This is a genomic window from Allokutzneria sp. NRRL B-24872 (genome assembly GCF_002155965.1).
Taxonomy (GTDB): Bacteria; Actinomycetota; Actinomycetes; order Mycobacteriales; family Pseudonocardiaceae; genus Allokutzneria.
On the sequence record NZ_MUMH01000067.1, the window covers coordinates 1 to 54,965 of the forward strand.

Consider the following 54,965-nt stretch of genomic DNA (forward strand, 5'->3'; position numbering starts at 1 on the left):
CCAGCCAGCCAGCCAGCCAGCTTTGCAGCGCCGCGCCACGGTCAGGGGCGAGCATTCCACTGCCGCACCGGTACAGCGCGCGTCGTCGCGGCAGTTCGCCACTGGTGGTACAGATCCAGGTCAGGCTCCTCGACGAGCTCCCGGCCCAGCAAGCGCCCATCGTCGTCGAAGTCCAGGTGCACGACGGTGGTGCTGTCGAGAAGCCAAAAATCTCGTTGTGGCACAAGAACTTCTGGATGCACGGAGAGGTCGAGAACACGCACGTCCTCACCTGCGCGGACATTTCCGGGGATGCCCCAAGCGAGTTGATATCGCTGGTAGTCGGTCAGCGGCGGTGTCACCGCTCGCACCCTCGCGATGTTCTTGCCAGTGGCCGTCCAAGCCCGGATCGCTTGGTGCCAGTCGGCGTTGTGATCAGGTGGTTCGGGTTCTCCGGCAAGGAAGCGCGCGAGACCGGATTGCTCGGCGGGCATGGTGTAGGTGGGTTGAGCCTCCCATCGCCAGGCGGTCCGGGTGAACGATGTGAAGAGTGCCCGGTACGCCGGGCCGTCGAGTGCGGTCATCCTCTGTTCTGTCCCTCCGCGAGATCGAAGCGAACGAACTGCTCGTCCACTGTGGACTGTGAGGCGAGTTTGTCGCGAGCGATTGCAGCTAGCGCGGTGGCCTCGTGTCTGCGGTGAAGATCTACCGTGGCCACGTGTTCGAAGACCTCCGCCTGGAGGCGGTACCAGTCGCATAGCGCTTCAGGCGTCCGCATTTCGACGGGGTATCGAGCGAGCAACCATGGCCGGACGTCGTTGAGGCGAGCGGGCATGCTCGATTGCCGGGTGGTGGCCATGCGCACAGGAGAACGCAGACGGCAGGCCACTACCCGGACAAACTGTCCGGCTACTTCTGGGCGACAGCTCCGTTGACGGTGGAAAGCACTGCCGACCAGGGGAGTTCCTTGCTCGGAGAGTTGCGGGGTTCGTGCAACTGCCAAACGTCGTCGCCGTAGACGAGGTGAACGCCAGCCGCGCGAAGCGCCGCTAGGTGGTTGTTCCAGGCGGGGTGCCGGGCGTGCGCCGCGTTGATGCGCGGGAAAACGACGATCGGGAGGCCAAGAGTGCCGATGGCCTCGTTCACTTGCGTGAGGGCCTGGTTGTCGGCGAGCCCGAGAGCGAGTTTGGCGATGGTGTTCGCTGAAGCGGGCGCGACCACGTAGCAGTCGACGGGCGGGTGCGGGCTGCGTTCTCCGGGAGACCGAGGATCGATGCGAACGGACAGGCCGGTTGCGTTCTCGATCTCGGCGAGAGTTCCTGTTTCCGCGAGCCAACGTCCGGCAGTGGGGGTCAGCGTGACGCAGACCGTCCAGCCCGCTTCCATGGCTGGTCGAATCAGGCCGGGGAGCAGGTCCTCAACCCCGCCAGCACCGGAACCGACCACGCCGAGCACTCGGCCGGACATCCTCACTTCACCGCCCGGCAGCGTTCAGCGAATGCGAACAGAGGAGAGGACCTTGCCACTGGTGCCCGGCGACAAACCGCGCGGACGACCTGCCTCACCGCTGCGCTGTGGCGGACGATGCCAGGCGCTTTCTGTTCTGCGGTAAGGAGGATCTGCAATGCGTCATCGTCTTTCGCAACCAGGCTGAGCGCTCGTGCGACGTCGATCATGTGGCTGGCTTGCCGTTCGAGTGGGAGGTGCTCGGTGTTGACGTGCACCCCTGAGTCGGCTACCTGCCCGGCGTCGCCGAGATCGAGCGCGACGGACACGCGGTGCAAAGCGACGTTCGACGGGCCAAAACTGGTCAGCCAGTAGTTGGCGTCTCTGCCCAGGTCCGCAGCAGCGCGCTCCGCCCGGCTCAACAGCTCATCTGCCGTTGCCCGGTCCTGATGACGAGCGGCGGCGACGGCGGTGCGGAGGAACAGCATCCCGTAGAGGCTGAGCGCCGCTGGATCTCCAGCTTTCATCCGTGGGGCGAGCCAGCGAGCCGCTGCGTTGCCGAGTTCCAGCGCGTCTTCGAACCGCCCGACGGCGAGCAGTGCATGGGTTCCTGATCGGGCGGCGGATGCCAGCACGAGAGGATCTTCGGAGTCGTCGGCCGCCTGCATCGCCCGCTCCGCCGCAATCCAGGCGAGGTCAGCCTCACCGATCTTGCTCAGCGCTGTCGCAGCCAAGTGGTGAATTCGCGCGGACACCGCAGCGCATGAGCGCTTGTACGGCGGGTCGTCAGCCGAGGCCGCTTCGAGCCGTTGGGCCGCTTTGACCAGATTCGGCATGGCTGAGACCACTCGACCCAGGTCACCACGCTGATAGTCGGACCACACAGCCTCCGCCAGAGCCGCGACGGGAGCGGGGTCGACGTGGTCGGGCGAGCTTGACGAGGAGAACAGCGTCCGCGACAACCTGCGAGGCGCCATCAATGCATCGCGAATCGCCGGGACGTCATCGTGACATTCCTCGTCCTCCATGAGGACCGGCATACCGAGCAGATCGCCGAGCGTGACTCGAAGCGCCTTTGCCAGATCGGTGAGCACGTCCAAGCGACGGATCTCCCGTTCGCCTCGCTCGATCTTGCTCAGCCAGTCCTCGGACCGGTTGACGAGGTCCGCGAGCACGGCCTGCGACAGTCCACGGCGACGCCGGTAGAAGGCAATGCGCTCGCCGACATTGAGTTGATCGCCGCCGCCCCTCATCAGCTCAGGCTAGCAACAGACCAGCGGAATCACGTCGCTTCGTCCAGGCGAACGCGTGAAGATCGACGGTTATGGGGTCTGCGCGTGAGCTGTTGCTGGAGCGGTTTCGGTGGGTGGATGGTCACGCGGACATGTGGCCGGTGTTCCGTGACGGGCAAGCGTTCAAGGCGGTGATCGCGGCGTTGGTGGAACCGTTTCGTGGCAAGGGGATCACGGCGGTGTGCGGGATCGAGTCGCGGGGATTCCTGCTGGGCGGGGCGGCGGCGATGGAGCTCGGAGTGGGCTTTGTGGCGGTGCGCAAAGGCGCGGGGATGTTCCCGGGCGAGAAGCTGGTCAGGGAAACGGAGCCGGACTATCGCAAGATTCGGCACGCGTTGAGGCTTCAACGGGCGTCGGTGGGACAGGCCGATCGTCTGCTGCTGGTGGATGACTGGATACAGACGGGGAGCCAGGCGCTGGCTGTTCGCGAGTTGCTCGAAGAGGCGGGTGCGAAGTTGGCGGGTTGCTCGGTGGTCGTCGACGAGGCGAGCACGGATGTCAAGGCGGTGCTGGGGGAGTTCCACGCGCTTGTCGGCAGCGATGAACTGGGCCGGTAGGTCGCACCAAAGTGTCGATGTGCGCCGAAGTGATGGCGCGATGAGGCGTGAGCCGATAACTGTTGTGTCCCAGGGTAAAACCGACGCGGGGGAGCGGCGATGGCGAATCCCTACGAGATGTGCGATGGGTTCCACGTATTGACGGACACGCAAGCACATCGTTGGTGCACAACAGAGTTCCGGGCGGGGCGCACGACGACAGAGCGCTGGGTGGTGTGGGACAAGGTCGCGGCTGTCCCACAGGCGAAATGGGTGGGACCAGCTCCGATCGCGCCGCAGATCGCTGGAATCCTTGAAGCATCGGGGGAAATCGGAGCACTGCCGGTCTTCGTCGCCTACGCGATCCCGTTCCGTGACGCGGGCGGGGCGTCCTCCGGCGGTTTCCGGAGCGTGAAGGAGTACCAGGCGTGGGCGAAGTCCTTCGCGCAACTGGTCGGAGCGGCGCCCGCGGTGGTGCTCCTGGAGCCGGACACGCTGATCCACATGCCGGGCCTGACCGCGGAGCAGCGCAGGAATCGGTTGGCCTGCTTGACGTTCGCGGTTCAAGCCTTCAAGCAGTACGCGCCCAACACCTACGTGTACCTCGACGGCGGGGACGGCCGTTACAACTCGCCGGAGTCGCTGGCGCCGTGGCTTCGCCAAGCCGGTGTCGCTGACGCGCGCGGCTTCGCGGTCAACGTCTCGAACTACAACACCACGGAGATGTGCGAGTCCTTCGCGGCGGAATTGCGCGACCTCCTCGGCCTGCCAGACGTCGGCTTCGTCATCGACACTTCCCGCAACGGCAACGGCCCCCCGCCGGACTCCTACATCCACGCCAACCCGAGCACCTGGTGGGGCAATCCGCCGGGCCGGAAACTGGGGGACCGGCCGCAGTACCTGGGCGGCGTGAACGGCTTCGACGCGAAGCTGTGGGTGAAGTTGCCGGGGGAGTCGGACGGCCCCTTCGGTGTGGCGCCGCACAGCAGTTCGTCGGAGTTCCTGCCCCGCGTGGCCCAGGGGTTGTACTACGGGAGGTAGTCGCGCGGTTCAGGAAAATGCCCACAAACCGGTACCGCCCCCGGAGGGGAAGTCACGGCGTGGGTGGACTAACATCGCAGCCCTCACGCGGGGCTACGACGCGTGATGGGGATTCGGCCGTTCGTGGAGATGGGCCATCAAGGGGCAGTAGCTCAGCTGGTCAGAGCAGCAGACTCATAATCTGTCAGGTCGTGGGTTCGAGCCCCACCTGCCCCACCAGCTCCGTTGACGGCTACGGCCGCGGAGTCCGCAACTTCTTCAACCGTTCCCAGTCACCGCGTTCGCCGCCGCCGAGCAGCTTCCCCATCACCAGCATTTCCAGGAACAACGTTTCGTACGCGTCGTTCTGCCGCCGATACCTGTCGGTGTCGGACTCGACCCATGCTTCGGTGATCTGCCAGCCTTCGGGACGCTCGACGAAAACCGCCTCGTAGACGCCGTAGCCGGTCCATGACCGATGCAGGAAGAGCCGGTCCGCCTCGACCAGTGCCAACCAGCGCTCGTCCATGTGCCCCGCCGCTCGGCCCAGCCCGATCACCCGCATCTCCTCGGCGGTCCACACACGGGCCGGCGGCGGCAGGGCGACTGGCTGGGTGATCGGCTGGAGCGTCGGGAGCTGTTCCCGTTTCACGAGGTCGCGGGCGGTCATGGGCGCATGCTAGCTCCGAATCAGGGCGTCCACTGTGGACTCACGGTGCGAGCCAGCTCCTCAGTCGCTGAGCGAACCAGTCCGGTCGTTGCAGCGGGATGCCGTGACCGCACCCGTCGACGATCTCCAGTTCGCTCCCGGGGAGCGATTCGTTGAGCGAAAGCGCTGACTTCTTCATGAAACCGCGTTCGCCTGTGCCAGCGAGGATGAGCGCCGCGCCGGGAAACATCGCCCATCCCGGTGGCTCGGTGAACCGGATGTTCTCGCTGACGGTCGTGAGGAGCGTTTCCCTGGAGATGTGGGCAGAAGTACGGAGGTAGTCGCTCATCAGCGGCGCCGGTATGAACAACGCCGTTGCTTGCAGTTTCGCGAACCACTGGCGCTTCGCGAGCGGTGCCGAGGCGCTGAGAAGGCCGAGCGTCAACGCCGGTGCGCGTGTCGGTTTGGCTTGCGCGCTCACAACCGCGACTCGCTCCACGAGGTCGGGCCGACTCGCGGCCAGAAGAATCGCGAGCTGAGCCCCGAGGGAGAACCCGACGACAGTCACGGGCCGTTCAGTTTCCCGCTCGACAACGGATGCCAGCTCGCTCACCGTCTGGTCATGCGACACGTACCTTTCCGCAGAGCTTCGATCATGTCCGGGAAGGTCGGGGACGATGAGTCGAAGCCCTGCGGGAAGACGCTCCATCGTCGGTTCCCACATCCAGCCTGCAACGCCACCACCGTGCAGGAAGAGAACGGGGCGCGCGTCTTTTCCACCCGACGATCTGACGTACATGCTCTGCCCCCGCCGCTAGTCGATCCGGTTCACACGGTAGTGGTCGGCGATCTCGTCGCTGGTGGTCAGCCAGATGTCGGGCTGCGCGGCGAGGAACTCCAGCGCCTGGTCGAGGTACTTGGCGCGGAACGCCTGGCCGATCACGAAGGGGTGCAGCGCGAGCGCGAGGACGCGGCCGCTGTGCTCGGAGTCGGCGAGCAGCTGCTCGTACTGGTCCTTCACGATCTGCACGAAGTCCGGCCCGGTGAAGCTCTTGCCGAACAGGAGCAGGTCGTTGAGCTCGACGGTGTACGGGACGCTGATCAGGCCGGGCACCTTCAGCGGGTACGGCTGGTCGTCGTTGGTCCAGTCGAGCACGTAGTCGAGGCCGAGTTCGGCGAGCAGAGCCGGGGTGTTGGCGGTCTCGGTCAGGCCGGGACCCATCCACCCGCGCGGCCGTTGACCTGTCGCGGTGGCGATGGTGTCGATGACGTCGGTGAGGAACGCGCGCTCCTCCTCGACGGACATGCCGGTGTGCAGGATCGAGTTGGTCTTGCCGTGCGCGAGCCACGCCCAGTCCCGCTCGCGCCCGGCTTCGATGATCTGCGGGTAGTGCTCGGCGACGTCGGAGTTGAGCAGCACGCTCGCGCGGAACCCGTGCCGGTCAAGGCTTTGCATCGTGCGCCAGATGCCGACCCGGGTGCCGTAGTCGCGCCAGCCGTGGTTCAGCGGATCGGGTACGAGGTCGGCGGTGCCGGGCCAGATGCTGGTGGACGGGCGGCCGGGCAGGAAGTGCTCGACGTTGAGGCCGACGTAGGCGGCGACCTTGGCCCCGCCGGGCCAGGTGATCGGCGCGCGCTCGGTGATCGGGCTGTAGTCGTAGAGGTCGTTCGTCATGCGACCACGGTAAAATCTGACATCAGTGTCAGGTTCAAGTCCGAGGACGGCCGAGATGAAGATCGGTGAGCTCGCGCGCCGTACGGGTGTAAGCGAACGGTCGTTGCGCTACTACGAGCAGCAGGGATTGCTGGTCTCCGAGCGCACGCCGGGTGGTCAGCGCGACTACGCGGAGCGCGCGGTCGATCGGGTGATCCGCATCCAGGAACTGTTCGCGGCCGGGCTGAACAGCAAGAAGATCGCGCGTGTTCTGCCCTGCATGCGCGACGGCGACGGCGGGCCCTCGGAGATCGCCACCGGCAAGCTGGTCACCGAACTGGCCAAGGAGCGCGCGCGGATCGATCAGATGATCAACAGCTTGGTGAATTCCCGCGACGTGCTCGACGGGGTGATTGACGCGGCCTCGGAGGCAGAGCGCTAGCGCACGTGCTGAACGGGGGCAGAAATGGCGGTGGTGGCCCCGAAAAGCAGTGGTGCCACCACTCGCTGGACCGATCAGCAGGTGCCGATCTCCGAGGCGTAGACGGGCTCCTCGCGGCCCTGGAACGTGTCCCCGAGATTGGTGATCCCCGGACGCACACACACTTCGGCGATCCTGAAAACCGCTCGAACTTTCAGTTTCACGTGGTGTCCCTCGCAGTTGTTCCAGTGCAGCGCCCTGGGGAGGCCGTGGGTGGGGCCGTCGGGCGACCGGATGATGCCGCACGGTGCTGCTGGGGCGGCGGCCTCGGTCGCGCTCGCGATGACGGGCAGGGCGAGCGCGGTCGCTGCCGCGATCAGCGAGCCGGTGATCCAGTGGAGCGGGCGTGCGGCGGCCATCATTCCTCGCAAGTGATTGTTCGAAGGAGTGTCGAATTCGAGCGTGGCCACACCGGTTTTTTCGGGGAAGGCGATGTCGCTTTTTGGGAGAATTCGATTGGTGCGAGTTCTCTCAAACTGTGCGCCGTGACCTGTGGGATCTGCGGGCGGTGGCGGCCGAGATGGCGACGTGTTTGCCCTGAACGGGTGACCGGCGCCGACGAGTGCCGAACTGCCGCTTGTCCGATCGGGTGAGGAGCGGCGCGCGGGCTAACGAATCCGGGGACGGGACGAAACGCGGGGTACCGATCGAGGAGAAGGTGGGGGACATGGCGGCGGAGTCCTGGCACGCGGCACGGCTCATTCCGACCTCGGACGTCGGAGGTGTCGAGGAGCGGCAGCGGCGCTCGGTGTCCGCCCTGCTCGCGGTGCTCGCGGCGGTGCCGGAGTTCGGCGCGGCGTTCAGCGAGGTGCTGGGCGCGCCGTGCGGACGCGTCGAGTCCTTCGTGGACGTGCCTTTCCGGGTCGGCGAAGCGGTTTTCGTGCCGGGCGGGCTGATCCGGATCACCAGGGGAGCCTGTCGCTGGACGGCGTTGGTGGAGGTGAAGACCGGCGCGGACGTCATCCCGGCTGACCGGCTCGGCACGTGCCTGAGCCTGGCGCGGGAACAGGGCTTCGACGCGGTGCTCACCGTTTCCAACGAGGTCCCCGCTGTTCCGGCGCCACCTCTGTCCACAGTGGACGAAGCGCGGCGGCTCCAGATCTCCTGGTCGCAGCTGCTGTGCAAGGCGGTCGCGGTGCGGGCGGCGGTCAACGCGGAGCGCGCGTGGATTCTGGGCGAGCTGATCGGGTACTTGGAGCACCCGAACTCCGGCACCGTCGCGTTCGACGACATGGGCGAGGCGTGGGAGCCCGCACGCGCAGCGCTTGCCGCCGGCACGTTGCGCGCGGAGGACAACGCGGCGACGGAGGTCGCGGCCCGCTTCGACGAGCTATTGCGCTTCGCCAGCCTCCGGCTCGGGGTGGAGGCCACGCCTGCCTTGTCCCGCAAGGAAAGCGTCGATCCGCTGCTGCGCACGCGCACCCTCGCGGAGCGGCTCGCCGAGGACGGTTCGCTGGCCGGAGCCATCAGGATTCCGGGCAGCGCGGCGTTGTTGCACGTCAAAGCTGACCTGCGCGCGGACCGGCTCGCCTGCTACGTCGACATGGACGTGCCACGCGAGGGGCGGCCGACGACCAGGGTGAACTGGGTGGAGCGCCAGATCAGGAACGCGCCGTCGAGCGTGCGGGTCGAGCAGCAGCGGGAACTGCGCGCGTTCCGCATCTCGCAGGACTTCGCGATGGGCACCGGGCGCGCGGGATTCGTCGGCTCCGTGCTGAGCGCGGTCACCGCGTTCTACGCGGACGTCGTGCAGAACCTCCGGAAGCGCGCGGCGCCCGTGCCCAGGATGCGGTCCGGAGAAGCCGTCGCGGGCGCGTTGTAGTCCTGGCTAGAACCTCGGCGGGCGCTTGTCGAGGAACGCACGCACGCCCTCTGCGTACTCCGGACTGGTGTAGCTGGCCTCGAACAGTGCGTGCAGCTCGTCGTTCTCCGCGTGCAGGCCGTCGGTGATCCCGTTGACCACCGCCTTCGCGCCGCGCACGCTCACCTGGGCGCGAGTGGCCAGGACCTCGGCCAGCTCCTTGGCCCGCGCGGCGAGATCGGCCGCGGGGTGCACCTCGTTGACCAGCCCGATGCGCAGCGCGGTCGCCGCGTCGATCAGGTCGGCGGAGAACAGGATCTGCTTCGCCCACGCTGGCCCGACCGCTTCGACGAGTCGCTTGGTCGACATGAAGTGGTAGATGATGCCGAGCTTCGCCGGAGTGATGCCGAACCGCGCGTCCTCGGTGGCGATGCGGATGTCGCACGCCAGCGCGATCTCGCAGCCCCCGCCGACGCAGAACCCGGTGACCGCGGCGATCACGGGCTTGCTCAGCGAGGCGATCGCGCGCTCGCCCGCGTGCACGACCTCGCCGTAGGCGCGAGCCCCCTCCGCCCCCTTGCGCAACGTCTGGAACTCGCTGATGTCTGCGCCCGCCGAGAAGTTGTCGCCGCCCTGGACCACCAGGACCCGGACCGCGTCGTCGTGCTCCACCCGGTCCATCAGCCCGGGCAGCGCCGACCACATGGCGTGGCTCATCGCGTTGCGCTTGGCGGGGCGGTCGATGGTCAGGGTCGCCACCGCGCCGTCGACGGTCAGCTGGAGGTGCTCGCTCACCCGGCCACCGTATCTGGCGAGCCGGGCAGATAGCGGTGGAGTAACGCGGTTATGTACTTCCGTGCCTGGATGTGGGTGTGTGCCCATGCTCATGTGGACATTCGGGTGAAGCCGTTGGGTCAGCTAACGGAGCCTCTCTCCTGTCCGAAACGCCGACTGTTCCCGGAGAAAGAGGGCACCTCATGGCAGAAGAGTCCTGGCACGCGGCAAGGCTCATTCCGACCTCGGGCATCAGCGGCGCCGAAGAGCAGGAGCGGCGGGCCACCTCCGCGCTGCTCGCCGTCATGTCCATCGTGCGGGAGTTCGGCAGGGCTGTCGTGCAGCCCTTCGGCGCACCTGCCGGCCGGGTTGAGACCTTCATCGAGGTCCCGTTTCAGTTGGGAGAGAAGAAGTTCATTCCAGACGGTCTGGTCCGCGTCACGCGTGGTGGCCGCACGTGGACCGCGCTCGTGGAGGTCAAGACCGGCAACAACTCGCTTCACGCCGAACAGCTCGAGGCGTATCTCGATGTCGCGCGGGAACAGGGATTCGACGCGTTGCTGACGATATCCAACGAGATTCCAGCTGTTCCCGGCCAGCACCCGACCACGGTGGACAAGCGCAGGCTGCGCAAAGTCGCCCTGCACCATCTCTCCTGGTCTCAGCTGCTGTGCGAAGCGGTGATGCAGAAGGAACACCGCGGTGTCGCAGATCCCGAACAAGCGTGGATTCTGGGCGAGTTGATTCGCTACCTGGAGCACCCTCGTTCCGGAGCGATGATGTTCGACGACATGGGACCGTCGTGGGTGCCAGCACGGGAGGCTCTCGCCGCGGGCACGTTGCGAGCGACCGACAGCGCCGCTTCCGAGGTCGCGTTGCGCTTCGACGCGCTGGTGCGGTTCGCGTGCCTCCAACTCGGAAGGCAGTTGGGCGCTGAGGTCACGCCATCCTTGAGCCGCAAGGAGATTGCCGATCCTGGAACGCGGACGCAGGCACAAGCCGCGCAGCTGGCGTCCACCGGCGTGCTTGTGGGCGCGGTCCGGATTCCGGACACAGTGGGGGTCCTGCACATCACGGCGGATCTTCGCGCTGGTCAGGTCGTCTGCCACCTCGACGTGGACGCACCCAAGGAAGGACGCCCGACCACCCGCGTGAACTGGCTGGTTCGCCAGCTCAAGAACGCGCCGGAGACCGTGCGGGTGGAGAGCTTCTTGCTGCACTCCCGAGGGCAGGGCGCCGCTGAGCTGCTGCGCGACGTTCGGCTCCGACCAGAGCTGATGGTGGTCGACGCGAAGCGGGACCTCCGATCGTTCCGAATCGCACAGAGCTTCGCGATGGGAGCCAAACGCGGTTCCGGGCGCGGCGCGTTCATCGACTCGGTGCTCTCGGCGATCAACCAGTTCTACGAGGGCGTCGTGCAGAACCTCAAACCGTGGTCGGCGCAGCCGCCGCGCATCCGGCCGGACGAGTCCTTCGCACCGCCTGCGGAAGTGCCGGTCGCGCTCGTCTCCACCGCCCCGTCCTCCCAGGACGGAGCTGAGGCCGCACCTCCGCAATTTCCCACGGCTGGCGCCCTGTAACCCGGCGACGCTCGGTCGAGCCAGTCGTGGAGCACGGTCGCCGCCTGACGTCCGGCTACTGTGGAGCGCTGATCCCCACGCAGAGCAAGGCGTCCGGCGTCTTCGCCCTGCCGACGACGCGTCCGGTCCACGCGACGCCACCGACGTACTCCGTCTCCGCGCACTGGCCCTTGAAGCGCCCGTGCGCGAAGTCTCCGCCGCGCGCCGCTGCCGGACGGTTGTCGCCGCGGTCGAACCACACCGTCCTTCCGTTGGCGCCCAACGGTTGCCCAACCCGTTGGCACAGCACCGAGGACATGTCGGCGCCGCGCACCGCGTAGCCGGTCACCACGTGCCCCGGCGGGCACTGGAACTTGGTGTAGCCGCTCGCCCAGTCAGCGCCGACGTTGCGCTCATCGCGCACCACCTGCCGCCCCAGCGGATTCGCGTCGAGCCCCGCGTCGGTGCACAGGCCGCGACCGCCGGTCTGCGCGAGGCCGATGAGGCGCTGACCGTCCGGACAGGCGGCCTTGCGCGCGCCGGAGTCCCAGTCGGGCTCGGCGAGCGTCCGCGCCGACCGCACCGCGTCGCCGTGGTCCGGCGCGAGCACGCTCCACGCGTCGGACCTCGGCACCGGGCCGGTTCTCCCTTGCGCGCCAACGAGTCGGCGCCACGCAGGAGCCCGCCAGTCGTCGCCGTCGTCCACGCTCATCCGGTTGCCCGCGGCGTCCCAGTGCAGCATCGCCCAGCCGTTCCCGCGCCGGTCCTGGTGCCAGCCCACCAGCGGCCAGTACGCGAAGTCGGTGTCGTTGCGCACCAGGTGGTCCACGAAGTTCTCGAACCACGCGCGCGACTTCGGGTCGGTCTCCTCGCGCCCGCCCGAGCCGAACTCGCTGATCCACACCGGCGCCGTGAAGTGCTGACCGCTCTCCTGCGCCACGAAGAACGCCTGCCGGTCCAGGACGGCGAACAGCTCCTCGCGGCTGAAGTCGCGGTAGCGGGGGTCGCTGGTCTCGCCGATCCCGGTGGCACCGCTGTGGTTCGGGCCGGTGTAGCCGTAGAAGTGCGCCGAGTACACCAGTTTCCGCGACCGCACCAGGGTGTGCGAGAGCGTCCGGACCGGCTCCAGCGTCGGCCTGCCGTGCGGGAGCCCGTTGACGGGGAGGCCGAACCAGTTGATGCCCTCGATGACGATCAGGATGTCCGGGTTGGCCTCGGTCAGGATGCGGTCGGCCGCCCGCTGCGCCGCCGCGTGCCAGTCGTGTTCGTTGCCCCACCCCCAGTTCGGGTCGTCCAGGATGTTCCGACGGACCTCGTTGTACAGATCCGCACCGACAACCCGGGCGTTGGAGCGGTAGCGCTTGACCATCAGCAGCCAGTCGGCTTCCCACTTCTGGGTGGCCTGGCTGGTGTTCCACCTCTCGTTCCCGTCTACACCGCAACACCATCGGCTGGTGTTGGTGTGGTTGTTCAAGATCACCGCGAAGCCCGCCGCCGTCAGCGCATCGACCACGGCGTCGTAGACCTGGAGCGGGGTCTTCCCGCGCAGCGCGGGGTTCGCGCGCACGGCCGCGTCGGGAACGGGGCGGGTGTCGTGCACCATCTCGTTGGAGAACGGCAGCCGGACGCTGTTCAGCCCGATCCCCCGGAAGCTCTCGATCATCGCCGCCATCGGCGCGCGGTCCAGGCCGAGCGGGATCTGGTCGGACTTCTCTCCCGCGTGGTGGTTGGCCGGGTCGGCGACGTCGCCGGAGCCCTTCCACGTGCCGCTGGCCCCGTGCCAGTTCCCGGACTTCAGCTTGAAGCGATTGCCTGTCGCGTCAACGATGTAGCGCCCTTCGGTGTTCAACGGCGCGGTCCACGACACCGCCTCCGGAGCGGCCCGTGCCGGAGCGGCAACAGTCATCGATGCCAGCAACAGTCCCGCCACCAGGGCTCGCGTCAGCGCCATGCGGCGATCGTCCCGCCTGCGTGAGAGCGCGCACATCCGACGAACGGAGCTTTATTCACGTTCGTAGCTCGCGGCGAAGTGCTCCAGCGCCGCTGTCGTGCCCTCCCGGTCGCCGGTGGCCAGCAGGTCGAGCAGCAGTCCGCGCATCACGGCGAGGCCGAGCCGGGCTTCGGCGCGGGCGGTCGCCGGGTCGAGCCCCCAGTGCTCGGCGGCCCGAACGCCCGGCTCAAGCCAGTTCTCGACGACGCCGTCGAGTAGGGCGGTGGTGCCGGGGCGACCTTGCAGGGCCTGGCCGTAGATCTCGAAGAACAGGCGTTCGTGCGGCCACATCGACGGGTCGGACAGGCGTCGCCAGAACTCGCGGAGCACCTCGGCGGGTGATCCGGCGGAGTAGTGGTCGGCGAAGGCCTCGCGCTGGCGCAGTTCCACGGCGCGGATGACCTCGACGAGCAGCCCCTCCTTGGAGCTGAAGTGGTAGATCAGCATGCGGTGGCTCGTGCCGAGCGCGGTGGCCAGCTGGCGCAGGCTGAGATCGGTCAGGCCGTGCTCCGCCAGGTGCTCCACCGCCGCGTCGAGCAGCCGTTGCCGGGCCTCGCTCATCGCATCCCCTTGTCAGCCCGTGTACCAGTTGGTACATGTACCACATGGTTCACACTATCGAGGTCGAGCACTTCGCCGCCGCCGAGCCCTCCGTCGTCCACGGCCTGCTCCGCGACGGGGCGAGCTGGCCGACGTGGTCGCCGCTGGGCTCCTTCGAGCTGGAGCGGCCGGGGGAGACCGGGCGGGAGGGGGTCGGCGCGATCAGGGTCTTCCGCACCTGGCCGCTGCGCAGCCGCGAGCGGATCGTCGAGCTGGAGCGGGACCGGCGCCTCGCCTACGTGCTGGAGTCGGGACTGCCGATCCAGGGCTACCGGGCGCAGGTCGACCTGGAGCCGCGCGACGGGGGGACGGTGATCCGCTGGCGCTCGATCTTCAGTGCCAGGAGGCCGTTGCTGGGCCGTTTGGTCCATACCATGCTTGATCGTTTCATCCGCCGACTGGTCGCCGGTCTCGCGGCCGCCGCCGAGTCGGCGAGCGGGACCCGTACTATGGATGGCCACGGCCGCTGACCTGCGCAAACTCTGTGCGCAGCGTAATGGGTTGCACACGCATCGCAACGGTGCAACCTGAGTTGCTCGTCATGCGTCTTCTGTATGAAAAGCAACCCGGCGCGACGCGGCCCGGAGTAGCGTTGATCAGCGGGGCGGCCCTGTTTCCGGCCGACTGGAGAATGAGGAGCACCAGTGGGCCGACATCACCGTGCGTTCCGGTACCAACCGGAGCCCATTGTGACGCCGCCGCCGAAGTCCCAGGTCAAGCGCGCGCGCACGATGGGCGGCGCTCTGCTGCTCGCCCTGTTCTCCGCCGTGCTGCCCGGGTCCGGGCACCTCGTGCTGCGCCGCCGCGTCGGCTACTTCGTCCTCGGCCTGTTCCTGCTGCTGGTCGGCACGGGCGTCTACTACGCGCTCACCACCTCCACCGACGAGGTGCTGGAGTACGTCGCCTCCTCGGAGTTCCTGCTCTACGTCATGGGCGCGCTCGCGCTGGTGGCGGTGCTGTGGATCACGGTGGTCGTCAGCGCCTACGTGGCCGCGCTGCCGCGGCGCAGTGCCACGGGTCACCGCGTGCTCGGCGCGACCCTGGTCACGGTGCTCTGCCTCGCGGTCGCGACGCCGTTCGGCTACGCCGCCTACAACCTCGACGCCCACCGCAACCTGCTGGACACCGTCTTCCCCTCCGGCTCCGCGGGCGCCAACAGCCAGGCGGCGGACGTGAAGGGCTTCCGCAAGCCGCGGATCAACGTGCTGCTGCTCGGCAGTGACGCGGGCGCTGACCGGATCGGCACCCGCACCGACACGATGATGACCGCGAGCATCGACACCAAGACCGGCAGGACCACGCTGTTCGCGTTGCCCCGCAACACGCAGAACGCGCTGTTCCCGCCCGGCTCGAAGCTGGCGAAGCAGTTCCCGAACGGCTTCACCGACCCGCGCAGCCCGAACTCCTCGGAGTACCTGCTCAACGCCATGTACAAGTACGGCAACGAGCACCCCGACGCGGTCCCGCCCGGCGGGCCGAGCAAGATCGCCGGGCTGAACCTGCTGTGGTCCTCCATCGGCACCATGCTCGGCCTGGAGCTGGACTACTACGTGCAGGTCAACATGGAGGGCTTCGCCTCGATCATCGACGCGCTCGGCGGGCTGGACGTCAACGTCGGCCCGCACCGGGTGCCGATGGGCGGCATCGGCCCGTTCGGCGAGGTCGTCAAGCCCTTCGGCTACATCGAGGCCGGTCGCCAGCACCTCACCGGCGACCAGGCGCTGTGGTTCGCCCGCTCCCGCACCAACACCGACGACTACACGCGGATGGGCCGGCAGCGCTGCCTGATCAAGTACGTGGTCGAGCAGAACCCGCCGTCGAAGATCCTCAACAACTTCCGCAGCGTTGCCGAGGCGACCAGCGCCAACGTGGCGACGAACATCCCGCAGGACGTCCTGCCCGCGCTGCTCCAGCTGGCCATGAAGATCAAGGAACAGCCGCTGGAGAGCATCTCGTTCGACCCGAACCTGCCCAACCCGAGGGCCAAGGACGGCAAGTTCGACACCGCGCGCCCGGACTACGCGTTCATGAAGCAGGTCGTGCAGGCCGCGATCAGCCCGCCGCCGAACCCGCACGCCGCGCCGGTTCCCGGCACCACCACGACCACGGTCCCGCCGACCACCACCACGAAGGCGGGCGGCAAGACCACCACCGGTAGGCCCGGCGGCTCGGTCAATCCGTCCTCGGCCCCCGCGACGTCGCTCGACGACGCCTGCGCCGCCTGACCCGAGCGGTCAGCGGTAGCGCCGGAGCTCCTCGGGGTCGTGGGCGCTGAAGATCTCGATCTCGGCGCCGTGGTTGGCGGCCAGCTCCTGGAGGCGGTCGCGGTTGGCCCGGCGTTCGGCGTGGTCGGTTCCCACCGCGTACTGGAAGTACTTGAGGCCCGGAGTGCAGTGCGGCCGCCTCGGGTCGATCTCGCCCCGGTAGAAGTAGGCGTCTCCGGCGTGCAACAGCCACCGTGAGCCGTCGCGGATCGCCACGGCGCTGTGCCCTCTCGTGTGCCCGGCGAGCGGGACGAGCAGGAGGTCCTCGCCCAGGCCGTCGAGCCCGCGCACCGCGTCGAAGCCGAACCAGCGGTCGCCGCCCGCGCGGTAGGTCGTCCAGTCCGGGCCGTGCGCCCACTGCTCGGTGAGGTAGCGGCGGCGCTCGGGGAGGCTGAGCTCGCCGCTGACCGTGGCCAGTTCGTCGGCGTGCACGTGCACCTTCGCCCACGGGAAGTCGCGCAGGCCGCCCGCGTGGTCGTAGTCGAGGTGCGTCAGCACGACGTGCCGGACGTCCTCCGGGGCGAAGCCGAGGGCGCGCACCTGCTCCACCGCGGTCTCCGAGCGCCGCAGCGACGGTCGCATGAAGCGGCGGAACTCGGCGGTGGTGTCCCACGGGCGGGAGCCGACGCCGGTGTCGACCAGGACGAGCCCGGTGCCCGTCTCGACCAGCAGGCAGTGGCAGACCAGCTCGGCGCGGTCGAAGAGCCCGCCGTCGCCGTTGACCAGCCTGCGCAGGGGCGGGGCCAGGCTGCCGCAGTTCAGGTGGTGGACGCGCATGCGCCCGAATATATAACGAACGGTCTAGCTAGAGAGCGGGCCGCCCCGTCCCTGGAGCGGGACGGGGCGACCGCAGGGGCGCGCTCAGGAACTGGCTCAGTACTGGGCGCCGCACTGGGTGCAGACGAGTCGCCCGTTGTACCGGACGACCTCGCCGTCGCACTTCGAACAGGTACCGACGTGGTCAGTGGCGTACATCGCTCACCTCTGGAACGGATCTCGACTGGGGTGCCCTGCAGGGGTGACGTCCCCGAGTCCGATCCGTGACGTGACGCGAGCGGATGACTACTTTCTGTCTGGGTAACTTCAGCCCGGCTCGGGCGCGTCCAGCGTCGCCTCGATGTCCAGCGTGATGGTGATCTGGTCGCTGACCAGCTGCCCTCCGCCGGGCAGGCGGGCGTCGAAGCTCAGCCCGAACTCGCGCCGCCGGATCGTGGTGTGCGCGCTGAACCCCGCCCGGGTCACCCCGCTGTAGGGGTCCTCGATGATCCCGTTGAAGGTCAGCTTCAACCGCACCGGCTTGGTGTGCCCGTGCATCGCCAGCTCGCCGTCCACCAGGAAGTCGGTGTCGTGGGCGTGCACGGCCGAGGAGCGGAACTCCATCGTCGGGTAGGTCTCGGACTCCAGGAACTCCGAGGAGGCGAGGCTGCGGTCCCGCTTCACGCTGCCGGTGTCCAGCGAGGTCGCGTCGATGATCGCGCGCACCGCGGACTGCTCGACGGTCTCACCGGTGAAGACCTTGCCGACGAAGCGCCGGAACCGGCCGTGCACCTTGCCGACGGCCATGTGCCTTGCGGTGAACAGGACGCTGGAGTGCTCCTGGTCGATGGACCAGAACCCGCTGCGATATCCCGCGACCTCAGGTGTCGTCATCCGCCCCGCCCTCCGTTGTCGATCACCCGAAAGGGGGGATCTTGGCGAACGGGGCGGTCACGCGCAAGGGCGACTCAGACCGATCTCAGTTCGGTTCGGCACTGGTCGGCGACCAGCTGCTCGAGCGACGAGCTCTTCGGCTGCCAGCCCAGCTTGCCGCGCAGCCTGCCGTTGTCGGCCATCAGCTTGGGGGCCTCGCCCGGGTGCGCCGGGTGGTGGGTGACCGCGAGCTTGCGGCCGGTGAGCTTGCGCGCGGTCTCCAGGATCGAGGACACGCTGGCCGGGGTGGCGCCGACGTTGAACACCCGGTGGGTGCCCGTCTCGCACGCCTCCAGCGCCAGCAGCACCGCCCGCGCCACGTCGTTGACGTGCACGAAGTCCCTGATCGCCGAACCGTCGCCGTAGACGTCGACCCGACGGGCCCTTCCGGCGGCGACCGCGGCGACCTTGGGGATGATCCGCGAACCGTCCGGGTCCCCGGTCTCGCCGACCGCTCCGGCGATGTTGAAGATCCGCAGGCTGACCGCGCCGAGCTGGCCGGTCGCGCACTGCCAGGCGATGGCCTGCTCGGCGGCCAGCTTGGAGGCGGCGTAGGGGTTGCGCGGGTCCGGCGGCGCGTCCTCGTCGATCGGCTGCCGCTTGGGCACGCCGTAGACGCTGCCGGTGGAGGCGAAGACCAGGCGCGCGGGCGGGGCGTCCCCGCCGGAGATCGCCAGCGCCTCCATCAGGTTCAACGTGCCCGCGACGTTGACCCGGTAGTACCTGGTCGGGTGTGCGAAGGCCTCGCGGACCCTGGTCAGCCCGGCCAGGTGCACCACGGCGTCCACATCGGAGGTCGCCAGCACCAGGGAGTGGAAGTCCAGCAGGTCACCCCGCCGCCACTCCACCCTGGAGAAACCGCGCGGCTGGTGCCGGTGCACGAGGCCGACGACCTCGTGGCCCTCGGCGTCGAGCAACCGCACCGCGACGCGGCCCAGGTACCCGCTCGCCCCCGTGACCAGAATCCGCATGACATCCCCGCACATCCACCGCTGTGACGCTCCCGACAGCGCCGCCGAGGAGTATGCCCGTACGGCGACAGGCGGTTTGGAACCACCCGTCGCCGGGGAAAACCGCGACGCGTGGAACCGATCTCAGGCAGGGCTGTTGGTCACGGTGAACAGCGAGGTCACGCCCGCGATCTCCAGGATGCGCAGTGCGTACTTGCTCAGGTGCGTCAGCTCCAGCTCGCCCCCGGCCTCCTTGGCCGACTCGCGCGCCCTGACCAGCGCGCTGAGGCAGGCGGAGTCGAAGAAGGAGACACCGGAGAAGTCCACGGTGAGCCGGGTGGCGCCAGCCGTGAGCAGTCGCGCGACCTCGGCGTCCAGCTGCGGGGCCCCCGCGTAGTCGATCTCACCGACCAGCTTGATCCGCCCGGCCGTGCCCTCGACCTCGCCGTGCACGGAGCTGCCGATGCCGGCCTCGGCAGCGTCGCTCACCGGCTGCGTGGGGTTGTTGCTCGTCATCCTGAACTCCCGCTGAGGTCGTCTTCCACCGTGCCACTGCCCGGACATTCCCGGCAGTTTTCTACAGAGGTGTCCCGCCGGGGCCGAGTTGAACCCCGAAGAGGCACTCCGAATATGTTTGCCGTAAGACAAACATACCCGTCGTACGCAGTGAGGCAGGAAGTCCATGGGTGAACAGCAGCGCCATTCCGGAGCAGAGGTCGCTTCCTTCCTCCTGGAACGCGAGTCCGAGGTCATCGACTCGTGGCGGCGGCTGCCCTTCTTCGACTCCGGTGACGCCGACGCCGCGCAGATCGAGCGGGACTGCGGGGCCGTCATCCGCGCGCTCGCCGAGGCCGTGCGCACCGGGGACGGGGACGATCCTGCCGCAAGTCCGTTCAACGCGCTGCGCGGCCTCTTCATGGAGCTGGCAGGACGGCGAACCCGGCTCGGCGACACCGCCAGTGAGATCGCGGTGGAGGTCGGCAAGCTCAAGCGCCCGGTCGTGCGGCTGTGGAAGTCCGTGGAGGGCCAGCGCGGCGTCGAGGAGACCGCGCTGCTCGTCGACGCGCTCGGCACGCTGCGGGTGGCGGTCATGGAGATCGCCGTGGCCACCAGCGCCGAGCTGATCCAGCAGCAGCAGGAGCAGCTGCTGGAGCTGTCCACCCCGGTGATCCGGCTGTGGCGCGGCATCCTGGCCGTTCCGCTGATCGGCACCCTGGACAGCGCGCGCAGCCAGATCGCCATGGAGAGCCTGTTGCAGGCCATCGTCGACCAGAGCGCCGAGGTGGCGATCCTGGACATCACCGGTGTCTCCATGGTCGACACCATGGTGGCCCAGCACCTGCTCAAGACCGTGATGGCGGCCAGGATGATGGGCGCGGAGTGCATCATCAGCGGCATCCGCCCGCAGATCGCGCAGACCATGGTGCAGCTGGGGATCGACCTGGAGGAGGTCACCACCCGCGCCGGTCTCGCGGACGCGCTGGCCTTCGCGCTCGCCAAGATCGGCTACCAGGTCAGCGCCCCGAGCGGAACGGTCGGGCGGTGAACGCGCTGCCGCTGCTGCGGATCGGCGACATCCTGCTGGTCAGCATCCAGGTCGAGCTGCACGACGAGCTGGCGCTGCGGTTCCAGCGGGAACTGGCGGAGAAGGTCGCCGACGAGGGCGTCCGGGGCGTGATCATCGACATCTCCGCGCTGGAGATCGTCGACTCCTTCCTCGGCCGCGTGCTGCACGACATCGCCGCGACCACCTCGGTGCTGGCCGCGCGCACCGTCGTCGTGGGCATGCGGCCCGCCGTGGCGATCACCCTGGTGGAGCTGGGGCTGTCGCTGCACGGGCTGCGCACCGCGCTCAACGTCGAGGCCGGACTGCGCCAGCTGGGCATCCGCAGGCTCGACGTGTCCGGGGAGGCGCGATGAGCCGAGTCCTGGCGGCGGACACCATGCCGATCAGGTCCGAGGGTGACATCGTCGGAGTCCGGCAGCTGGTCCGCGAGCACGGTTCGGCCGCGGAGCTGTCGCTGGTCGAGCAGACGAAGCTGGTGACCGCCGCGAGTGAGCTGGCCCGCAACACCCTGCTGCACGGCGGGGGAGGCGAGGTGGAGGTGCGCTCCACCGAGGAGGACAAGCTGCGGACGATCCTGCTGCGCTTCGTCGACTCCGGTCCCGGCATCGAGGACCTGGAGCTGGCGCTGACCGACGGCTACACCACCGCGGGCGGGCTGGGGCTCGGCCTCGGCGGCACGCGCAGGCTGGCCAGCGAGTTCGAGATCGACTCGAAGCCCGGCGAAGGCACCACTGTCACGGTGCGCTTCCACACGCGGGTCCGCAGGTGAGCGAACGCCGGCTGGACATGCGGGTGAACGAGCCCAGCCACGTGGGCAGGGCGCGGGCGCTCGCGGTCGAGGCGGCCAAGCGCGCCGGGCTGTCGGAGGACTCGGTCGGCCAGGTGGCGCTCGCCGCGAGCGAGCTGGCGAGCAACCTGGTCAAGCACGCGGTCGACGGCATGCTGCTGGCCCAGCACGCGCCGGGCCGGCTGAACCTGGTCACGGTGGACCGGGGGCCGGGCATGCGCGATCCGAAGCGCTGCCTCACCGACGGGTTCTCCACCGCGGGGAGCATGGGCACGGGGATGGGCGCGATCCGCCGCGCTGCGGACTTCTTCGACCTCTACTCCTTGCGCGACAAGGGAACCGCGGTGCTCGCGCGGTGGCTCGAAGGCGGTGCCGACGCGGGTGCGGCCGGTATCGTGCTGCCCGCCCCGGGGGAGTCGGCCTGCGGTGACGGCTGGCGGGTCGCCGACGACGGCCGGCGGGTGACGGCCGTGCTCATCGACGGCTCCGGGCACGGAAGGGCCGCCGAGGCGGCCGCGGCCAGCGCCTTGCGGGTGGTCGACGAGTCGCCGTTCGTGCGGCCGCTGGACATGCTGGAGCTGATGCGCGAGCGGATCGCGCAGACGAGGGGGGCCGCGGCCGCGGTCGTGGCGATCGACCGCGAGGCCGGGGTGCTCCGCTTCGCCGGGGTGGGCAACATAGTGGTGAAGGTGCACGAACCCGGGGCGGAGCACAGCGTTCAGCTGGTGTCCTCCCCTGGCATAGTCGGCCACCGGGCCCAGCGCCACCGGCCGGTGGAGACGCTGCGGGAGTGGACGACGGAGACCATGGTGATCATGAACACCGACGGGATCAGCCAGCGGTGGTCGCTGGCGGACTGGCCCGGCGTGCGCGCGGTCGACCCGCTGCTGCTGGGAGCGCTGATCCTGTGGCAGGCCAACCGACTGCGGGACGACGCGGGGGTGCTCGTGCTCGCCGGGAACGGCGGCGGCCGATGAGCCAGGACAGGACCGATCTGGTCGTCCGCGAGGTCCGCGGCGAGGCCGACGCGGCGCGGCTGCGCGAGCTGGTGCTGCGCGTGGTCCTCCAGCTGCCCGTCGACGACGTGAACCGGGCCGAACTGCTCGTGGCGACCTCGCGGGAGCTGCGCGCGCTGGTCGGTGCCGGGGGCGGCACGGTGCGGATCGCGGTGGAGGACCTGCCCGAGGGGACACCGCTGCCGGTGCTCGGCGAGGAGCAGGAGCGGCTGGGCGAGGAGGCCCTGCTGGTCCCGCTGCTGCGGGTGATCACCGAGCAGCGCAAGGTGCTCGGCTGGCACCAGACCGAGCTGCAGCAGACCAACGCGGGCCTGCTCGCCCTGCACGCGGAGCTGGAGCAGCAGCGGCGCAGGCTCACCTTCCTCGACGAGATCAGCAGGATGCTGGTCACCTCGCTGGCCGAGGACGAGGTCCTGCAACGGCTGGTGCAGCACCTGGTGCGCGCGGGCTTCGCCGAGACGGCCACCGCGTGGGTGCCCGTCGAGGAGGTGCTGTCCTGCGCCGCCACGACCGAGGACGAGATCCCGCGCATGCCCTCGCAGCGGGTGGTCGCCGCCGCGCGGACGCACCGCACGCAGAGCGGTGAGGGCACGCTCGTGCTGCCGTTCCTGGTCGGCACCCAGAGCCTCGGCGTGCTCGAACTGCGGCGGCAGCAGCCCGACTACGACGAGGACGAGCGCGAGCTGGGCAACCACGTGGCCAGCCGTGCCGCCGTCGCCATGCGCAACGCCCGCGAGTACGAGCGCGAGCGCGACCTCGCCGAGACGCTGCAACGGGCGATGCTGCCCGCGCTGCCGCACCCGCCGGGCATGCGGGTCTGCGCGCGCTACCGCCCCGCGACGCGCGGCATCAACGTCGGCGGCGACTGGTTCGACGCGTTCACCCGGCCGGACGGGCGGCTCGTGCTCACCGTGGGCGATGTGACCGGGCACGGCATCGACGCGGCGCTGATGATGGGCCAGCTGCAGAAGGCGTTGCGCGCTTACGCGATCGAGGGGCACGGGCCCGCGACCACGCTCGGCCTGGTGCACAAGCTGATGCGGACGCAGGAGACCGACCTCTTCGCGACCGCGGTGCTGGCCGAGCTGGACCCGGAGACCGGGGTGCTGCGGTGGGCGGGCGCCGGGCACCTGCCGATGGCGTTGCGGTCCCCGGACGGCGCCGCGCGACTGCTCACCGAGCGGCAGGCTCCGCTGCTCGGACTGCCGTTGGCCAGCCTGGACGTGCCGGAGCACACCACGGTCATCGAGCCCGGTGGGGGCCTGCTGCTGTACACCGACGGTCTGGTCGAACGACGGCACTACGACATCGATACCGGTTTGAGACGTTTGACCGGTGCGTTTGCTGCCGATCCCGGTATCCAGGGGGAGCCGTTGGTCCGGTCGATGCTGGCCGATCTGTTGACGGACAGTCGGCACGAGGACGACATGTGTCTTCTCCTGTGCGAGCGAGTGGCACCTGAGAACCCTGATGCGGAGTGAGTGCGTGCCAGAGGCAGCGAGTTCGGAGTCCACGCGGACCGTCGTCCCGTTGCAACGCGATCCCGGAGCCTGCGCGGCGGTCCGGGCCCTCGTGACGCGGGTGCTCGGCGACTGGGCGATGCCGGAGGAGCTCGTGCGCGACGCTGTGCTGGTCGCGAACGAGCTGGTGGCCAACGCCGTCGAGCACGGCGAGGGTCAGGTGTGGTTCGGCCTGAGCAGGGTGGGAGCCGGTATCCGGATGGAGACCGGCGACAGCGGTGTCGAGCTGCCCCGCCTGCGCAGCACCGGCCCGACCGACGAGCGGCACCGCGGCCTGGTCATCGTCGGAGCGCTGAGCACCGGCTGGGGGATCGAGCACCACCCCGACGGCAAGGTCGTCTGGGCCACCATGACCCCCTGACCACCACGCCCGTGTTGAGCGTTTTGGCAACTCGTTGCGAAAGAGAGCGCTCCCCAATCGCAACAAGTAGCCAAAACGCGAAGGACCGCGTCGTGGGGTGGGGGTCAGGAGGGGCGGCCGCGCCAGTCGAGGCAGACCGCGACGGCGTCGTCCTCGGGGTCGGCTTCGCCGCCGAAGCGGCTGAGGTCGGCGAGGAGCGCGCGGACGGCTTCCGCCGCCGAGAGGTCCCTGGTGCTCGCCAGCAACGCGGACAGGAGCTCGTCGCCGTAGCTGCGCTCGCCGGAACGCGCTTCGTAGACACCGTCGCTGATGATCATCAGGCGGTCGCCCGGCACCAGCTCGAAGCGCTGCTCCAGGTAGTGGGTGCTGTCGAACATGCCCAGCGGCAGCTGCGGCTCCAACCGCATGTCCAGCACCTCATCGCCGCGCAGGCGCCAGATCTGCGGGGAGCCCGCGTCGATCACGGCGAGCCGCCCGGTGGCCAGCTCGATCTGCAGCAGCAGCGTGGACACGTGCTGCTTGCCGCCGTGCTGCGCCCAGATCGCCTGGTCGGCCAGTGCCGCCTGGTCGGCCAGTTCGACACCGGCGCGGCGGGCGTTGCGCAGCGCGTGGATGGCCAGGCTGGTCAGCAGCGCCGCGTCGACGCTCTCGCCCATGCCGTTGGTGACCGCGATGGTCAGGTGCTCCTCGTCGGAGCTCCAGTCGAAGTTGTCCCCGCGCACCGCGTAGGCGGGCTCCAGCTGACCGGCGAGGCTGAACTCCGCCTGGTCGAGGCCGCGGCCGGGCAGCAGGTCCCACTGCATCTCCGCGGCCAGGGTGAGCCGTTCGGTGCGGCGGGCCCTGCGGAAGCGGTCGGTGACGACCTCGGCGGCGACGAGCGCCTGCCCGACGCGCGCGGCGAGCTCGGTCAGCTCCGCGAGCTCGAGATCCCCCGGCGGTGTCCCCGCCCAGCGCAGGCGCAGCACGCCGAGGCGGTCACCCCTGACGCTGATCGGCAGGTGGTGGAAGTCCCCGTCGACCACCGTCCTCTGCTGGGCAAACGCGGTGCCGGCCGGGGAGGAAGGGACGGGGTGCCCGCCCGATCCCGGGTGCAGCACGGGCTCCAGGGAGCGCGACCGGTAGTCGGCAAGCAACACCTCGGCTTCCGCGGCTCCGTAGCGGGTGTGGAGAATGTCCCGCACGGCGTCGCCGAGGCTGTGCGCGGGCGCGCTCGCCATGGCACGCTCGACGTCAGCCAGCCGATGGGTCGGGTGCAACAGGTCCTCCTGGGGCGCCGGGCGCGGAATGGACGGCCCCGCCCGTGGCCGTTGTTCTAGTGGATGCCCCGAAAGCGGGGCGGAGATGTCGACTTCTCGTCAGAGTGGAGTATGACGCCGGTGCGGCACACCAACCACCAACCGGCCGACATCGCGGCCGCAGTGGAGGCTGCCGCGGAGGCCTTGGTGATCGTCTGGGGCCGCAGCTCGGAGCGCCTGCACCCGAAGGTCTCGCCGTCCCAGCTGCGCGCGCTGCTCGTGGTGGAGCAGCACGGCGCGCTCACCCTCGGCGGACTGGCGGAGGAGCTGGGCGCGATCCCGTCCTCGGCGAGCCGGCTGTGCGATCGGCTGCAGGCCGCGGGTCTGCTCGCGCGCACCACGGGGTCCACCGACCGCCGCGAGGTGTCGCTGCGGCTGACCAAGGACGGCCAGCGCCTGCTCGAGGAGCTGCGGTTGACCAGGCGGGAGGAGCTGGCCAGGGTGCTGGAGGCGATGAACCCGCAGGCCAGGGAGGCGCTGCTGGCGGGGTTGGACGCCTTCCGGGTGGCCGCCGTGCGCGCGGGGCTGCGCAGCGGGGAGACCGGCTAGCGCCGAGGAGTGCCCAGACCCGTGAAGCCTCGACATGCCGCCAGCCTCCAGAAGATGTTTGCCCTAGGGCAAGAATTCTAGCGAGCGACTGTTGCCCTTGTGCAAGTAGTAGGTCAAGTACCCCCTCGGCGTGTCCTCGTCAGCGGCTGGGCGGCGGCGCGACCGTGGTGCCCGCGGGGGTCGTCGCGGTCGTCGTCGGCGTCGTGGTGACGAGTCGCGCCGAGGTGGTCGTCGTCGGCGGGTCGTCCTGGCTCGGCACGGGCAGCACCACCGTGGGCACGACGATCGAGGGCAGCTGGATCAGCGACGGGCTCGGCGTGACCAGCGTGCTCCCGTTGATCACCGTGGTGGTCGGGACGAGCGTGACCGAGGTGCGGCCGGGCTGGTACTCCATCGGCCTGCCGTCGGGGTTGGTCTCGTAGCGCTGGTCCGCGCCGCCCTCGCCCGGGTGCGTCGCGCTGCCGTCCCTGCCGGGGGTGCCGGTGGAGGTGAGCTGGTCGGTCAGCAGGACGCCGAGCACGACCGCGATTGCCGCCGAGGTCGCCAGGGCCAGGGACCAGACCGGGAACGGAAGTCGGACGCCTCGCGCGGGGCTTCCCGGTGAAGAGGATTCGTGTTCCGGGGCGGTGTTGTCGGCGGGGAGGTCGGACAAAGGGGACTCCTGGGCAGGGCGCGACACACCGCCGCGCATGGCTCCCCGAACCGCGCGGTCATGTAATCACCGAGGCCCGCAAGGACTCGAATCCGTTCACTCGTCCGGGTGGTCCAGGTGGTGGATTGCCGCATCCCGGACTCCATGGGAAAAAGTCTTAACAAATTCCCCCGGGGACGGAGACCGTTCATGTTGAAGTGCACGTCAACCCTGGTCAGAAGCCTGGCAGTCGGTGCGGTGGCGGTGCTGGCGCTGGGCGTGGCGACACCGTCGGCGCTGGCCTACTCGGGGGCCTTCCACCACGCCCAGAGCGCGGGCAACCGGGGCGCGGACGTCACCGCCGTGCAGTACCTGCTGCGCCAGCACGGGCAGGCCACCACGGCGGTCGACGGGGTGTTCAGCGCGGACACCGCGACCGCCGTCAAAGCCTTCCAACAGGCCAAGTCCCTGCCCGCCGACGGCATCGTCGGGCCGAAGACCTGGGCCGCGCTCGTGGTCCAGGTGCGCGAGGGCGACAAGGGCGACGCCGTCTCCGCGTTGCAGGCGCAGCTCAACGCCAAGCGCAAGCTCTCGCTGAAGGTCACCGGCACCTTCGACGCCGCGACCAAGCAGGCCGTGACCAGCTTCCAGTCGCACGCGGGCATCGGCGCGGACGGCGTCGCGGGACCCATCACCTGGGAGAACCTGGTGTGGCACTTCGACTACCCGGACTTCGGCGCCGGGCTGTGCGACAAGGACCCCGACGGCAACGGCACCGCCAACTGGGGAACCGCGAGCACCGTCGCCCAGCTCGAATCGGCCGCTCGCACCTTCGCCGCGACCAACCAGGGCAAGATCCCGCTCGGTGACGTCAGCTACGAGCACGGCGGCGCGATCAACGGCCACTCCAGCCACCGCGTCGGCATGGACGTCGATCTCTGGCCCATCCGCACCGACAGCAAGCAGTGCTCGGCGGGGCGGATCACCTGGGAGTCCGCCACCTACGACCGCGCCGCGACCCGGCAGCTGGTCAAGGCGATCAGGGCGGCGGCGCCCGGTCACGTCAAGGTGGTCTGGTTCAACGACCCCGTGCTGATCAAGGAGGGCCTGACGCAGCCACTGGTCAACCACTCCAACCACCTGCACGTCCGCTACTGCGCGAAGGCCCACCCCAGCAGTCTCTACACCTGTTAGCTAACGGGTGTGCGCGACGAGCGCCGGGACGAAGGTGTGCCACAGCTGCCTCGGGACCTCGTGCCCCGCGCCCGCCAGGACCAGCAGTTCCGCGCCGGGGATCGCATCGCGCAGCGCTTCGCCGTGGGGCAGCGGGAACACGGGGTCGAACTCGCCGTGCACGACGAGCGCGGGCACGGCGATGTCCCCGAAACCGCCTGAGGTCGGGCCGTCGAAGTCGATGAGGAAGTGGTTGGTCAGGGCCGAGGCGATGTTCGTCGTCCGAGCCACGTCCTCTTCGACGAGCGCGCGCGTCGCGTGCTCGTCGAAGTGGGGCGAGCCGCCCGAGTACGCCCTGAGCAGGCCTACGACGAACTCCACGACGGCCGCGCTGTCGGTCGGGTCCGGGTTCTGCGAGGTGTGCGCGAGGAAGTCCTCGGACATCGGCGGCAGGTCCTCGCCGCCGGGCGTGGTGGTCACGAAGGTCAGCGACGCCACCCGGTCCGGGTGATCGACGCCGAGCGTCAGCGCGATCGCCCCGGCCATCGACCTGCCCACGACGTGCGCGCGCTCGACGCCCAGCGCGTCCAGGACTCCGACGGCGTCACGGGCCAAGTCCGACAAGGAATATCCGGGTTCGCCGGGCGGGTAGCTGACCGAGCGGCCGGTGTCGCGGTTGTCGTAGCGGATCACGAAGCGGCCCTGCTCGGCGATCGCCGAGCAGAGGTCGTTCTCCCAGCCGAGCATCGACGCGCCCGCGCCGTGGATCAGCAGGATCGCCGGGTGGGTCGCGTCGCCGAAGGTCTCCACGCACAGCCGCACGCCGTTCGCGGTGATCAGTTCTTCCATCGGCTTCTCCTTGCTGGTCATGGGGATGCTGGTCACAGGACTGCCGTGATCGCCGGGCCGTCGCGGAGCACGCCGCGCACCTCGTCGGCGGAGACCGAGTGCGGGTCGAACGCGGTGAGGCACCAGGTCGCCCCGGCCCGGACGTAGGCCGAGACGTCGGCGCCGGGCTCGACCTCCGCCACGAAGTCGTAGGGCCGGTCGTCCCCGGCGCGCAGGTCGTTGACCTGGCTCACCGCCTCGGCGAACTCGTCGGGCGAAGTCAGGTTGACGGGGAAGAACCCGTCGAGGCGGGCGGCCCTGCGCATTGGCCGGATCTTGCCCGGGAAACCCGCCGCCCACACCGGGATGCCTTCCGGTCGCACCGGCGTCGGCAGGAACCGGATGCCGTCGACGGTGTAGTGCTCGCCGTGGTGGTGCACGGTCTCGCCGGACCACGCGGCGGCCAGGATGTCCAAGGCTTCATCGAGCTTTCGGGCGCGCACGCGGTCGTCGGCCTCCTCGCCGGTGCGGGAGAACTCTTCGCCGAAACGGTCGCTGCCCAGGCCGACGCCGAGGGTGAGCCGCCCGTTGCCGAGCCGGTCGAGCGTCACGGTCTCCCTGGCCAGCTTCGTGGGCCTGCGCCGGGCGATCGCCGAGACCATCGGCCCGAACCGCAGCTTCTCGGTGGCCGTGGCGACGGCGGCGAGGGTGATCCACGGGTCAGCCGTCTCGCGCACCGGCTCGCGCCAGCGGATGTGGTCCCAGACGAAGAGCCCGGACCAGCCCGCCTCCTCGGCCTCGGCGGCGAGGCGGGTGATCAGCATCGGGTCGGCCAGCTCGTCGAAGAGCGGCAGCCAGAGCGCGCACTTGGTCATGCGAGAAACGCTAAGGACGCGAAGACATCAAGAAAAGCGATTGATAGTGATCAAAGCGATCAGCCACGCTGATAATTCGGCGCTGTGGTGACCTTCGAGTTGCGGCATCTGGCGACCCTCGACGCGGTCGTCGAGGAGGGCACGTTCGGCAGGGCCGCCCAGCGCCTCGGCTACACGCAGTCCGCGGTGAGCCAGCAGATCGCCGCGCTGGAGCGGGCGGTCGGCGGCGCGGTGTTCGACCGGCCGGGCGGGCCGAAGGCGGTGCGGCTGACCCCGCTCGGCGCGGTGGTGCTCGCGCACGGCCGGGAGCTGCTGGCCCGCGCCGCGTCGACGGCCGAGGCCGTGGAGCGGTTCAACGCGGGTGAGGGCCGGGTGGACATCGGCACCTTCCAGAGCGTCACCAACGAGATCCTGCCGCCCGTGGTGCGGCGGATTCGGGACGAGCTCCCGGCCGCGGACATCCGGCTGTTCGAGGAGGAGACCGATCCGCCGCTGTCGGACGGCCTCGACCTGCTGTTCTTCGACGGCCGGATCGGCGGCGACGTCGAGCAGACCAAGGTGATCGAGGACCCGTACGTGCTCGTCGCGCGGCGCGGTGACTTCCCGGACGGGCCGGTGCCGCTCGAAGCCCTGCACGGGAGGCCGATGGTGGCCCAGCCGCCGATCTGCGACCAGGCGCGGGTGGAGCGGGTGTACGCCGAGGCCGGGGTGGCGCCGCGGATCGTGTTCCGGACAGCCGACAACCGCGGGGTCATCTCGATGGTCCGCGCGGGCATGGGTGTTGCAGTCATGCCCTTGCTGGCGCTCGATCTCCGCGCGGACAACGAGATCCTGTGCACGCACGAGCTGGTCCCGGTGCTCGCCCTGCGCGAGATCTACCTCGCCTGGCACGCGGGGCGGACCCTGTCACCGCTGGCGCGCCGCGTCCTCGACATCACCCTTGAGGTCACCAGGGACATCGCGGCGCGGTGGCCGCTCAGCGCAGGTGGCGGTAGCCGGGGTGGACGCCGGGGATGAGGTTGTGGGCGGCGGAGAGGCGGCCGAGGAGCTGGGCGAGGACGTCGCGCTCGTCCTGCGACAGCGGCGCGCAGACCTCCTCGTTGTGCTCCACGGAGATCAGCATCGCCTGGCGCAGCATGGCTGTGCCCTTGTCGGTCAGGTGCAGCGCGTAGGCACGGCGGTCCGTGGGGTTGCGCCTGCGCTCGACGAGCCCCCGTCCCTCCAGGTCGTCGATGAAGGAGACCATCCGGCTCGGCACCACGCCCATGCGCTCGCCCAGTTCCTGCTGCGACGCGCCTTCGGCCGCCGAGATCATCCGCAGCAGGCCGACGTGCCTGGGCTCGATCTCCAGCGGCCGCAGCCGCTCGGCGAAGCGCTGCGCCCCGAACGCCCCCAGCTGGGAGAGCAGGAACGCCACGCCCTTCGGTGTCTCCATGCCCCAGACACTACCGCTGAGAAACCATTCAGGTCACGAATGGTTTCTTTGTGGAAGTCACAGGGGAGGAGTCACCGTGAGCCGTCAGTTCAAGCCCAAGGCGCGCAAACTCGCGCTGCTCGTGCACGTGCTGTTCGGGGTCGCCTGGATCGGCTTCGAGGTGATGGCGCTGATCCTCGCGATCACGGGTGTGACCACGGAGAACCCGCGCGTGCTGCACGCCGCCTACGTGGTGCTCGGCGAGTTCGGGCCCGCGCTCTACGCGCCCTTCAGCTTCGGCACGCTGGTGAGCGGCATCGTGCTCTCGGTGGGCACGCACTGGGGGCTGGTGAAGCACTACTGGGTCGTCGCCAAGATCGCGATCAACGTGGCGACGCTGCTCGGCGGCAACCTGGCGATCGCCGGGCTGATGCGCGAGGCGGGCCAGCGCGTGCTGGGCGCTGACATCGCCACCCTCGACGCCTCGGTCGTCGGCTCGATCCAGAACTCCCTCCTGATGAACGCGATCGTGGTGATCACGTTGCTGGTCTTCGCGACCGTGCTCTCCTACTACAAGCCCTGGGGCAAGCTCAGGCGAGCACAGGCCGCGCCATCGGGTGCGGCTGCCCGGCGAGGAAACCGGCAACCGCGACCCCAGCAGCGGCAGACCACGCTTGTGGGCGGCACGCGGCCGGGTACGCCGTGACCGGATCGCCGTCAGCGGCGCTGTCCCCGCCGTAGAGCTCGGGCAGGCGGTAGTCGAAGGCTTCCCCGGCCGCGAGGAGCCCTTCGGCGAGCACCATCGCCCGCTCCTGCTGGCCCTCGGCGAGCAGGCCGAAGATCGCGATCGCCGTGTCGTGCGGCCAGACGCTGCCGCAGTGGTAGCTCAGCGGGTTGTACCCGGCCGTGTCGGCGGAGAGCGTGCGCAGACCGTAGCCGGAGTTCATGTCCTTGCGCACCAGGATCTCCGCGACCAACTCCGCCTCGGGCGAGGAGAGGATGCCGGTGCCGAGCAGGTGGCCCATGTTGGACGACGGCCCGGTGACCGCGCGCTTCTGGCCGTCCAGCGCGATCGCCGGGTACCTGCCGAACTTGTCGCTCACCCAGAACGCCGCGCGGAAGCGCTCGCGCAGCGCCGCCGCCCAGTCCCGCCACCGCTGCCCGCCGGGTTCGCCCAGCGCGTCCAGCACTTCGGCGCCCCCGAGCGCGGCCGCGTGCGCGTAGCCCTGGACCTCGCACAGCGCGAGCGGTCGGCTCGCGATCCGGCCGTCGCCCCAGCGGACTCCGTCGGAGGAGTCCTTCCAGCCCTGGTTCGCCAGGCCCGCGCCGTCAGAGCCCGCGTACTCGCAGAAGCCGTCTCCGTCCGCGTCACCGGGACCGGCGATCCATTCCAGCGCGGTGAGCAGGTGCGGGAGCAGCGGGCGGACGCGCTCGATGTCGCCCTCGGCGCGCCACAGGTCGTGCAGCAGGCACACCCACAGCGCGGTTGAGTCGACGCTTCCGTAGTACAGCGGCGGAAGCGTCAGTCCGGGCAGCTTCAGCTCGCCTCGGCGCACCTCGTGGAGGATCTTGCCGGGCTGCTCTTCGGTGACGGGGTCCTCGCGCCTGCCTTGACGCGCGGCGAGCGCCCACAGCGTGCCCAGGGCGAGATCCCGGTTGTTGGGCAGCAAAAGCCTTGCAGCCCAAAGGGAATCTCGGCCGAAGAGGGTGAAGAACCACGGGCTGCCCGCTGCCAGGAACGCGGCTCCTGGCTGTTGCGGGTCGGCGAGCAGGAGACCGTCGAGGTCGGCGAGACCGCGTTCGGCCAGCCGCGCGGCTCGGTGATCTGTTGTGACGATCTTGGTGAGTTTCGGCGGATTCGCTGGCCTGCGCGGGAGAAAGCCATCCGCGCCGTCCTCTGCCGCGGCCACGGCGAGTTCGGTCCGCCAGCTCGCCCCTGGCTCCAGCGACATCCGCCACGTGATCACGGCTGAGTCCACTGTGGACTCGGCGACTCCGTCGAAGCGGAGTTCCACGCGGACGCCGTCGTTCTCCCAGCGCGCCAAGGACTTCTCGACGGTCGGGGTCAGCGGGCGGGGTACGGCGCCGGACTTGACGGCGGTGATCGCGGCGAGGTCGGTCGCGGCGATGACCCGCACGGTCGCGGTCACCGGGGTCGAACCGGAGTTGATCAGCTCGAAGCGCTCGACCAGGTCGGTGTCGGTGAGCTGGCGTTCGCGGCGCAGGTGCAGTTTCGGGTCCGCGGACGGCTCGCCGAGTCCACGCAGCACGCAGAGGAACCGCGCCCGCTCAGCCTCCTCGGCTCGGTGGGCGACGCGCGTCGGGGCGACCCCGTCCACGTCGACCTCCAGCCGGGACAACACCCGGCGGTCGTCGCGGTAGAAGCCCTGGGCGCCTTCGGCCCGCAGTTGCCCGTCCGCCGCGCTGAGAACGGCGGACGGCGCGCGCAGCACCGTGACGAGTTCGTGCAGCGTCGGTTGCAGGTAGACCCGGTCAGCCACTGGCAGCTCCTGGTGTGCGCTCTTGACAAATCCTGTGACGGCGTTCACTCTTCCGCGCCATATGAACGTTCAAATCGTCGCCGCAGGGGTTGTTTGAACGTTCATATCGGCGATGCGACACAGTCTGACACCTCGGCGGCGAACTTGGGAGGGGCTTTCATGACCGGCAACCGCGCAGGGGCGACTCTGGAGCAGGTGGCGGCGCACATCGGGGTGTCACGGCAGACCGTCTCCAACGCGCTCAACGCTCCGCACAGGCTGCACCCGGACACGTTGGAGCGCGTCCAGGCGGCGATCGAGGAGCTGGGGTACCGGCCCAACCGCAGTGCGCGCGGCCTGCGAACGCGGAGCAGCGGGATGATCGGCTACCGGATGACCCCGCGCGACCGGGGAGTCCTCACGCCCCTGATGGACGACTTCCTGCACGCCCTGTGCGCTGCGGCGGAGGCGCGTGATCGGCACGTTCTGCTGTTCACGGCGCCGCTCGGGGACGAGGGGCTGAAGGTCTACGAGGATCTGCTCGCCCAGCGCGCGGTCGACGCCTTCGTGCTGGCCGAGACGGTGGTGGGCGATCCCCGGCCGGGTTGGCTGGCTGAGCAGGGTGTGCCGTTCGCGGCGTTCGGTCGCACGTGGGGTCCCGGTCAGGCTGGCGCGTGGGTGGACGTCGACGGCGCGCACGGCATGGCTCAGGTCGTCGAGCACCTGCATTCCCTCGGTCACCGGCGGATCGGTTTCCTGGGGTGGCGGGAGGGCGACGGTGTCGGCGACGACCGGCTGCGCGGCTGGCGCGACTCGGCCGAGGGCTTCGGTCTGTCCACAGAGGACGGTCTGATCATTCGTGGTGCCAACACGATCGATGCCGGGCGCAGTGGTGCTGCGGTGTTGTTGGACTCGGCTGAGCCGCCGACCGCGCTGGTCGCGGTGAGTGACGCGGTCGCGCTCGGCGCGCTGGCGCTGCTTGCGGAGCGCGGTGTCGCGGCCGGGACCGGTGTCGCGGTCACGGGCTTCGACGACAGCCCGCTCGCGTCGGCCACCCTGCCGGGGCTGACGAGCGTGCGGCAGCCGTTGGAGCGGGTCGCCGAACACATCTTGTTGTTGCTGGACAACCAATCCGTGAGCGGATCGCTGCTGCGCCCCGAACTGGTGGTGCGAGCGAGCAGCGGGAGGAGATGACATGAACCGACGACGGCGCCACATCGGGGTGGCGCTGGCGGCCTCCCTGCTCTTGGCCGGCTGCGGCGAGGGTTTCGACGACGCTCCGGGACAACAAGCCTCTGGGCCGGCGACGCTGCAAGTGCTGCTCGGGTCGGCGACGAGCGTCGAGCTGGAGGCCACGAGGTCGATCATGCAGACCTGGGCGCAGCGCACCGGCAACAGGGTGAACGTGGTGGCTTCGGCGGATCTGCCGCAGCAGCTGGGGCAGGGCTTCGCCGGTGGCACTCCGCCGGACCTGTTCGTGCTGGAGCCCGGCGCTTTCTCCCGCTACGCCCAGCCCGGCGCGCTGCACACCTACGCGGAGCGGCTGCCGGGAGCCGACGACATCTACCCCAACCTGCGCTCGATCTTCACCCACGACGGCAAGTTCGTGTGCGCTCCCAAGGACTTCTCCACGTTGGCACTGGTGATCGACACCGAGGCGTGGACGGGCGCCGGGCTCACCGACGCCGACCTGCCGAAGGACTGGGCGCAGCTGGAGGCGGTGGCCAAGCGGCTCACGACGCCGAAGCGCAAGGGCTTGGTGCTGATGGACGACGTCGACCGCATCGGTGTGTTCCTCAAGCAGGCGGGCGGGTGGCTGGTCGATCCGAGCGGCAAGAAGGCCACTGTGGACAGTCGGCAGAATCTCCAAGCCCTGCACTACGTCCAGCGCTTGTTGCGGTCGGGGAGCACGGCGTTCGCCAAGCAGATCGATTCCGGCTGGAGCGGCGAAGCGCTCGGCAAGGGCAGCGCGGCCATGGTCGTCGAGGGCAACTGGGTGATCGGCGCGCTGAGCAAGGACTACCCGCAGCGCAAGTGGCGCGCGGTGGAACTGCCAGCGGGCCCGGCGGGCAAGGGGACGCTCGCGTTCACCAACTGCTGGGGCATCCCGTCGGTGAGCAAGAACCGGCAGGCAGCGGAGAGCCTGGTCGCGCACCTCACCGACGTCTCGCAGCAGAACGCGCTCGGCGAGGGCTTCGGCGTGATCCCGTCTCGACGCCTCGCCGCGAGCCTGTTCGCGCGCTCGCACCCGGAGCAGCAGGCGTTCCTCGCCGGGGCCGACTACGCGCAGGGCGAGCCGACCGCGAAGGGCCTGGAGTCGGTGCTGAAGGACTTCGACGCGCAGCTGCTCGGCCTCACCAGCGGCACCGACCCCAAGGCGATACTGGCGTCCACGCAGCGCAACGCCGAACAGGTGCTCGGCCGGTGACCAGCACGGGGGTGAGCGCCAAGCGTCGGGAGGCGGTGGCGGGGTGGATGTTCGCGGCGCCGGGGATCGCGCTGTTGGCGACGTTCGTGCTGCTGCCGATGCTGTTGGCGCTGTGGGTCAGCGTGCTGGACTGGGACGGCACGTACAGCCCGCTCTCCGGCAAGGCGCCGGTGGTGGGGTTGGACAACTACGCGGCCCTGCTGACCGAGGACGGGTTGGCACGGCGTGACTTCGCGTTGAGCGTGCGCAACACCTTCTACTTCGTGGTGATCTCAGTACCCGTTCAGACCGTGCTCGCGCTCGGGCTGGCGATGGTGGTGCACAACAGGACGCTGCGCGGGCGCGGGTTCTTCCGCGCGGCGTTCTACTTCCCGTCGGTCACCAGCGCGGTGGCGATCTCGGTGGTCTTCCTGTTCCTGTTCTCGGGTTCCGGCGCGATCAACGCGGTGCTCGGCTTCCTCGGCATCGACGGGCCGACGTGGTTCGCCGACCCTCGTGGCGTGGTGCACGAACTGCTCGGAGCGCTGGGCTTGGTCGACCCGTCCGCGCCGCCGGAGTGGCTGAGCGGGACGAGGCTGTGGGGCCTGACGCTGTGGGAGTGGCTGTCGGGGCCGTCCGTGGCGATGTCGGCGGTGACGCTGCTGATGATCTGGACGACCTCGGGGAACTTCATGCTGATCTTCCTGGCGGCGTTGCAGAACCTGCCGGAGGACGTGCTGGAGGCGGCGGACGTGGACGGCACCACGCGTTGGCAGCGGCTGACCAAGGTCACCGTGCCGATGCTGATGCCGACGGTCTTCGTGGTGCTGACGATGGGCCTGATCGGCAGCTGGCAGGTCTTCGACCAGATCTACGTGATGGGTCAGGGCAACCCCGCCAAGACCACGCTGACCCCGGCCTTCCTGTCCTACCAGCGATCTTTCGCGGAGGGCTCCTACGGCCTCGGCGCGGCGATCGCCTTCCTGCTCTTCGCGATCATCGTCGTGCTGACCTGGGCGCAGCGCCGCCTGCTCCGCGACGGGAGGACGTCATGAAACGCGTGTTAGCTTACGCGGTTCTGTTCGTCGGCACGGTCTGCTACCTGGGGCCGTTCGTGATCCAGCTGGTCACCACTTTCAAGACCGACGCGGACGCGGTGGCCAACCCCCTGTCGCTCGTGCCCGACCCCTTCTCGACCGCCTCCTACGAGCGCGTGGCGACCGATCCGTCCGTGGAGGTGCCGCGCTGGCTGGCGAACTCCGTGCTGGTGACGCTGTGCGTGACCTTCGGGCGGCTGCTCGTGGACGCCATGGCGGGCTACGCGCTGGCCCGGCTGCGCTGGCCCGGCCGCAAGCTCGTGTTCTCCGGGGTGCTGGCGTTGGCGGCGGTGCCCGCGGTGGTGCTGCTGATCCCGAAGTTCCTGCTGCTGCGCCAGTTCTCGATGTACAACTCCTACCTCGGCATGATCCTGCCGCTGATCACCGACGCGATCGGGATCTTCCTGCTCAAGCAGGCGTTCGAGCAGGTTCCGCGCGAGGTCGAGGAGGCCGCCCGGATCGACGGCGCCGGGGTGGTGCGCACCTGGTGGAACGTGGTGCTGCCGATGGTCCGGCCCGCGCTGGCCACGCTCGCGGTGCTGGCCTTCCAGAACTCCTGGAACGAGTTCGCGCACTTCCTGGTGTCCACTTCGGACACCCGCTACGAGACGTTGACGCTCGGCCTGGCCCGGTTGGTCAGCGGCGCGCTCGGCGAGGGCCAGCAGCTCCCGCTCAAGCTCACCATCGCCCTGGTCTCCACGATCCCCGTAGCCGTGGTCTTCCTGCTGGCCCAACGCCACTTCATCCGCAACCAACTGGGCGGCGCCGTCAAGGGCTGACGCCGTTGGCTCTCGGCCCGCGCGCGTCCAGGTGGCGGGTGCGTGTGCAGGGGTTGGTGCCTCAAGGGTGGTTGGGCGGGGATGGCGGCAGACATCGGCCCCCGACCACCCGATGCTGGTCCCCGACAACGGAACCGTGCTGGGTCGGCAGGAGCTCGCACCGTGGGGGGCGTGGGGGGCTCGGCCCCCCAACATGGTGAGGAGACGGCGAAGGTCGCGCAGCGACCGAACACGCCGACGGAGGAAGCGGTCGGGCGTAGGTCGCCTCTCGGCGAATGGCCCGGCGTGGCTCCTGCGTGACCGGTATTCCACGACGGCCGAAGGGGTGAGGCCCGGGGGACACGTACGCACCGACCGCTTCCGTCTTCGATGGTGCCACGAGTGGTGTTTCCGTGTCTTCACACCGTTCTCCGGGCATGGCGGGGCAGAAGGGTGATACCGGCGGGTAGTGCCGGTGTTCGCCTGTCCCCGGCCGGGTTCTCCGGGTTGCCCGGCCCGGTGGCCGCCACGACGATCGAGTCACGGGGCGGGCCGAGCGGGGGAGTAGCGGTGGCGGCGAGGGTTCGGGACCTGACCGAGGTGTGGACCGCGCTGACCGCGAGGCCGAGGGCGCAGCTGCTGCTGGCCGTTCCGCTGTCGCTGTGGGTGCTGGCGTGGGTTTGCGGGCAGTTCGTCGAGGGCGGGGCGCAGTGGTCTCCGCTGGATGTCGTGCGCTCGGTGACCGGGCGCTTCGGTTCTCCGGACCCGGACTGGCTCGCGGCGGTCTCGGCGTGGCTGCGCGATCCGGTCCACCGTGGACTGCTCGGCTGGTTCGCGGTGGCGGCGGGGCTGCTGTGGGCGGCGACGAGCGCTCGGGCGCAGGCTCCGGCACTGCTCGGCTGGTTCGTGCTGATGGTGGCCGGCGAGGGCCTGGGCTACAGCCCCGCGTTCGGGCGGGCGGCGGCGGCGTTCCTCGGGTTCGTCACCCTGCTGGCCGTGCTTTCGACACCCAATCGTGGCCGGATGGTCGTCCGGCGGGTCAGGTTGTTGCCCAGGGACGTGCTGCGGGCGGGGGTGGTCGCGGCGGCGCTCTCGCTGCTGGTGCCCCTGCTGGCGCCGGGCCTGGCGCTGTCGCGGCTGCTGCGGCCGTACCTGACCAGGCCCGCGCGGCCCGATCCGAGCCGGTTGGGGGTCGCCGCACCGGGTGTCATCCCGCCTCCTCGGATCGAGGGACGAGGACGTGAAACAACGGTCACGTCTCCGCCACGTCACGGTCGTGGGCGTGCTCCGATGTCCGAGTGACAACGATCATGGCACGTAATCATCCCGGCGAGCTTGGTCACGGTGGGTCTACCAGCAATAATGGGCGAGCGTCACGCTAAGTCCGTCCGGCGTCCCCCGAACGGACGATGGCAGATGCTTTCTTGAATTGATTACGTTTGCTCGGCGACGGGGTGTAATTGATGCCCGGCGCGATGCTGGTGTGGGTGGAAAGTCGAAGCGGGGTCGACTTGCCGGTAATTTCCCAACGGCGTTGTGCTGTGCGCTTTTAAGGGTCCTCACCAGGGATTATTAGAAGAGTTACGCCTCGAGCACCCAAAGTGTGTGGCGTGGACCACTGAGGTGAAAAAGTGACATCGGTTCTGCCTGGGACATCAAAATCGAATACATCGTTTCATGACAACCCCGCGTTACAACTTCCGAAAAGTACACTCGGTTGGGAACAGCGCTACCAGCGGTCGGTGATCGCCAGTGACTTCTGCGCGATCGTGGTCGTGAACACTCTTGTGGCCGTGGGGACGGTCATGAGCGGTAGCGCCGCGTACTCACCGCGCTGGGCGGCTTCACTCGCTGGGGGAGCGGGTCTGGTCGCGATGGTCATGCTGTCGCTGTCCAGGGCGTGGGACGTCCGGGTGCTGGGACAGGGCCCGGAGGAGTTCCGCAGGGTCGGTCGGGCCGTCGTGATCGCGATGCTCGCGCTGTCGGTCGTGGCGCTCGCGCTGCGGCTGGACGAGCTGCGGCCGTGGGTCTTCGTCGGCATGCCCGCGCTCGCGGTGACCGCCGTGAGCCAGCGCTTCCTCTTACGGAAGGTGCTGCACGCGCGCCGCAGGGACGGCAGCTGCCTGCTCCCGGTGCTCGCGGCGGGGACCGTGGAGGCCGTGCAGGACCTGATCCGGCGGACCAGGGCCGACTCGCACCTGGGCTGGCGCGTGGAGGCGGTCTGCACGCCGACGGGGCTGGGCGTCGGCAACATCGCCGAGGTCGACGGCGTCCCGGTGGTGGGCAACCTGGACGAGCTGGTCGAGCGCACGCGTCTCGGCGGGTACCGGGTGGTGGCGGTGGCGCCCGCTCCCGAGTGGACCCCCGACCGGGTGCAGCGGCTGGCATGGGACCTGGAGGGCGGCACCGCCGAACTGGTGGTCACGCCCGCGCTGATGGAGGTCGCGGGCCCGAGGCTGCACGTCGCGCCGGTGTTCGGCCTGACGATGCTCTGGGTCAGCGCGCCCACCTTCAGCGGCATCCCGCGCCTGTTCAAAGCCGTGATGGACCGGGTGGGAGCGCTGGTGCTGACGCTGCTGGCCGCGCCGGTGCTGCTGCTCATCGCGGCGGCGATCAAGCTCGACGACGGCGGCCCGGTGTTCTACCGGCAGAGCCGGGTGGGCCGGGGCGGCACGGCCTTCCCGATGCTCAAGTTCCGCTCGATGGTGGTGGACGCGCACGCGATGAAGCCCGGTCTCGCCTCGGCGAACCAGGGGTCCGGCCCGCTGTTCAAGATGCGCCGCGACCCCAGGGTGACCAGGGTCGGGGCCGTGCTGCGCCGCTACTCCCTGGACGAGCTGCCCCAGGTGCTCAACGTGCTGTTCGGCTCGATGTCGCTGGTGGGGCCGAGGCCGCCACTGGCGGAGGAAGTCGCCAGCTACGGCCAGGACGCGCGGCGCAAGCTGCTGGTGAAGCCGGGGATGACGGGGTTGTGGCAGGTCAGCGGCCGCAGCGACCTCTCGTGGGAGGAATCGGTCCGGATCGACCTGCGCTACGTCGAGAGCTGGTCGTTGTCCATGGACCTGGTGATCTTGTGGAAAACGGTGTCGGCGGTTGTCGGCGGCAAGGGAGCGTACTGAGCATGAGCACGACCAGCCTGACCAGCGCGGTCGACCGAGTGAGCCCGGTCAGCGGCGGACTGTCGTGCCGCCTCTGCGGCGCGCGGGAGCTGCACAGCGTGCTGGACCTGGGCGCGAGCCCGCCGTGCGAGCTGTTCCTCACCGAGGCCCAGCTCGACGAGCCGGAGCCGACCTACCCGCTGCACCTGCGGGTGTGCGCGCAGTGCCTGCTCGCCCAGCTGCCGCCGCTGATCAAGCCCGAGGAGACCTTCACCGAGTACGCCTACTTCTCCTCCTTCTCCACCTCGTGGGTGGAGCACGCGCGCCGGTTCGTCGAGACCGCGACGCGGCGGATCGGGCTCGGCCCGGACTCCTTCGTCGTGGAGGTGGCCAGCAACGACGGCTACCTGTTGCAGCACGTGGTCGCGGCGGGCATCCGCTGCCTGGGCATCGAGCCCTCGGTCAACGTCGGTGACGCGGCGCGGGAGAAGGGCGTCCCGACCGTCACGGAGTTCCTGGCGCCGGACTCCGCCGGCCGGGTCCGCGCGCAGCACGGCGCCGCGAACCTGGTGGTGGCGAACAACGTCTACGCGCACATCCCGGACGTGCTGGGCTTCACTCAGGGGCTGCGCGAGCTGGTCGCCGACGACGGCTGGGTGTCGATCGAGGTGCAGCACCTGCTGACGCTGATCAAGCACACCCAGTACGACACGATCTACCACGAGCACTTCCAGTACTACACCGTCGCTTCCGCGCAGCGTGCGCTCGCGGCGGGTGGTCTCGAACTGGTCGACGTGGAGCTGGTCCCGACGCACGGCGGCTCGATCCGCTTGTGGGCCAGGCCGTTCGGCACGGGCTCGACGCCGACCGCCGCGGTCGAGGAGGTGCTGGCGGAGGAGCGCGCGGCCGGGCTGCACGACGTCAGCGGCTACGGGCAGTTCAGCCAGGCCGTGCAGCGCTCGCGGTGGGAGCTGATGGCCTTCCTCATCGAGGCCGCTGAGCAGGGCAAGACCGTCGTGGGCTACGGCGCGCCGGGCAAGGGCAACACGCTGCTGAACTACTGCGGCGTCCGCCCCGACCTGCTGCGCTACACCGTGGACCGCAATCCCTACAAGCACGGCAGGTACACGCCGGGCACCAGAATCCCGATCCTGCCGGTCGAGCAGATCGCGGAGGACCGGCCCGACTACGTGCTGATCCTGCCGTGGAACCTGCGCGAGGAACTGACCGAGCAGCTGAGCTACGTCGGCGAGTGGGGCGGACAGCTCGTCTTCCCCGTTCCGACTCTGGAGATCGTCGAGGTCGCCCGATGAAGGTCGTTCTGTTCTGCGGCGGGTACGGGATGCGGATGCGCACCGGCTCCGCCGACGACCTGCCCAAGCCGATGCACCCGGTGGGCCCGCGCCCGCTGCTGTGGCACGTGATGCGCTACTACGCGCACTTCGGCCACACGGACTTCGTGCTGTGCCTGGGCTACGGCGCGCAGTACATCAAGGACTACTTCCTGAACTACTCCGAGGCGGCGTCCAACGACTTCGTGCTCCGCGAGGGCAAGGTCGAGCTGCTGTCCTCCGACATCAGCGACTGGACGATCACCTTCGTCAACACCGGGCAGGACTCGCCGATCGGTGAGCGGCTGCGCCGGGTGCGCCACCTCGTCCAGGACGAGGAGATGTTCCTGGCCAACTACGCCGACGTGCTCACCGACGCGCCGCTGGACGACATGGTGGCGCGCGTGCGCGAGACCGGCGCGGCCGCCTCGATGATGGTCGTCCCGCCGCAGCAGTCCTTCCACTGCGTGGAGGTGGGCGAGGAGGGCAAGGTCTCCGGTATCACCGCGGTGAGCAGCCTGCCGCTGTGGGAGAACGGCGGCTACTTCGTGCTGCGCCCCGAGGTCTTCGACCACCTGCCGCGCAACGGCGACCTGGTGGAGGACGGCTGCGGCGCGCTGGCGGAGCAGGGCAAGCTGATCGCCTACCAGTACAAGGGTTTCTGGCAGCCCGCCGACACCGTGAAGGAGCGCGCGGCACTGGAGCGCGGCTACGCCTCGGGTGACCGGCCGTGGATGCTGTGGGACCGCGAGGACGAGCGTGGCGACGTTCTGGACGGGGTGCGCTGAGTGATTTCCCTTGTGCCGGAACAACTCGGCAGCGTGGTCGTGCTCGGCGCGCACTGCGACGACATCGCGATCGGCGCCGGTGGCACGTTGCTGGCCGCCTGCGCCGCGTCGCCGGGACTGCGCGTCACCGCGCTCGTGCTCAGCGGCGGTGGCACCAAGCGGGAAGAGGAGGAGCGTGCCGCACTGGAGGCATTCTGCCCGGGGGCGGAGCTGGACGTCGAAGTGCTCGACCTGCCAGACGGACGGATGCCCGCCCACTGGGACCGGGCGAAGCAGGCCCTGGAATCCTTGGCGCGCAAGGTGTCCCCGGACGTCGTGATCGGCCCGGCCAAGCACGACGCGCACCAGGACCACCGGACGCTCGCGCAGCTGGTGACCACGGCCTTCCGCGATCAGCTCGTGCTCGGCTACGAGATCATCAAGTGGGACAGCGACCAGGTGCAGCCGGGGGCCTTCGTGCCGCTCGCCGCCAGCGTGGCGCTGCGCAAGGCGGAGCTGCTGGACGCCCACTACCCGTCGCAGCGCGGGCGGGACTGGTTCGACGCGGAGACCTTCCTCGGGTTGGCGCGGATGCGCGGTGTGCAGTGCCGCGCCCGCTACGCCGAGGCGTTCTTCGTGGACAAGGTGGTGCTCGGTTGGGGAGAGGGATGAGTTCGATGCGTGTCCTGTTGACCGGACACCAGGGGTACCTGGGCAGTGTGATGGCGGTGCGCCTGGCGGAGGCCGGTCACGACGTCGTCGGGCTGGACTCGGGGCTGTTCGCGGACTGTGTGCTCGGGCCGAACCCGGCCGACCCGCCGACCATCGCGGTGGACCTGCGCGATGTGACCGTGGAGCAGTTGGCGGGCTTCGACGCCGTCATCCACCTCGCGGCGCTGTCCAACGACCCCCTCGGTTCCCTCGCGCCGACGCTGACCTACGACATCAACCACTTCGCCTCGACGCGGCTGGCCAAGCTCTCGCGCGAAGCCGGAGTGCGTCGTTTCCTCTACGCCTCAACGTGTTCGGTGTACGGCGCGGCGGGTGAGGACCTGGTCGGCGAGGACGCTCCGCTGCGCCCGGTGACGCCGTACGCGGAGAGCAAGGTGCGGGTCGAGGACGACCTGGTGCAGCTCGCCGACGACGACTTCACCCCGGTTTTCCTGCGCAACGCCACGGCTTTCGGCTTCTCGCCGAGGCTGCGCGCGGACATCGTGCTGAACAACCTCGTGGGTCACGCGGTGCTCAGTGGCGAGGTGCGCGTGCTCTCCGACGGCACGCCGTGGCGTCCGCTGGTGCACGCCGCCGACATCGCCGACGCGTTCCTGGCCGCGCTCGTGGCTCCGCGCGAGTCCGTTCACTGCCGTGCCTTCAACGTGGGAATGGCGGAGAACAACCTCACGGTCGCGCAGATCGCCGAGGCCGTCGTGGAGGCGGTTCCGGGCTCCAAGCTCGTGATCACCGGGGAGGCGGGCGCCGATCCGCGCTCCTACCGGGTGGACTTCGCCCGCATCACCGAGCACCTGCCCGCCTTCGTTCCGCAGTGGACGGTCGCGGCGGGCGCGGTGGAGCTGCACTCCGCCTACGTGGAGCACGGGCTGACCGAGCAGGCGTTCACCAAGCGGTTCACCCGCCTGGCGAGGCTGGCCGACAGGCAGTCGGCTGGCAGCCTCGCCGACGACATGCGTCCGGTGGGTGCGCGCGTTCTGTGAGGGAACTACTCGCGTCGGGACGCCGCTGCCCAAGAACCCGCGGCGGCGTCCCTGGCGCTGATCAACTCGACCTCGGCGGGCCAGGCGATGGCCAGGTCGGGGTCGTCGTGGCGAACGGCCACGTCCTCGGTCGCGTCGTGCGGCCGGTCGATGCGGTAGCACACGTCTGCCCAGTCGCTGAGCACCTGGAAGCCGTGCAGCAGCCCCGGCGGCACGTAGAGGTGCCGGAAGGTGTTGTCGTCCAACAGGAAAGCCTCGTGCTTGCCGAAGCTCGGCGAGTCCGGCCGCGCGTCGACGAGCACGTCGTGCACGGCTCCCCGAGCGCAGCGCACGAGCTTGGCCTCGCCGCGCCCGGAGCGCCCGTGCATGCCGCGCAGCACGCCTCGGCGGGACCGCGACTGCGAGTCCTGCGTGAAGGCGCCGGGGTCGAGCCCGTGCGCGCGGGCGATCTCGGTGTCGAAGGTCCGGGTGAACAGTCCTCGGTCGTCGTGGTGCGGGGTGGGCGTGAACACCAGCACCCCGGGCAGCGACGTCGTCTCAACCAGCACGCGGACATCTTCGCGCCTACCGGTTTCGTTACGGCTTTCACCCGGTTCAGCAGGGGTGTAGCGAATCCGGTCACCCGCGCGATGGGGCCGATGAACGGCCTTGCGAGGGAGTGGTGATGAGCGAACCTGTGTGCCGCGCGTGCGGGGGCCACAACGGGCAGATCGTGCTCGATCTCGGCCGCCAGCCGGCCTCGGACCACTTCCCGCGTCTGGTGGAGCCCGGGCCCGACGCCCGGCACCCGTTGCAGATGTGGCTGTGCGCCGACTGCGGTCTCGCGCAGCTGCTGAGCGACCCGACGGTGCCGGAAGAGCCCAAGGGCGCCGAGCCCGCCGCGCTGGTCGCTCAGGCCCGCGACGCCGTGCACCGGGTGTCCCGGGCCGGACTGCTGCCGACGGGCGCCCGCGTCGCGGAGTACGGCAGCCCGCACGGCGGTAGCTGGCTGGGCATGTTGCGCGCCAACGGGTTGCACCCGGTCCGCGACGGCGACCAGGCCGAGGTCATCCTGGACTGCTTCGGGATGATGCACTGCCCCGACCAGGCGGCGGCGGTCGCCGAGCGCGCCGGGCGGCTCACCGAGGACGGCGTGCTGCTGATCCAGTACCACTCGCTCGCCACGATCATCCGATGTGGACAGTGGAACGCGTTGCGGCACGGGCACTACGCGTACTACTCGACCACCGCGCTGATCACCATGCTGGCCGCGGCCGGGCTGCGCCCGCGCACCGCGTGGACCTTCGACCTCTACGGCGGCACGGTGCTGCTGGCCGCCTCCAGGACGGGGGAGCCCGACGACATCGTGCGCGCGCTGCTCGCCGAGGAGACGGCGATGAGGATCACCGAGCCGAACCGGCTGCGGGTGCTCCAGGACGAGGCCGCCGCGACCGCCGACGCGCTCCGCCGCTACCTCACCGAGCAGCGGCAGGCCGGGCGGCGGGTGTACGGCTACGGGGCCGCCTCGCGCGCGGTCGCGCTGCTGTGCCGGGCCGGGATCGACAGCGTGCTGCTGCCCGCCATCGCCGACGCCGCGCCCGCCAAGCAGAACCGCCGGATGCCCGGCAGCGGCATCCCGGTGATCTCGCCCGCCGAGCTGGTCTCGGCCGAGCCCGACGAGGTCCTGCTGTTCCTGCCCGACCTGGCGACCGAGGCCAGGACCGCGTTACCGCAGATCGAGGCTGGGGGCGGGCGATGGGTGATCGCCGAACCGCGCCCCGACCCGCTCGCCCCCCTGTCCGTCGCCTGAGTCTGGGATCAGCCATGGAGAACAAGGTTTCCCCCCGCACCGCGCCGTCGCTCACCGGCCGCGCGGCCGCCCCCGTCGCCATCGGCCTTCCGGTGTACAACGGCGAGCCGTACATCCACGAGGCGCTGGAGTCGCTGCTCGGCCAGACCGGCGTCGACTTCGAGGTGCACATCGCCGACAACTGCTCTGACGACGGCACCGAGGACCTGTGCCGCGAGCTGGCCGCGCGGGACGAGCGCGTCGTCTACCACCGGCGTTCGCGCAACGTCGGCGTGACCGCGAACCACAACCTGCTCGTCGACGAGGTCCGCAGCCCGTACTTCACCTGGGCGGCCTCCGACGACGCCTACCGGCCGGACCGGCTCGTCAAGCTCTACGACGCGCTGCGGCAGCGGCCGGAGGCGGTGCTGTCGTTCAGCTCGGCCACGCAGATCGGCAGCGACGGCGAGGAGGTCGGCTCCTGGGACGACGTCTGCGACACCGGGCACGCCGACCCGATCAGCAGGCTGCGCGACCTGATCGCCATGCAGCACGAGAACTACCACTGCTACGGCCTCTTCCGCCGCGAAGCGCTGCGCAGGACCCAGTTGCTGCCGCCGGTGAAGAACAACGACCGCATCCTGGTCGCCGAGCTCGCGCTGCACGGGCCGTTCGTCGAGGTGCGGGAGCGGCTGCTGCTGCACCGGCTGCACGAGCGGCGGCTCACCCAGTGCACCTCGCAGCGCGAGTGGTACCGGACCCAGCGGACCGACGACCGCAAGGTGATCCTGCCCAACGTGGAGGAAGCCGGTTGGTACCTCCGGGCGGTTCGCCGGTCGCCCCTGTCCATCGCGGACCGCGGTCGTGCCATGCTCGCCCTGCACCCGTGGTTCCGGGCGAACGCCGTGCCGATGGCGCGCAACGTGGCCAAGGCGGCGGTCGAGGGCGCTCGGCTGGCGGCCGGCGGCCGAACGCGCTCCTGAGACCCGACCGAAGTCGCACCAGTCATGAAGCTATCGGAGAAACTACTGTGGACGCTCTGGACTTGCTGCGGACGCTGCGCAGGCGGTGGGCACTGGCCGCCGTGCTGGCCGTGGGGCTGGCCGCCCTGCTGACCAGCGTGGCCTTCGTCGTCCCGCAGCAGTACCGGGCCAACGCCAGCATGCTCGTGCTGCGCGCGCACAGCGGTGAGGACCGCAACCCCTTCGCCGCCGTCGACCCCGCGCAGGGGCAGGCCGCGATCCTGCTCCTGAAGGTGGTGAACACGCCGCCGATGCGGCAGCGCATGGTCGCCCAGGGCGCCACCGCTGAGCTGGAGATCTCCAACGAGGGCAGTGGCACGGTCGCGGCGGACAGCCCGTTCATCACCGTCGTGGCGACCGGGAAGACCCCGGAATCGGTGCGCACCACCGTGGACGTCGCCATGCGCGAGCTGCGCGCTGAACTCAAGCGCAGGCAGGACGAGATGCGCGTGCCCGCCGAGGGCCAGCTGAGCCTGACCGTGATCGTCGGGCCGGAGACCATCACCACCACGCGCTCCGAGCAGCTGCGCGCGCTCGCGATCAGCGGTGGCGTCGGTCTTGTCCTGCTGCTGGCGATCGTGGTCATGGTGGACCGGGCGCAGCAGCGGCGCGCCCGCGTGCCGTTCGCACTGGCCCGCAAGCAGGAGGACGGCGAGCCCGAGCCGGTCGACCCCGCCCCGTCGGTGCAGCTGGCCGCCGAGCGCTCCGCCGCGGCGCGCGCCGCGGTGGCCAGGGTCAGCCGCGGCGCGTCGATCGACCGCGAGACCGACGTGATGGGCATCCGCTACCAACAACGCGTCGAGGACAAGGCGAGCCGGTGACTCGTCACGCCCGTGACTCCGTGAGCGCCCGGTGATCGCCGGGGCCACCGAGCGGTTGGTGGCGATCCACCGCGCGGAGCGCCCGACGCCCCGATCCCGGCCGAAGCGGCGGAGCGCGCGCGAGTTCTTCGCGACCGTGCCCGCGCACTACGTCCTGGTCGCCTTCGCGGTGCTGCTGGCCTTGCCGCAGAACCTCGTGATCGCGGGCGTGGGCGGCTCGCTCACCCCCGCGCGCCTGGTCGCCGCGGTGTGCCTGATCTGGTGGGTCGTCGCGCGGGCCGCGGGGAACATGGGCGTGCGCGTCGCCGCGAACCCGGTGCGCGCCACGGTGCTCGGCGGGTCGCTGGTGCTCGTCGCGGCGCACGCGCTCGCGCTCGGGCTCGGGACCTCGCCGGAGCTGCTCGGTGGCGCCGACCGCGGCTGGATGCTCTACGCGCTGTGCGTCGGGGTGGCATTGCTGGCCTGCGACGGGCTCAGCGGGCTCGGCGCCCTGCGCGCGGTGCTCGGCGCGGTCGTGCTCGGCGTGACCCTCTCCGCGATCGCCGCGGTGCTGCACTTCGCGGTGAACATCGACCTGCGCGCGCTGATCTCGCTGCCAGGCATGGAAGTCCAGGGCATGGGCAAGGTCGACCTCGCGCGCGGAGGGCTCGAACGCGCGCTCGGCTTCGCCAACCACCCCATCGAACTGGCCGCCCTTTCGGCGTCGGCGATCCCGCTCGCGCTCTACCTGGGGCGGTTCGCGCGCTGGCGCCCGCTGTGGTGGGCGTGCGCTTTCGTGCTGGCGGCGGGCATCGTCGTCAGCATCTCCCGCACCGGGCTGCTCGGGCTCGCGATGATCGGCCTGTTCCTGTTGCCCCGCTCGGGTTTCGTGCGGTGGGCTGTGGGCGCGGTCATCGCGGCGGTGTTCGCGGCGCTGGCCATGACGGCGGAGCCGAAGCTGTTCGCGGTGATCAGCCAGACCGTTGCCAGCTCCAGCAACGACTACAGCGTCTGGAGCCGCCTCGCGGACTACGAGTACGTGCTGTCCCGGCTGGCGCAGCGGCCGTTCAGCGGTCAGGGCTTCGGCACCTACCTCGCCCCGCCGCAGCCCTACCTGGACAACCAGTACCTGTTCACCACCGTGGAGTCCGGCATCCCGGGTCTGCTCGTGCTGGTCGCGCTGCTGCTGGTGCCGGTGATCTCCGCGCGAGCGGCCTGGAACCGCTTGGGGCGCACGGGAACCATGCCCGAGCTACGCGACGCGGCATGGGCCGTCGGCAGCGCGATCGCGGTGGCGACCATGTGCTTCGCGACCTTCGACGCCCTGGCGTTCCCACAGTTCCAGGGCCTGACCTTCCTGTTGATCGGTATCGGGGGCGCCGTCGCGTCCTGGGAGCGAGCGGAGACTTCGCCATGAGACCACCGGTGCTGGTCGCCGTTGTCACCTACAACTCCTCCGCCGAGCTCCCCTCGCTGTTCGAGAGCCTTCCCGAGGCGCTGGCCGGGGTCCCGTCCTCGCGGGTGGTCGTCGCGGACAACGCCTCGTCGGACGGCAGCGCGGAGCTGGTCAGGCGGCTCTCGCCAACGGCGGAGGTCGTGGAGACCGGCGCGAACCTCGGGTACGCGGCCGGGGTGAACGCCTGCCTCTCCAGGGCGAAGGACGGCGAAGCGGTGCTCGTGCTCAACGCCGACGTGCGGTTGGAGCCGGGCTCCGTCGCCCGCCTGCTCGACGGCTTCGAGGACCCCGGCGTCGGCGTCGTCGTGCCCGAGGTGCGGCGTCCTTCCGGCGAGCCGGAACCGACGCTGCGCCGCAGACCGACACTCCTGCGCGTGCTCGGCGACTCGGTGCTGGGCCACCGGGCGACGGCGTTCCCGTTGCTGAGCGAGGAGATCCCGGTCGGCACCGATGAGCGGCCGGACTGGGCCAACGGCGCCATCCTGCTCCTCTCGCCGAAGGTGTGGCCGAGGATCGGCCCGTGGCGCGCCGAGCTCTTCCTGTACTCCGAAGAGGTCGACTACTGCCTTCGCGTTGGTGCCGCGGGCTGGTCGATCCGCCAGGTGTCCGGGGCTCGCGCCGTCCACCGCGGCGGTGAGGTCGCGACGGCTCCGGCGTTGTGGGCGCAGCTGGTCACCAACCGGGTGGTGCACGCGGCCCGCTGGAACAGCGCGACCGGGGCGCGGTGCGTGTGGGGTGCGCTGGTGCTCGCGCAGCTCGTGCGCCTGCCTTTGCGGCGTGGGACGCACAGTGCCGCCCTGCGCGCGTTGCTGGCTGGCCGTCGTGAGCTGCTCGCCGGCCGTCCGACCAATCCCGCCGCGCCGCGCGAGTTCGCCGGAGCGACGCGGTGAACCGGGACTACGGCTTGCTGCCGCCCGCGGCGAAGAAGTTCCTGCGCCGTGCGGTTGGCAGGTACGTGGTCGGCGAGCGGTGGTGGGCGGTGCGGTTCGCGAAGGAGCGCGCTGCGGCCGCCCGCGCCGAGCAACGCGAGGTCGCCCGTCTTGCCGCGACGCAAGGGCAGGTCGAGGCCCTGGTCACCGTCGTGGTGCCGACCTACCGGCGAGCCGACGGGCTCCGCGACGCCGTGCGCAGCGCGCTGGCGCAGACGGTGACCGACCTCGCGGTGGTCGTCGTGGACGACGGCGGCGGCGACATCGGTGACCTGCCACGGGATTCCCGGCTGACCGTGCTGCGGCTCGCCCGCAACCACGGCAGCCCGGGGCTCGCCCGCAACGTCGCGCTCCGACTGAGCCGCTCGCCGTACGTCGCGTTCCTCGACGACGACAACACGTGGCGGCCGAACCACCTGGAGACGGCGCTGCCCGCGCTGGAGTCGGCGGGGCTAGTCTACACCGACCTGCACCGCCGACGCCCCGATGAGTCCACTGTGGACGTTCTGGGACGCGACTTCGACCGCAGGGAGCACGCGGACAGCGCGTGGGTCGACGTCAACGCCGTCGTGGCCAGGCGAGCGCCCTGGCTGCGCTTCGACCCGTGGGCCAGGCCCCGCTGGGTCCACCCGAGAGAGGACTGGGAGTTCGTGCACCGCGTCTCAGCACGGTCGACCGTGACCCACCTGCCCGTCGTCACCGTGGACTACACGGTCCACGCGGGCAGCTACTTCAGCGACTGGTCGGCGGAGGCGCTCGGGTGAGCGGAGATCCCGCAGCGGCACCGGAGGCCCCCACCGCGCACGGTGGTCTCGCCGGCCGGTTCCGCCGAGGGCTGTGGCTGAGCCTGCTCAACACGCTGCTCTCCCGCGTCGGCACGTTCGTGATGGGCATCGTGCTCGCGCGCCTGCTCGTCCCCGAGGAGTTCGGCCTCTACGCGACCGCTCTGGTCGTGCAGGGCCTGCTGCTGGCGTTCAACGACTTCGGCGCCGCCGCCGCGGTGGTGCGGCGCTCCGGTGACGTCCGGCCGATGCTGCCGACGGCGTGGACGATCTCCGTCGTCGGCGGGGGGATCGCGTTCGCCGTCTGCGCGCTCAGCGCTCCCGCGCTGTCCACGGCGCTCGGCAGCCCGCACGCCACCGAGATCGTGCGGTTCCTCGCGATCAACGTGCTGCTGGACGGATTCGCCTGCGTCCCGGGCGCGATGCTCTCCCGCGAGCTGGCGCAGGCCCGCAGGCTCGTCGCCGACCTCACGGGCACCGTGGTGAACCTCGCTGTGACCGCCGTGCTCGCCTTCCTCGGGTGGGGCGCGTGGGCGCTGGCGATCGGACACGTCTCGGGCACCGCCGTCGTGGTGGTGCTGCTGTTCATCCTCAGCAAGCACTGGCCGCGCCTGGGTTTCTCCGCCGAGCACTTCAAGGAGGTCGGCGGCTACGGCGTCTCCGTGGTGGCGTCCTCGCTGCTGCTGATGCTCGCGCAGAGCGTGCCGCAGATGGTCACCGGCAGCGTGCTCGGAGCGACCGCGCTGGGCTTCTTCTACCTGGCCAGCAACGTGTCGAACTGGCCGGTGTCGATCATCTCCGGCACGGTCGAGCGGGTCGCCCTCGCGGTGTTCGCCCGCGCGCGCGACAACGGCAGCGACCTGGACCGGGCCTCCGGCGGGGTGATGGGGCTCGTCGGCGTCGCCGTGCTGCCCGGCGGGGTGGCGCTGGCCCTGCTGGCCGGTCCGCTCGTCGAGGTCGTCTACGGCCACCAGTGGATCCCGGCCGCGCTCGTGCTGAGCGGGCTGGCGATCGCCGCGATCGGCCGGGTCTTCGCCGACATGGCGCTCAACCTGCTGCTCGCCGTCGGCGCCCCGCTGTCCTCCGCGCTGATCCAGCTCTCCTGGCTGGTCGCCCTCGTGCCGACGACCGTGGCCGCCGCGCACCTGTGGGGGCTCGCCGGGATCGGCTGGGCGCAGGCCGTGGTGGCGCTGTTCGTCGCGGTGCCGGTGCACCTGTGGGGTCTGCGGCGGGCCGGGATCGGGATCGTGTCACTAGTACGGGGGATCGTGCCCTCGTTGCTGTCCGCTGTCGTGGTGGCGGTGGGCCTGGTCCTGATCCGGGTGTTCTCGACGAGTCCGCTACTGAGCGTCTCGCTCGGTGGCGCGTTCACCGCCGCGGTCATCGCGTACGGGTGGTTTCGGTTCCGCCACACCTTGGACTCGGCCCTGCTGCCCACCGGGTAGGAACGCGCGCTCCGACGTAGCATTTCCCCTGGTGAGAGGTGGTGGTTGAGGTGCGGGGACGCAAGGCTCGGTTACTGACCGCACTGGTGTCCGCGGCGGTGCTGCTGACCGCGTGCGGCACCGGTGGCGAATCGGCACCGCCGCCCGACCGCTCCGACCGCAGCTCCCAGCGAGCCCCGATCCCGGTGCCCAACCCGATGCGCCCCGGCACCTTCTTCTACGTCGACCCCGACGCCAACGTCGTCTCGTGGTTGCGGCGCAACGGCTCCGACGGCAGGGCGCCGACGATCGAGGAGCAGATCGCCAGGCAGGCGACCGCGCGCTGGATCGCCGCGGGCGATGACACCCGCAGCCGTGTTTCGAACTTCGTCTCCGGCGGCTACGCCAAGGGGCAGTTGCCCGTGCTGGTCGGCTACAACATCCCCAACCGCGACTGCGGCAGCCACTCGGCGGGTGGAGCCCGCTCCCCGGAGGACTACCTGAAGTGGATCGACGTGGTCGGCCGCGCGATCGGTGACCGGCCTGCGCTGCTCATCCTGGAGCCCGACGCCGTGATCCACCTGGAGTGCCTCGACGACGCGCAGCGCAAGGAGCGCACGCGGACCCTGACGGCCGCGGTGTCCGCCCTCAACCAGCTGGCCACCTCGACGTGGGTCTACCTCGACGGCGGCGACGGCGTCCAGAACCCGGCGGAGCGGGTGGCGGCCGGTCTGGTCGACTCCGGCATCGGCGCGGGCGCGCGGGGCTTCGCGGTCAACGTCTCCAACTTCAACAGCACCGAGGACGCGACCCGGTACGCGGGCAGGCTCAAGCAGATCCTCGCGACCAAGCACGGGATCGACGCGGGATTCGTCATCGACACCAGCCGCAACGGCAACGGCTCCGACGGGAACTGGTGCAACCCGGGTGGGCGCAGGCTCGGCGGGGCACCGCAGGTCGGCGGTCCCGGTGGCGCGGACGCGCTGCTGTGGGTGAAGCGCCCAGGGGAGTCCGACGGCAACTGCGGCATCGGCTCCGGCACCGACTCCGGGGCGTTCTACCCGGAGCTGGCCATGAAGCTCATCAACGGCGACTGATCGGTAACAACGTTCACGTGCGCGCCGTCGGTTCGCTAGCCTCGGCGGCATGAATGACCAGCCCGAGTTGCGGGTCGGCGATGTCGAGCGCGAGCAGATCGCCCAGTTGCTCAACCAGGCCGTCGGCGAGGGCCGGCTCACCCTGACCGAGTACAACGAGCGCGTCGGTCTCGCCTACGCCGCCCGCACCAGGGGCGAGTTGGACCTTGTCGTCGCGGACCTCCCCGTCGCCGCCCGCCGCCCCGCCGCAACGTCCCTGCCCGCCGTCCACGAGGGCGGCACCGGCAAGCGCCAGTGGGCCGTCGCGGTGATGAGCGGCGCCGTGCGCAACGGCCGCTGGCGGGTGGAGTCCGATGTCACCGCGTTCGCCATGATGGGCGGCGTGGAGCTGGACTTCCGCAAGGCGGTGCTCACCTCCAAGGTCACCACCATCACCGCCGTGGCGATCATGGGCGGCATCCAGATCACGGTCCCGCCCGGCGTGCGCGTTGAGGTCGGCGGCTTCAGCATCATGGGCGGCAAGGACGTCAACGTCGACGAGGACTCGGTGACCGCCGACTCGCCGACGATCCGCATCAACGGCTTCGCGCTCATGGGCGGCATCGAGATCGTCACCAAGCACCCCAAGCGCAAGCAGATCGACGACTGACCGCCGCACTCCGCCACCCTGGTGGTGAGGGGACTACGGCGCGAGCAGGGGGGTGGGGTTGGCGGTGGCGTTGTGGCGGGTGAGCCAGGTGGTGACGTCGACGGGGGACGGGGAAGTGCTGCCGGAGCGCCACTTGGCGATCACCGCGGCCGTTTCCGCTGGGCCGTCGGCGATGAGCCAGGGGCCGTCGGGGTCCACCGCGGCGGCGAGCTGAGGGGGCACCACGGAGGGGCGGCCGTGCTCGGCGGCCTCCAGCATCTTCACGCTGATGCCCGTGGACGCGCCGAATCGCGGTACCACCACGACGCCGACTGCTCGGTAGAAGTCGGCCTCCTCCTCGACGCGGCCGAGCGCGGTCACGTTGCGGTGACCCGCGTAGCTCTGGGTTCCGTTGCCCGCCAACACGTACGGCACGTCCTGGCCGAGCCGGTCCAGCTCCGCGCGCACGGGTCCGACCAGTGCCGCGAGCGCGCGCTCGTTGGGCGGCCAGCTCGCCTTGCCGATGAAGCCGACAGCTTCGGCCTCCGCCGAAATCGCCTGCGGCAGCAGGGGAAGCGGCAGGTGCGAAGCACCGATACCCCAGCCGCGCAGCACGTAGGCGTCAGTGCGCGACAGGGCGAAGACCTTGTCCGGCAAGGAAAGCAGCCGTCGTTCGGCGCGCGGGAGGCGCCAGGTCTCGCCCAGCAGG

At 70.1% G+C, this 54,965-nt stretch carries 59 protein-coding genes and 1 tRNA gene (1 of these 60 running past the window's edge); 37 read left to right on the forward strand and 23 right to left on the reverse strand.

Annotated features, from left to right (window positions below):
• Positions 1-41: 41 nt before the first annotated feature.
• Genes CCN37_RS18440 through CCN37_RS18450 form a run of 4 tightly spaced genes read right to left on the reverse strand, consistent with a single transcriptional unit; the run spans position 42 to position 2,678 of the window.
• Positions 42-563, reverse strand: a complete 522-nt coding sequence (locus CCN37_RS18440; protein ID WP_086822331.1) for a DUF6879 family protein — start codon at positions 561-563, stop codon at positions 42-44.
• The gene (locus CCN37_RS42395) at positions 560-838 is read right to left on the reverse strand and encodes an AMED_5909 family protein (protein ID WP_371504493.1); all 279 of its coding nucleotides are present in this window, start codon (positions 836-838) and stop codon (positions 560-562) included. The genes CCN37_RS18440 and CCN37_RS42395 overlap by 4 nt, the downstream gene beginning before the upstream one ends.
• A gap of 50 nt (positions 839-888) precedes the next feature.
• Positions 889-1,446, reverse strand: coding sequence for a flavoprotein (locus tag CCN37_RS18445; protein ID WP_086822335.1), 558 nt, complete (start codon positions 1,444-1,446; stop codon positions 889-891).
• Positions 1,447-1,448: 2 nt separating this feature from the next.
• Positions 1,449-2,678, reverse strand: coding sequence for a helix-turn-helix domain-containing protein (locus tag CCN37_RS18450; RefSeq protein WP_086822338.1), 1,230 nt, complete (start codon positions 2,676-2,678; stop codon positions 1,449-1,451).
• A gap of 131 nt (positions 2,679-2,809) precedes the next feature.
• Here CCN37_RS18450 and CCN37_RS18455 point away from each other — a divergent pair, with 131 nt between their 5' ends.
• From CCN37_RS18455 to CCN37_RS18465, 3 genes are all read left to right on the forward strand, one after another.
• Positions 2,810-3,274, forward strand: coding sequence for a phosphoribosyltransferase family protein (locus tag CCN37_RS18455; protein ID WP_246843123.1), 465 nt, complete (start codon positions 2,810-2,812; stop codon positions 3,272-3,274).
• Positions 3,275-3,391: 117 nt separating this feature from the next.
• Positions 3,392-4,294 (forward strand): glycoside hydrolase family 6 protein, encoded by a 903-nt coding sequence (locus CCN37_RS18460; RefSeq protein WP_256388054.1) that lies wholly within the window; start codon positions 3,392-3,394, stop codon positions 4,292-4,294.
• 141 nt (positions 4,295-4,435) lie between these two features.
• Positions 4,436-4,513: transfer RNA gene (locus CCN37_RS18465), tRNA-Ile, on the forward strand.
• Positions 4,514-4,526: 13 nt separating this feature from the next.
• On the opposite strand, the gene CCN37_RS18470 is transcribed toward CCN37_RS18465, so the two are convergent.
• The 3 genes from CCN37_RS18470 to CCN37_RS18480 are packed head-to-tail and all read right to left on the reverse strand — an operon-like array spanning position 4,527 to position 6,597.
• Positions 4,527-4,943, reverse strand: coding sequence for a hypothetical protein (locus tag CCN37_RS18470; protein ID WP_086822347.1), 417 nt, complete (start codon positions 4,941-4,943; stop codon positions 4,527-4,529).
• Between the two features lie 40 nt (positions 4,944-4,983).
• The gene (locus tag CCN37_RS18475; RefSeq protein ID WP_086822350.1) at positions 4,984-5,721 is read right to left on the reverse strand and encodes an alpha/beta fold hydrolase; all 738 of its coding nucleotides are present in this window, start codon (positions 5,719-5,721) and stop codon (positions 4,984-4,986) included.
• Between the two features lie 15 nt (positions 5,722-5,736).
• Positions 5,737-6,597: a polysaccharide deacetylase family protein gene (locus tag CCN37_RS18480; RefSeq protein ID WP_086822353.1), complete on the reverse strand. Its 861-nt coding sequence runs from the start codon at positions 6,595-6,597 to the stop codon at positions 5,737-5,739.
• Positions 6,598-6,652: 55 nt separating this feature from the next.
• On the opposite strand from CCN37_RS18480, the gene CCN37_RS18485 reads away from it, so the two are divergent.
• Positions 6,653-7,018 (forward strand): MerR family transcriptional regulator, encoded by a 366-nt coding sequence (locus tag CCN37_RS18485; protein WP_086822356.1) that lies wholly within the window; start codon positions 6,653-6,655, stop codon positions 7,016-7,018.
• Positions 7,019-7,092: 74 nt separating this feature from the next.
• On the opposite strand, the gene CCN37_RS18490 is transcribed toward CCN37_RS18485, so the two are convergent.
• Entirely contained in the window at positions 7,093-7,467 is a 375-nt protein-coding gene (locus CCN37_RS18490; RefSeq protein ID WP_143261670.1) for a hypothetical protein, read from the reverse strand.
• Between the two features lie 257 nt (positions 7,468-7,724).
• Here CCN37_RS18490 and CCN37_RS18495 point away from each other — a divergent pair, with 257 nt between their 5' ends.
• On the forward strand, positions 7,725-8,879 hold the full coding sequence (locus tag CCN37_RS18495; RefSeq protein ID WP_086822363.1) for a hypothetical protein: 1,155 nt from the start codon (positions 7,725-7,727) through the stop codon (positions 8,877-8,879).
• A gap of 6 nt (positions 8,880-8,885) precedes the next feature.
• On the opposite strand, the gene CCN37_RS18500 is transcribed toward CCN37_RS18495, so the two are convergent.
• Complete coding sequence (locus CCN37_RS18500; RefSeq protein ID WP_086822366.1) at positions 8,886-9,653, reverse strand: enoyl-CoA hydratase/isomerase family protein; 768 nt, start codon at positions 9,651-9,653, stop codon at positions 8,886-8,888.
• A 182-nt stretch (positions 9,654-9,835) separates the two neighbouring features.
• On the opposite strand from CCN37_RS18500, the gene CCN37_RS18505 reads away from it, so the two are divergent.
• Positions 9,836-11,212: a stress response protein gene (locus CCN37_RS18505; RefSeq protein WP_086822369.1), complete on the forward strand. Its 1,377-nt coding sequence runs from the start codon at positions 9,836-9,838 to the stop codon at positions 11,210-11,212.
• A gap of 55 nt (positions 11,213-11,267) precedes the next feature.
• Here CCN37_RS18505 and CCN37_RS18510 read toward each other — a convergent pair whose 3' ends face one another.
• Positions 11,268-13,142: a glycoside hydrolase family 5 protein gene (locus tag CCN37_RS18510; RefSeq protein WP_086822373.1), complete on the reverse strand. Its 1,875-nt coding sequence runs from the start codon at positions 13,140-13,142 to the stop codon at positions 11,268-11,270.
• A gap of 51 nt (positions 13,143-13,193) precedes the next feature.
• Positions 13,194-13,742, reverse strand: coding sequence for a TetR/AcrR family transcriptional regulator (locus CCN37_RS18515; protein ID WP_086822377.1), 549 nt, complete (start codon positions 13,740-13,742; stop codon positions 13,194-13,196).
• A 44-nt stretch (positions 13,743-13,786) separates the two neighbouring features.
• Here CCN37_RS18515 and CCN37_RS18520 point away from each other — a divergent pair, with 44 nt between their 5' ends.
• Both CCN37_RS18520 and CCN37_RS18525 read left to right on the forward strand, forming a co-directional pair.
• Positions 13,787-14,251 (forward strand): SRPBCC family protein, encoded by a 465-nt coding sequence (locus tag CCN37_RS18520; RefSeq protein WP_086822381.1) that lies wholly within the window; start codon positions 13,787-13,789, stop codon positions 14,249-14,251.
• 219 nt (positions 14,252-14,470) lie between these two features.
• Positions 14,471-16,006, forward strand: coding sequence for an LCP family protein (locus CCN37_RS18525; RefSeq protein ID WP_086822384.1), 1,536 nt, complete (start codon positions 14,471-14,473; stop codon positions 16,004-16,006).
• Positions 16,007-16,015: 9 nt separating this feature from the next.
• On the opposite strand, the gene CCN37_RS18530 is transcribed toward CCN37_RS18525, so the two are convergent.
• The 4 genes from CCN37_RS18530 to CCN37_RS18545 form a co-directional block, all read right to left on the reverse strand.
• Entirely contained in the window at positions 16,016-16,822 is an 807-nt protein-coding gene (locus CCN37_RS18530) for an MBL fold metallo-hydrolase (RefSeq protein WP_086822388.1), read from the reverse strand.
• Positions 16,823-17,128: 306 nt separating this feature from the next.
• Entirely contained in the window at positions 17,129-17,695 is a 567-nt protein-coding gene (locus tag CCN37_RS18535; protein ID WP_086822392.1) for a YceI family protein, read from the reverse strand.
• A 74-nt stretch (positions 17,696-17,769) separates the two neighbouring features.
• Positions 17,770-18,705 carry an NAD-dependent epimerase/dehydratase family protein gene (locus tag CCN37_RS18540; protein ID WP_086822395.1) on the reverse strand — a complete coding sequence of 312 codons (936 nt, stop codon included), beginning with the start codon at positions 18,703-18,705 and terminating at the stop codon, positions 17,770-17,772.
• A 123-nt stretch (positions 18,706-18,828) separates the two neighbouring features.
• The gene (locus CCN37_RS18545; RefSeq protein ID WP_086822398.1) at positions 18,829-19,200 is read right to left on the reverse strand and encodes an STAS domain-containing protein; all 372 of its coding nucleotides are present in this window, start codon (positions 19,198-19,200) and stop codon (positions 18,829-18,831) included.
• Between the two features lie 166 nt (positions 19,201-19,366).
• Here CCN37_RS18545 and CCN37_RS18550 point away from each other — a divergent pair, with 166 nt between their 5' ends.
• Genes CCN37_RS18550 through CCN37_RS18575 form a run of 6 tightly spaced genes read left to right on the forward strand, consistent with a single transcriptional unit; the run spans position 19,367 to position 23,935 of the window.
• Positions 19,367-20,230 (forward strand): STAS domain-containing protein, encoded by an 864-nt coding sequence (locus CCN37_RS18550; RefSeq protein WP_086822401.1) that lies wholly within the window; start codon positions 19,367-19,369, stop codon positions 20,228-20,230.
• Complete coding sequence (locus CCN37_RS18555) at positions 20,227-20,604, forward strand: STAS domain-containing protein (protein ID WP_086822404.1); 378 nt, start codon at positions 20,227-20,229, stop codon at positions 20,602-20,604. Before CCN37_RS18550 ends, CCN37_RS18555 begins: the two co-directional genes overlap by 4 nt.
• The gene (locus CCN37_RS18560) at positions 20,601-21,020 is read left to right on the forward strand and encodes an anti-sigma regulatory factor (protein WP_086822407.1); all 420 of its coding nucleotides are present in this window, start codon (positions 20,601-20,603) and stop codon (positions 21,018-21,020) included. Before CCN37_RS18555 ends, CCN37_RS18560 begins: the two co-directional genes overlap by 4 nt.
• Entirely contained in the window at positions 21,017-22,015 is a 999-nt protein-coding gene (locus CCN37_RS18565; RefSeq protein ID WP_086822410.1) for an ATP-binding protein, read from the forward strand. Before CCN37_RS18560 ends, CCN37_RS18565 begins: the two co-directional genes overlap by 4 nt.
• Positions 22,012-23,535 carry a PP2C family protein-serine/threonine phosphatase gene (locus tag CCN37_RS18570; RefSeq protein WP_086822412.1) on the forward strand — a complete coding sequence of 508 codons (1,524 nt, stop codon included), beginning with the start codon at positions 22,012-22,014 and terminating at the stop codon, positions 23,533-23,535. The genes CCN37_RS18565 and CCN37_RS18570 overlap by 4 nt, the downstream gene beginning before the upstream one ends.
• Before the next feature lie 4 nt (positions 23,536-23,539).
• Positions 23,540-23,935, forward strand: coding sequence for an ATP-binding protein (locus tag CCN37_RS18575; protein WP_168200730.1), 396 nt, complete (start codon positions 23,540-23,542; stop codon positions 23,933-23,935).
• A 104-nt stretch (positions 23,936-24,039) separates the two neighbouring features.
• Here the strand turns inward: CCN37_RS18575 and CCN37_RS18580 are convergent, their stop codons facing one another.
• The gene (locus CCN37_RS18580; protein ID WP_246843125.1) at positions 24,040-25,191 is read right to left on the reverse strand and encodes a PP2C family protein-serine/threonine phosphatase; all 1,152 of its coding nucleotides are present in this window, start codon (positions 25,189-25,191) and stop codon (positions 24,040-24,042) included.
• 120 nt (positions 25,192-25,311) lie between these two features.
• Between CCN37_RS18580 and CCN37_RS18585 the strand changes: the two genes are divergently transcribed.
• Positions 25,312-25,779 (forward strand): MarR family winged helix-turn-helix transcriptional regulator, encoded by a 468-nt coding sequence (locus tag CCN37_RS18585; RefSeq protein WP_210408100.1) that lies wholly within the window; start codon positions 25,312-25,314, stop codon positions 25,777-25,779.
• 139 nt (positions 25,780-25,918) lie between these two features.
• On the opposite strand, the gene CCN37_RS18590 is transcribed toward CCN37_RS18585, so the two are convergent.
• The gene (locus CCN37_RS18590; RefSeq protein WP_086822423.1) at positions 25,919-26,431 is read right to left on the reverse strand and encodes a hypothetical protein; all 513 of its coding nucleotides are present in this window, start codon (positions 26,429-26,431) and stop codon (positions 25,919-25,921) included.
• Between the two features lie 189 nt (positions 26,432-26,620).
• Here CCN37_RS18590 and CCN37_RS18595 point away from each other — a divergent pair, with 189 nt between their 5' ends.
• Entirely contained in the window at positions 26,621-27,604 is a 984-nt protein-coding gene (locus tag CCN37_RS18595) for a penicillin-insensitive murein endopeptidase (protein WP_210408101.1), read from the forward strand.
• Here the strand turns inward: CCN37_RS18595 and CCN37_RS18600 are convergent, their stop codons facing one another.
• Together CCN37_RS18600 and CCN37_RS18605 are read right to left on the reverse strand one after the other, a co-directional pair.
• Complete coding sequence (locus CCN37_RS18600; RefSeq protein WP_246843126.1) at positions 27,605-28,468, reverse strand: alpha/beta fold hydrolase; 864 nt, start codon at positions 28,466-28,468, stop codon at positions 27,605-27,607.
• Positions 28,465-29,286, reverse strand: a complete 822-nt coding sequence (locus CCN37_RS18605) for an LLM class flavin-dependent oxidoreductase (RefSeq protein WP_086822426.1) — start codon at positions 29,284-29,286, stop codon at positions 28,465-28,467. The genes CCN37_RS18600 and CCN37_RS18605 overlap by 4 nt, the downstream gene beginning before the upstream one ends.
• A gap of 84 nt (positions 29,287-29,370) precedes the next feature.
• On the opposite strand from CCN37_RS18605, the gene CCN37_RS18610 reads away from it, so the two are divergent.
• Positions 29,371-30,303, forward strand: coding sequence for a LysR family transcriptional regulator (locus tag CCN37_RS18610; protein ID WP_086822429.1), 933 nt, complete (start codon positions 29,371-29,373; stop codon positions 30,301-30,303).
• On the opposite strand, the gene CCN37_RS18615 is transcribed toward CCN37_RS18610, so the two are convergent.
• A complete protein-coding gene (locus CCN37_RS18615) occupies positions 30,263-30,721 on the reverse strand; it encodes a MarR family winged helix-turn-helix transcriptional regulator (protein WP_086822432.1) in 459 nt (152 codons plus the stop codon). The genes CCN37_RS18610 and CCN37_RS18615 overlap by 41 nt on opposite strands.
• Positions 30,722-30,797: 76 nt before the next feature.
• Between CCN37_RS18615 and CCN37_RS39060 the strand changes: the two genes are divergently transcribed.
• Positions 30,798-31,406: a hypothetical protein gene (locus CCN37_RS39060; RefSeq protein WP_143261672.1), complete on the forward strand. Its 609-nt coding sequence runs from the start codon at positions 30,798-30,800 to the stop codon at positions 31,404-31,406.
• Here CCN37_RS39060 and CCN37_RS18620 read toward each other — a convergent pair.
• Entirely contained in the window at positions 31,291-33,201 is a 1,911-nt protein-coding gene (locus tag CCN37_RS18620; RefSeq protein WP_210408102.1) for a glycogen debranching N-terminal domain-containing protein, read from the reverse strand. The genes CCN37_RS39060 and CCN37_RS18620 overlap by 116 nt on opposite strands.
• A 159-nt stretch (positions 33,202-33,360) precedes the next feature.
• Here CCN37_RS18620 and CCN37_RS18625 point away from each other — a divergent pair, with 159 nt between their 5' ends.
• From CCN37_RS18625 to CCN37_RS18670, 10 genes are all read left to right on the forward strand, one after another.
• Complete coding sequence (locus tag CCN37_RS18625) at positions 33,361-34,374, forward strand: LacI family DNA-binding transcriptional regulator (protein ID WP_086822435.1); 1,014 nt, start codon at positions 33,361-33,363, stop codon at positions 34,372-34,374.
• A 1-nt stretch (position 34,375) separates the two neighbouring features.
• Positions 34,376-35,608: an extracellular solute-binding protein gene (locus tag CCN37_RS18630; RefSeq protein ID WP_086822438.1), complete on the forward strand. Its 1,233-nt coding sequence runs from the start codon at positions 34,376-34,378 to the stop codon at positions 35,606-35,608.
• Entirely contained in the window at positions 35,605-36,642 is a 1,038-nt protein-coding gene (locus CCN37_RS18635) for a carbohydrate ABC transporter permease (protein WP_246843127.1), read from the forward strand. Before CCN37_RS18630 ends, CCN37_RS18635 begins: the two co-directional genes overlap by 4 nt.
• Positions 36,639-37,463, forward strand: a complete 825-nt coding sequence (locus CCN37_RS18640) for a carbohydrate ABC transporter permease (protein ID WP_086822441.1) — start codon at positions 36,639-36,641, stop codon at positions 37,461-37,463. The genes CCN37_RS18635 and CCN37_RS18640 overlap by 4 nt, the downstream gene beginning before the upstream one ends.
• Before the next feature lie 549 nt (positions 37,464-38,012).
• Complete coding sequence (locus CCN37_RS39975; RefSeq protein ID WP_086822444.1) at positions 38,013-38,744, forward strand: hypothetical protein; 732 nt, start codon at positions 38,013-38,015, stop codon at positions 38,742-38,744.
• Between the two features lie 440 nt (positions 38,745-39,184).
• A complete protein-coding gene (locus CCN37_RS18650; RefSeq protein ID WP_246843128.1) occupies positions 39,185-40,561 on the forward strand; it encodes a sugar transferase in 1,377 nt (458 codons plus the stop codon).
• A 2-nt stretch (positions 40,562-40,563) separates the two neighbouring features.
• Complete coding sequence (locus CCN37_RS18655) at positions 40,564-41,853, forward strand: class I SAM-dependent methyltransferase (protein WP_086822450.1); 1,290 nt, start codon at positions 40,564-40,566, stop codon at positions 41,851-41,853.
• Positions 41,850-42,659 carry a sugar phosphate nucleotidyltransferase gene (locus tag CCN37_RS18660; protein ID WP_086822453.1) on the forward strand — a complete coding sequence of 270 codons (810 nt, stop codon included), beginning with the start codon at positions 41,850-41,852 and terminating at the stop codon, positions 42,657-42,659. The genes CCN37_RS18655 and CCN37_RS18660 overlap by 4 nt, the downstream gene beginning before the upstream one ends.
• Entirely contained in the window at positions 42,660-43,310 is a 651-nt protein-coding gene (locus CCN37_RS18665; RefSeq protein ID WP_086822456.1) for a PIG-L deacetylase family protein, read from the forward strand.
• 5 nt (positions 43,311-43,315) lie between these two features.
• A complete protein-coding gene (locus tag CCN37_RS18670) occupies positions 43,316-44,350 on the forward strand; it encodes an NAD(P)-dependent oxidoreductase (RefSeq protein ID WP_086822459.1) in 1,035 nt (344 codons plus the stop codon).
• 5 nt (positions 44,351-44,355) lie between these two features.
• On the opposite strand, the gene CCN37_RS18675 is transcribed toward CCN37_RS18670, so the two are convergent.
• Positions 44,356-44,898 carry a dTDP-4-dehydrorhamnose 3,5-epimerase family protein gene (locus CCN37_RS18675; RefSeq protein ID WP_086822462.1) on the reverse strand — a complete coding sequence of 181 codons (543 nt, stop codon included), beginning with the start codon at positions 44,896-44,898 and terminating at the stop codon, positions 44,356-44,358.
• A 116-nt stretch (positions 44,899-45,014) separates the two neighbouring features.
• Here CCN37_RS18675 and CCN37_RS18680 point away from each other — a divergent pair, with 116 nt between their 5' ends.
• Genes CCN37_RS18680 through CCN37_RS18715 form a run of 9 tightly spaced genes read left to right on the forward strand, consistent with a single transcriptional unit; the run spans position 45,015 to position 54,277 of the window.
• Complete coding sequence (locus CCN37_RS18680; RefSeq protein ID WP_086822615.1) at positions 45,015-46,139, forward strand: class I SAM-dependent methyltransferase; 1,125 nt, start codon at positions 45,015-45,017, stop codon at positions 46,137-46,139.
• 14 nt (positions 46,140-46,153) lie between these two features.
• On the forward strand, positions 46,154-47,101 hold the full coding sequence (locus CCN37_RS18685; protein WP_168200731.1) for a glycosyltransferase family A protein: 948 nt from the start codon (positions 46,154-46,156) through the stop codon (positions 47,099-47,101).
• A gap of 47 nt (positions 47,102-47,148) precedes the next feature.
• The gene (locus CCN37_RS18690) at positions 47,149-47,961 is read left to right on the forward strand and encodes a hypothetical protein (protein ID WP_086822468.1); all 813 of its coding nucleotides are present in this window, start codon (positions 47,149-47,151) and stop codon (positions 47,959-47,961) included.
• Positions 47,962-47,992: 31 nt separating this feature from the next.
• Positions 47,993-49,357 (forward strand): O-antigen ligase, encoded by a 1,365-nt coding sequence (locus tag CCN37_RS39065; protein ID WP_143261673.1) that lies wholly within the window; start codon positions 47,993-47,995, stop codon positions 49,355-49,357.
• Positions 49,354-50,286 carry a glycosyltransferase family 2 protein gene (locus CCN37_RS18695; protein WP_168200732.1) on the forward strand — a complete coding sequence of 311 codons (933 nt, stop codon included), beginning with the start codon at positions 49,354-49,356 and terminating at the stop codon, positions 50,284-50,286. Before CCN37_RS39065 ends, CCN37_RS18695 begins: the two co-directional genes overlap by 4 nt.
• The gene (locus CCN37_RS18700; protein WP_210408103.1) at positions 50,283-51,089 is read left to right on the forward strand and encodes a glycosyltransferase; all 807 of its coding nucleotides are present in this window, start codon (positions 50,283-50,285) and stop codon (positions 51,087-51,089) included. The genes CCN37_RS18695 and CCN37_RS18700 overlap by 4 nt, the downstream gene beginning before the upstream one ends.
• Positions 51,086-52,552 carry a lipopolysaccharide biosynthesis protein gene (locus CCN37_RS18705; RefSeq protein WP_168200733.1) on the forward strand — a complete coding sequence of 489 codons (1,467 nt, stop codon included), beginning with the start codon at positions 51,086-51,088 and terminating at the stop codon, positions 52,550-52,552. Before CCN37_RS18700 ends, CCN37_RS18705 begins: the two co-directional genes overlap by 4 nt.
• A 50-nt stretch (positions 52,553-52,602) precedes the next feature.
• Positions 52,603-53,628: a glycoside hydrolase family 6 protein gene (locus CCN37_RS18710; protein ID WP_143261674.1), complete on the forward strand. Its 1,026-nt coding sequence runs from the start codon at positions 52,603-52,605 to the stop codon at positions 53,626-53,628.
• Positions 53,629-53,677: 49 nt separating this feature from the next.
• Positions 53,678-54,277, forward strand: a complete 600-nt coding sequence (locus tag CCN37_RS18715; protein WP_086822481.1) for a DUF1707 domain-containing protein — start codon at positions 53,678-53,680, stop codon at positions 54,275-54,277.
• 33 nt (positions 54,278-54,310) lie between these two features.
• Here CCN37_RS18715 and CCN37_RS18720 read toward each other — a convergent pair whose 3' ends face one another.
• On the reverse strand, positions 54,311-54,965 hold the 3' portion of the coding sequence (locus CCN37_RS18720) for a glycosyltransferase (RefSeq protein WP_086822484.1). The gene runs 458 nt beyond the window's last position; the window shows 655 of its 1,113 coding nt (coding positions 459-1,113); its start codon lies off the right edge, out of view; its stop codon occupies positions 54,311-54,313.

What these genes read in the sequence shown, in the direction of transcription:
- CCN37_RS18440 (WP_086822331.1), bottom strand. Translation starts at nt 563, where the DNA reads ATGACCGCACTCGACGGCCCGGCGTACCGGGCACTCTTCACATCGTTC.
- CCN37_RS42395 (WP_371504493.1), bottom strand. Translation starts at nt 838, where the DNA reads ATGGCCACCACCCGGCAATCGAGCATGCCCGCTCGCCTCAACGACGTC.
- CCN37_RS18445 (WP_086822335.1), bottom strand. Translation starts at nt 1,446, where the DNA reads ATGTCCGGCCGAGTGCTCGGCGTGGTCGGTTCCGGTGCTGGCGGGGTT.
- CCN37_RS18450 (WP_086822338.1), bottom strand. Translation starts at nt 2,678, where the DNA reads ATGAGGGGCGGCGGCGATCAACTCAATGTCGGCGAGCGCATTGCCTTC.
- CCN37_RS18455 (WP_246843123.1), top strand. Translation starts at nt 2,810, where the DNA reads ATGTGGCCGGTGTTCCGTGACGGGCAAGCGTTCAAGGCGGTGATCGCG.
- CCN37_RS18460 (WP_256388054.1), top strand. Translation starts at nt 3,392, where the DNA reads ATGTGCGATGGGTTCCACGTATTGACGGACACGCAAGCACATCGTTGG.
- CCN37_RS18470 (WP_086822347.1), bottom strand. Translation starts at nt 4,943, where the DNA reads ATGACCGCCCGCGACCTCGTGAAACGGGAACAGCTCCCGACGCTCCAG.
- CCN37_RS18475 (WP_086822350.1), bottom strand. Translation starts at nt 5,721, where the DNA reads ATGTACGTCAGATCGTCGGGTGGAAAAGACGCGCGCCCCGTTCTCTTC.
- CCN37_RS18480 (WP_086822353.1), bottom strand. Translation starts at nt 6,597, where the DNA reads ATGACGAACGACCTCTACGACTACAGCCCGATCACCGAGCGCGCGCCG.
- CCN37_RS18485 (WP_086822356.1), top strand. Translation starts at nt 6,653, where the DNA reads ATGAAGATCGGTGAGCTCGCGCGCCGTACGGGTGTAAGCGAACGGTCG.
- CCN37_RS18495 (WP_086822363.1), top strand. Translation starts at nt 7,725, where the DNA reads ATGGCGGCGGAGTCCTGGCACGCGGCACGGCTCATTCCGACCTCGGAC.
- CCN37_RS18505 (WP_086822369.1), top strand. Translation starts at nt 9,836, where the DNA reads ATGGCAGAAGAGTCCTGGCACGCGGCAAGGCTCATTCCGACCTCGGGC.
- CCN37_RS18510 (WP_086822373.1), bottom strand. Translation starts at nt 13,142, where the DNA reads ATGGCGCTGACGCGAGCCCTGGTGGCGGGACTGTTGCTGGCATCGATG.
- CCN37_RS18515 (WP_086822377.1), bottom strand. Translation starts at nt 13,742, where the DNA reads ATGAGCGAGGCCCGGCAACGGCTGCTCGACGCGGCGGTGGAGCACCTG.
- CCN37_RS18520 (WP_086822381.1), top strand. Translation starts at nt 13,787, where the DNA reads ATGGTTCACACTATCGAGGTCGAGCACTTCGCCGCCGCCGAGCCCTCC.
- CCN37_RS18530 (WP_086822388.1), bottom strand. Translation starts at nt 16,822, where the DNA reads ATGCGCGTCCACCACCTGAACTGCGGCAGCCTGGCCCCGCCCCTGCGC.
- CCN37_RS18535 (WP_086822392.1), bottom strand. Translation starts at nt 17,695, where the DNA reads ATGACGACACCTGAGGTCGCGGGATATCGCAGCGGGTTCTGGTCCATC.
- CCN37_RS18540 (WP_086822395.1), bottom strand. Translation starts at nt 18,705, where the DNA reads ATGCGGATTCTGGTCACGGGGGCGAGCGGGTACCTGGGCCGCGTCGCG.
- CCN37_RS18545 (WP_086822398.1), bottom strand. Translation starts at nt 19,200, where the DNA reads ATGACGAGCAACAACCCCACGCAGCCGGTGAGCGACGCTGCCGAGGCC.
- CCN37_RS18550 (WP_086822401.1), top strand. Translation starts at nt 19,367, where the DNA reads ATGGGTGAACAGCAGCGCCATTCCGGAGCAGAGGTCGCTTCCTTCCTC.
- CCN37_RS18560 (WP_086822407.1), top strand. Translation starts at nt 20,601, where the DNA reads ATGAGCCGAGTCCTGGCGGCGGACACCATGCCGATCAGGTCCGAGGGT.
- CCN37_RS18570 (WP_086822412.1), top strand. Translation starts at nt 22,012, where the DNA reads ATGAGCCAGGACAGGACCGATCTGGTCGTCCGCGAGGTCCGCGGCGAG.
- CCN37_RS18595 (WP_210408101.1), top strand. Translation starts at nt 26,621, where the DNA reads ATGTTGAAGTGCACGTCAACCCTGGTCAGAAGCCTGGCAGTCGGTGCG.
- CCN37_RS18605 (WP_086822426.1), bottom strand. Translation starts at nt 29,286, where the DNA reads ATGACCAAGTGCGCGCTCTGGCTGCCGCTCTTCGACGAGCTGGCCGAC.
- CCN37_RS18615 (WP_086822432.1), bottom strand. Translation starts at nt 30,721, where the DNA reads ATGGAGACACCGAAGGGCGTGGCGTTCCTGCTCTCCCAGCTGGGGGCG.
- CCN37_RS18625 (WP_086822435.1), top strand. Translation starts at nt 33,361, where the DNA reads ATGACCGGCAACCGCGCAGGGGCGACTCTGGAGCAGGTGGCGGCGCAC.
- CCN37_RS18630 (WP_086822438.1), top strand. Translation starts at nt 34,376, where the DNA reads ATGAACCGACGACGGCGCCACATCGGGGTGGCGCTGGCGGCCTCCCTG.
- CCN37_RS18640 (WP_086822441.1), top strand. Translation starts at nt 36,639, where the DNA reads ATGAAACGCGTGTTAGCTTACGCGGTTCTGTTCGTCGGCACGGTCTGC.
- CCN37_RS18655 (WP_086822450.1), top strand. Translation starts at nt 40,564, where the DNA reads ATGAGCACGACCAGCCTGACCAGCGCGGTCGACCGAGTGAGCCCGGTC.
- CCN37_RS18660 (WP_086822453.1), top strand. Translation starts at nt 41,850, where the DNA reads ATGAAGGTCGTTCTGTTCTGCGGCGGGTACGGGATGCGGATGCGCACC.
- CCN37_RS18670 (WP_086822459.1), top strand. Translation starts at nt 43,316, where the DNA reads ATGCGTGTCCTGTTGACCGGACACCAGGGGTACCTGGGCAGTGTGATG.
- CCN37_RS18680 (WP_086822615.1), top strand. Translation starts at nt 45,015, where the DNA reads ATGAGCGAACCTGTGTGCCGCGCGTGCGGGGGCCACAACGGGCAGATC.
- CCN37_RS18685 (WP_168200731.1), top strand. Translation starts at nt 46,154, where the DNA reads ATGGAGAACAAGGTTTCCCCCCGCACCGCGCCGTCGCTCACCGGCCGC.
- CCN37_RS18695 (WP_168200732.1), top strand. Translation starts at nt 49,354, where the DNA reads ATGAGACCACCGGTGCTGGTCGCCGTTGTCACCTACAACTCCTCCGCC.
- CCN37_RS18715 (WP_086822481.1), top strand. Translation starts at nt 53,678, where the DNA reads ATGAATGACCAGCCCGAGTTGCGGGTCGGCGATGTCGAGCGCGAGCAG.